Source organism: Bacteroides fluxus YIT 12057 (assembly GCF_000195635.1).
GTDB classification, from domain to species: domain Bacteria; phylum Bacteroidota; class Bacteroidia; order Bacteroidales; family Bacteroidaceae; genus Bacteroides; species Bacteroides fluxus.
This window is the reverse complement of the sequence record NZ_GL882666.1, coordinates 1-45,900: the sequence shown is the minus strand read 5'-3', so window position 1 is coordinate 45,900 and position 45,900 is coordinate 1. Positions and strand designations below refer to the sequence as shown.

39 protein-coding genes are annotated in these 45,900 nt (G+C 47.2%); 19 read left to right on the top strand and 20 right to left on the bottom strand.

Features of this window, described 5'->3' with window-relative positions; translation table 11 throughout:
- Positions 1 to 455, top strand: a 455-nt coding sequence (locus tag HMPREF9446_RS12365; RefSeq protein WP_009126014.1) for a helix-turn-helix transcriptional regulator, incomplete at its 5' end; no start/stop codon positions are given.
- Between the two features lie 71 nt (positions 456 to 526).
- On the opposite strand, the gene HMPREF9446_RS12360 is transcribed toward HMPREF9446_RS12365, so the two are convergent.
- Positions 527 to 1,567 carry an IS4 family transposase gene (locus HMPREF9446_RS12360; protein WP_009126013.1) on the bottom strand — a complete coding sequence of 347 codons (1,041 nt, stop codon included), beginning with the start codon at positions 1,565 to 1,567 and terminating at the stop codon, positions 527 to 529.
- A 250-nt stretch (positions 1,568 to 1,817) separates the two neighbouring features.
- Between HMPREF9446_RS12360 and HMPREF9446_RS12355 the strand changes: the two genes are divergently transcribed.
- Positions 1,818 to 2,264 (top strand): hypothetical protein, encoded by a 447-nt coding sequence (locus tag HMPREF9446_RS12355; RefSeq protein ID WP_009126012.1) that lies wholly within the window; start codon positions 1,818 to 1,820, stop codon positions 2,262 to 2,264.
- A 41-nt stretch (positions 2,265 to 2,305) separates the two neighbouring features.
- On the top strand, positions 2,306 to 2,893 hold the full coding sequence (locus HMPREF9446_RS12350) for a hypothetical protein (protein WP_009126011.1): 588 nt from the start codon (positions 2,306 to 2,308) through the stop codon (positions 2,891 to 2,893).
- An 84-nt stretch (positions 2,894 to 2,977) separates the two neighbouring features.
- On the opposite strand, the gene miaB is transcribed toward HMPREF9446_RS12350, so the two are convergent.
- Entirely contained in the window at positions 2,978 to 4,354 is a 1,377-nt protein-coding gene (miaB, locus tag HMPREF9446_RS12345; RefSeq protein WP_009126010.1) for a tRNA (N6-isopentenyl adenosine(37)-C2)-methylthiotransferase MiaB, read from the bottom strand.
- Between the two features lie 408 nt (positions 4,355 to 4,762).
- Here miaB and HMPREF9446_RS12340 point away from each other — a divergent pair, with 408 nt between their 5' ends.
- Positions 4,763 to 5,176 carry a hypothetical protein gene (locus HMPREF9446_RS12340; RefSeq protein ID WP_009126008.1) on the top strand — a complete coding sequence of 138 codons (414 nt, stop codon included), beginning with the start codon at positions 4,763 to 4,765 and terminating at the stop codon, positions 5,174 to 5,176.
- A gap of 36 nt (positions 5,177 to 5,212) precedes the next feature.
- Complete coding sequence (locus HMPREF9446_RS12335; RefSeq protein WP_009126007.1) at positions 5,213 to 6,709, top strand: acetyl-CoA hydrolase/transferase family protein; 1,497 nt, start codon at positions 5,213 to 5,215, stop codon at positions 6,707 to 6,709.
- A 146-nt stretch (positions 6,710 to 6,855) separates the two neighbouring features.
- Here HMPREF9446_RS12335 and HMPREF9446_RS12330 read toward each other — a convergent pair whose 3' ends face one another.
- The 3 genes from HMPREF9446_RS12330 to HMPREF9446_RS12320 all read right to left on the bottom strand — a co-directional run bounded on the left by HMPREF9446_RS12330 (position 6,856) and on the right by HMPREF9446_RS12320 (position 12,692).
- A complete protein-coding gene (locus tag HMPREF9446_RS12330; RefSeq protein WP_009126006.1) occupies positions 6,856 to 8,262 on the bottom strand; it encodes a TolC family protein in 1,407 nt (468 codons plus the stop codon).
- A gap of 106 nt (positions 8,263 to 8,368) precedes the next feature.
- Positions 8,369 to 11,548 (bottom strand): efflux RND transporter permease subunit, encoded by a 3,180-nt coding sequence (locus HMPREF9446_RS12325; protein WP_009126005.1) that lies wholly within the window; start codon positions 11,546 to 11,548, stop codon positions 8,369 to 8,371.
- A 37-nt stretch (positions 11,549 to 11,585) separates the two neighbouring features.
- Positions 11,586 to 12,692 carry an efflux RND transporter periplasmic adaptor subunit gene (locus tag HMPREF9446_RS12320; RefSeq protein ID WP_039969419.1) on the bottom strand — a complete coding sequence of 369 codons (1,107 nt, stop codon included), beginning with the start codon at positions 12,690 to 12,692 and terminating at the stop codon, positions 11,586 to 11,588.
- Between the two features lie 222 nt (positions 12,693 to 12,914).
- On the opposite strand from HMPREF9446_RS12320, the gene HMPREF9446_RS12315 reads away from it, so the two are divergent.
- Positions 12,915 to 13,826, top strand: coding sequence for a helix-turn-helix domain-containing protein (locus tag HMPREF9446_RS12315; protein WP_009126003.1), 912 nt, complete (start codon positions 12,915 to 12,917; stop codon positions 13,824 to 13,826).
- Positions 13,827 to 13,923: 97 nt separating this feature from the next.
- Here the strand turns inward: HMPREF9446_RS12315 and dacB are convergent, their stop codons facing one another.
- The 3 genes from dacB to lpdA are packed head-to-tail and all read right to left on the bottom strand — an operon-like array spanning position 13,924 to position 17,204.
- On the bottom strand, positions 13,924 to 15,372 hold the full coding sequence (gene dacB, locus HMPREF9446_RS12310) for a D-alanyl-D-alanine carboxypeptidase/D-alanyl-D-alanine endopeptidase (RefSeq protein ID WP_009126002.1): 1,449 nt from the start codon (positions 15,370 to 15,372) through the stop codon (positions 13,924 to 13,926).
- 38 nt (positions 15,373 to 15,410) lie between these two features.
- The gene (locus HMPREF9446_RS12305; RefSeq protein ID WP_009126001.1) at positions 15,411 to 15,827 is read right to left on the bottom strand and encodes a putative signal transducing protein; all 417 of its coding nucleotides are present in this window, start codon (positions 15,825 to 15,827) and stop codon (positions 15,411 to 15,413) included.
- An 18-nt stretch (positions 15,828 to 15,845) separates the two neighbouring features.
- Positions 15,846 to 17,204 (bottom strand): dihydrolipoyl dehydrogenase, encoded by a 1,359-nt coding sequence (gene lpdA, locus HMPREF9446_RS12300; protein ID WP_009126000.1) that lies wholly within the window; start codon positions 17,202 to 17,204, stop codon positions 15,846 to 15,848.
- A 173-nt stretch (positions 17,205 to 17,377) separates the two neighbouring features.
- Here lpdA and HMPREF9446_RS12295 point away from each other — a divergent pair, with 173 nt between their 5' ends.
- The gene (locus HMPREF9446_RS12295) at positions 17,378 to 18,316 is read left to right on the top strand and encodes a hypothetical protein (RefSeq protein WP_009125999.1); all 939 of its coding nucleotides are present in this window, start codon (positions 17,378 to 17,380) and stop codon (positions 18,314 to 18,316) included.
- 199 nt (positions 18,317 to 18,515) lie between these two features.
- The gene (locus HMPREF9446_RS12290; protein WP_009125997.1) at positions 18,516 to 18,941 is read left to right on the top strand and encodes a hypothetical protein; all 426 of its coding nucleotides are present in this window, start codon (positions 18,516 to 18,518) and stop codon (positions 18,939 to 18,941) included.
- Positions 18,942 to 18,977: 36 nt separating this feature from the next.
- On the opposite strand, the gene HMPREF9446_RS12285 is transcribed toward HMPREF9446_RS12290, so the two are convergent.
- Positions 18,978 to 19,370, bottom strand: a complete 393-nt coding sequence (locus HMPREF9446_RS12285; RefSeq protein ID WP_009125996.1) for a PH domain-containing protein — start codon at positions 19,368 to 19,370, stop codon at positions 18,978 to 18,980.
- 108 nt (positions 19,371 to 19,478) lie between these two features.
- On the opposite strand from HMPREF9446_RS12285, the gene nadB reads away from it, so the two are divergent.
- Positions 19,479 to 21,050 (top strand): L-aspartate oxidase, encoded by a 1,572-nt coding sequence (gene nadB / locus HMPREF9446_RS12280; RefSeq protein ID WP_009125995.1) that lies wholly within the window; start codon positions 19,479 to 19,481, stop codon positions 21,048 to 21,050.
- Between the two features lie 257 nt (positions 21,051 to 21,307).
- On the opposite strand, the gene rbr is transcribed toward nadB, so the two are convergent.
- Positions 21,308 to 21,886, bottom strand: a complete 579-nt coding sequence (gene rbr / locus HMPREF9446_RS12275) for a rubrerythrin (RefSeq protein ID WP_009125993.1) — start codon at positions 21,884 to 21,886, stop codon at positions 21,308 to 21,310.
- Positions 21,887 to 22,216: 330 nt separating this feature from the next.
- Between rbr and HMPREF9446_RS12270 the strand changes: the two genes are divergently transcribed.
- Together HMPREF9446_RS12270 and HMPREF9446_RS12265 are read left to right on the top strand one after the other, a co-directional pair.
- Complete coding sequence (locus tag HMPREF9446_RS12270) at positions 22,217 to 23,893, top strand: SulP family inorganic anion transporter (protein ID WP_039969414.1); 1,677 nt, start codon at positions 22,217 to 22,219, stop codon at positions 23,891 to 23,893.
- A 15-nt stretch (positions 23,894 to 23,908) separates the two neighbouring features.
- On the top strand, positions 23,909 to 24,778 hold the full coding sequence (locus HMPREF9446_RS12265; RefSeq protein ID WP_009125991.1) for a DNA/RNA non-specific endonuclease: 870 nt from the start codon (positions 23,909 to 23,911) through the stop codon (positions 24,776 to 24,778).
- Between the two features lie 68 nt (positions 24,779 to 24,846).
- On the opposite strand, the gene HMPREF9446_RS12260 is transcribed toward HMPREF9446_RS12265, so the two are convergent.
- The gene (locus HMPREF9446_RS12260; protein WP_009125990.1) at positions 24,847 to 25,620 is read right to left on the bottom strand and encodes a radical SAM protein; all 774 of its coding nucleotides are present in this window, start codon (positions 25,618 to 25,620) and stop codon (positions 24,847 to 24,849) included.
- A gap of 224 nt (positions 25,621 to 25,844) precedes the next feature.
- Between HMPREF9446_RS12260 and HMPREF9446_RS12255 the strand changes: the two genes are divergently transcribed.
- Together HMPREF9446_RS12255 and HMPREF9446_RS12250 are read left to right on the top strand one after the other, a co-directional pair.
- Positions 25,845 to 26,288, top strand: a complete 444-nt coding sequence (locus HMPREF9446_RS12255; RefSeq protein ID WP_009125989.1) for a hypothetical protein — start codon at positions 25,845 to 25,847, stop codon at positions 26,286 to 26,288.
- Positions 26,281 to 26,484, top strand: a complete 204-nt coding sequence (locus tag HMPREF9446_RS12250) for a helix-turn-helix transcriptional regulator (RefSeq protein WP_009125988.1) — start codon at positions 26,281 to 26,283, stop codon at positions 26,482 to 26,484. The genes HMPREF9446_RS12255 and HMPREF9446_RS12250 overlap by 8 nt, the downstream gene beginning before the upstream one ends.
- An 11-nt stretch (positions 26,485 to 26,495) precedes the next feature.
- Here the strand turns inward: HMPREF9446_RS12250 and HMPREF9446_RS12245 are convergent, their stop codons facing one another.
- Positions 26,496 to 28,541: a helix-hairpin-helix domain-containing protein gene (locus tag HMPREF9446_RS12245; protein ID WP_009125987.1), complete on the bottom strand. Its 2,046-nt coding sequence runs from the start codon at positions 28,539 to 28,541 to the stop codon at positions 26,496 to 26,498.
- Between the two features lie 118 nt (positions 28,542 to 28,659).
- On the opposite strand from HMPREF9446_RS12245, the gene HMPREF9446_RS12240 reads away from it, so the two are divergent.
- A complete protein-coding gene (locus tag HMPREF9446_RS12240; RefSeq protein WP_009125986.1) occupies positions 28,660 to 29,274 on the top strand; it encodes a DUF4294 domain-containing protein in 615 nt (204 codons plus the stop codon).
- A gap of 121 nt (positions 29,275 to 29,395) precedes the next feature.
- Here the strand turns inward: HMPREF9446_RS12240 and HMPREF9446_RS12235 are convergent, their stop codons facing one another.
- Together HMPREF9446_RS12235 and HMPREF9446_RS12230 are read right to left on the bottom strand one after the other, a co-directional pair.
- On the bottom strand, positions 29,396 to 30,358 hold the full coding sequence (locus HMPREF9446_RS12235) for a YitT family protein (RefSeq protein ID WP_009125985.1): 963 nt from the start codon (positions 30,356 to 30,358) through the stop codon (positions 29,396 to 29,398).
- Between the two features lie 276 nt (positions 30,359 to 30,634).
- Positions 30,635 to 31,165 carry an RNA methyltransferase gene (locus tag HMPREF9446_RS12230; protein ID WP_039969412.1) on the bottom strand — a complete coding sequence of 177 codons (531 nt, stop codon included), beginning with the start codon at positions 31,163 to 31,165 and terminating at the stop codon, positions 30,635 to 30,637.
- Between the two features lie 478 nt (positions 31,166 to 31,643).
- Between HMPREF9446_RS12230 and nadA the strand changes: the two genes are divergently transcribed.
- On the top strand, positions 31,644 to 32,582 hold the full coding sequence (gene nadA, locus HMPREF9446_RS12220; RefSeq protein ID WP_009125982.1) for a quinolinate synthase NadA: 939 nt from the start codon (positions 31,644 to 31,646) through the stop codon (positions 32,580 to 32,582).
- A gap of 205 nt (positions 32,583 to 32,787) precedes the next feature.
- On the opposite strand, the gene HMPREF9446_RS12215 is transcribed toward nadA, so the two are convergent.
- The 3 genes from HMPREF9446_RS12215 to leuS are packed head-to-tail and all read right to left on the bottom strand — an operon-like array spanning position 32,788 to position 37,111.
- The gene (locus HMPREF9446_RS12215) at positions 32,788 to 33,369 is read right to left on the bottom strand and encodes a non-canonical purine NTP diphosphatase (RefSeq protein ID WP_009125981.1); all 582 of its coding nucleotides are present in this window, start codon (positions 33,367 to 33,369) and stop codon (positions 32,788 to 32,790) included.
- Complete coding sequence (locus tag HMPREF9446_RS12210) at positions 33,366 to 34,268, bottom strand: YitT family protein (protein WP_009125980.1); 903 nt, start codon at positions 34,266 to 34,268, stop codon at positions 33,366 to 33,368. Before HMPREF9446_RS12210 ends, HMPREF9446_RS12215 begins: the two co-directional genes overlap by 4 nt.
- Positions 34,269 to 34,273: 5 nt before the next feature.
- A complete protein-coding gene (leuS, locus tag HMPREF9446_RS12205; RefSeq protein ID WP_009125979.1) occupies positions 34,274 to 37,111 on the bottom strand; it encodes a leucine--tRNA ligase in 2,838 nt (945 codons plus the stop codon).
- A gap of 608 nt (positions 37,112 to 37,719) precedes the next feature.
- On the opposite strand from leuS, the gene HMPREF9446_RS12200 reads away from it, so the two are divergent.
- The 3 genes from HMPREF9446_RS12200 to HMPREF9446_RS12190 all read left to right on the top strand — a co-directional run bounded on the left by HMPREF9446_RS12200 (position 37,720) and on the right by HMPREF9446_RS12190 (position 40,218).
- Entirely contained in the window at positions 37,720 to 38,508 is a 789-nt protein-coding gene (locus HMPREF9446_RS12200) for a hypothetical protein (RefSeq protein ID WP_009125978.1), read from the top strand.
- Positions 38,509 to 38,699: 191 nt separating this feature from the next.
- Entirely contained in the window at positions 38,700 to 39,056 is a 357-nt protein-coding gene (locus HMPREF9446_RS12195) for a cupin domain-containing protein (protein ID WP_009125977.1), read from the top strand.
- Between the two features lie 349 nt (positions 39,057 to 39,405).
- On the top strand, positions 39,406 to 40,218 hold the full coding sequence (locus HMPREF9446_RS12190; RefSeq protein ID WP_009125975.1) for an SPFH domain-containing protein: 813 nt from the start codon (positions 39,406 to 39,408) through the stop codon (positions 40,216 to 40,218).
- Positions 40,219 to 40,490: 272 nt separating this feature from the next.
- Here HMPREF9446_RS12190 and HMPREF9446_RS12185 read toward each other — a convergent pair whose 3' ends face one another.
- Positions 40,491 to 40,685 (bottom strand): DUF3836 domain-containing protein, encoded by a 195-nt coding sequence (locus HMPREF9446_RS12185; protein ID WP_039969411.1) that lies wholly within the window; start codon positions 40,683 to 40,685, stop codon positions 40,491 to 40,493.
- Positions 40,686 to 41,162: 477 nt separating this feature from the next.
- On the bottom strand, positions 41,163 to 41,702 hold the full coding sequence (locus tag HMPREF9446_RS12180; protein WP_009125972.1) for a S41 family peptidase: 540 nt from the start codon (positions 41,700 to 41,702) through the stop codon (positions 41,163 to 41,165).
- Positions 41,703 to 42,348: 646 nt separating this feature from the next.
- Here HMPREF9446_RS12180 and mutS point away from each other — a divergent pair.
- Positions 42,349 to 44,967 carry a DNA mismatch repair protein MutS gene (gene mutS / locus HMPREF9446_RS12175; RefSeq protein ID WP_039969417.1) on the top strand — a complete coding sequence of 873 codons (2,619 nt, stop codon included), beginning with the start codon at positions 42,349 to 42,351 and terminating at the stop codon, positions 44,965 to 44,967.
- A gap of 45 nt (positions 44,968 to 45,012) precedes the next feature.
- On the opposite strand, the gene lgt is transcribed toward mutS, so the two are convergent.
- Positions 45,013 to 45,849, bottom strand: coding sequence for a prolipoprotein diacylglyceryl transferase (lgt, locus tag HMPREF9446_RS12170; RefSeq protein ID WP_009125969.1), 837 nt, complete (start codon positions 45,847 to 45,849; stop codon positions 45,013 to 45,015).
- Positions 45,850 to 45,900: the final 51 nt, after the last annotated feature.

Genomic DNA, 45,900 nt, shown 5'->3' with positions numbered 1-45,900 from the left:
AAGTATGCACTAAATTAATTCCGCCAACAGGTTTGCTTAATGCACAGAAAAAGCTTATTGAAAAAAATAGTGAACAGATTGAAGCCAGACAAAAAGTACAAGACCAAGCAGAAGCTAAGCTAAAACAATCTGAGATTTATAAAAAATTTCATAGCGTGCTGAAAGGAGAAGAGGAAGAGAAAGAGGAAGAGAAAGAGGAAGAGGAAGTCAAAATAAACAATACCGATTGGCAGACACTGAATCAAGCAATAGACGAGACTTACAACCAGTTCAGCCAACGGCTACAAGAGCTTTATCCGATAACAGATATTGAGTTGAAAGTATGCCTTCTGCTCAAAATCAATCTATCTCCCCTGCAAATAGCTACTATAGCTACACGTAGCAAGCAAGCCATTAGCTCTATCCGCAAGCGCTTGTATAAAAAATTCTTCAATGAGGAAGGAAGTACAGAGTAATGGGATAACTTCATACAAGACTTTTAAAGTCAACTCCACCTTTCTGCATATTGCGTACCACTGCTGGGCACTTAGTCCCAGCTGATTTTCAATTGTTTATAATTTAGTTCTTTGACATTTTTGTAATCGCAATCAGTAAATATCTCTCTTACAGGTGTTTTATCCAGTAGAGAAAAGCTCAAAATTTGTAGAATTTCGTAGATTGGACGGTTGACTTTCAGTTCCACCTGCCAACGGTTCTTGTATAGCAAAGAAATTTCCTCTGCTGAGAGTTCCATGTTGTTGGTGATGAACACAAATTCTCTGTCCGGTTCTTCATCGTAGTATTTAACCCGCCGGAGTTTATCCGGATATGCTTTGAGCGATTTATACGTTTCAAGCATTCCAATCTGGTCACATTTTATTCCGGTTGTTTTATCGACTTCACGGGAATACATTCTACGGAATCTCATATTATCCTTTGCACGTGTAACGAAGTAAGCACCACAGGTGTGAAGCTTATGCAAACGGGGGAAGTCAACATATCCTTTATCCATGATATAGAAACTTCCCTTTTCATAACTCAACTCATCCAGCATGTTTACGTCATGTACTTTAGCATTGGTTACCAGTACGATTGTCGGTATGGAAGTCTTTACATCATACAAGGTATGAAGTTTAATGCCTCCTTTGTGTTTCCTAAATTCCGCCCACCAAAAAACATTCAGACAAAGGTCTATGGTGGAGGAATCAAAGGCATAAACATTACCGTCAACTTTCACCTCGAAGTCATTTTTGTTGCAGCTATTACGGGCTTCCGCAATCAGGGTATAAGCAAATTCTTCGTAGATACGATAATCTCTATTCCGGTTTGCTTTCCCCGGATTGGTACGGCTAACTGTTGCACCGAATCCCAAGTGATAGTACTTGTTCTTGTGTGCCTCAAGGCTGAGCATAAGGTCAAGCATGCTGTCTCGGGCGGTCAGTTGTCCGAAGATCATGCACAGCATCTGATTCCAACAGGTGAATGTTCTGATTTTCTTATTCCCGGAATACTTCTCTACCAAACGATCAAAGATACGACGGGGAAGAAAATCTGTAAGTTGAGCGAAGATATATTTGCCTTGATTCATTGTTTTGAGCTTTTGGGCAAAGCTAAAACAACTTTTCAATTCAAATCGTCACGCTTCAAAAAGATACATAACTATGCGATTATCAAAGATTTCAAAGAACGATATTTAATTTAAAGTGCCCACTAGTGATTGCGTACTATAAAGCGCATAGTACGCAATATGTAGTTGCGTACTATTTGCGTACCGTATTTTTAGGAAGTTTGTAATAAAGCACCATATCTTTGCCAAAAATTCTAAAATACAATACGTTATGAAAGGAACCTTATTCATTGCAGCAATTACTATTTTATGCTGCCTACCAGCCTCATCTTTACATGCAAAAAAGAAAATCATTACATTAACAGAACATTTCACAACAGACAACAAAATCAAATGGGATGAAGAAGAGCGCTCCCTAATAGGCAACATCCCCTTCATCCTGCACAATCAAAACATCTTCTATATATATTCAGGAGTTTTGTTGGAAGAAGCAAAGCTGACCATCAAAGACAAATACAATCATATTGTATATACTACTATCGAAACCATGCTTCCACATGAAGAAAATGTATTCATTTTGAATATAGAAAAAGGGAACTATACAAGAGTATTTCTGAATGGACAACCGGTTCCATTTCAAGGATTATGTTCTGTAAAGTTTCAAGGATTTGGAGCAGAGTGTGGCAGTACCAAATATTTCTTTAGAGTAAATCTATAAACCAGAAGACTTAATTTCCCAATACTAAAGCTACAATTATTATGAAACATGTAATGCTATTTATCACCCTTTGCCTGCTTTCGCTCAGCGCACAAGGCCAGACTGAATCGGGAATCATCGCCGAAGGCGGTATTGGAAACATCAAGACCAAACTGAACCCGTCCGCCGCAGGAGCAGGCGGTTCCTACGACGTAGGCTACAGATACAACCTCTCCTTAGGCTACAAGCTCAGACTTCATGCAGCCAAAGCATCGCCTTTCTTCTACGACCTGGAGGCAGGATTGGGAGTGAAATTCTACGACTACACGTTCGGGAAAGCGCCGGGCGAACCGGCCACAGTGGATGCAAGCGCCAAAAGGTTCTCCGCCTTTGCTACCGGCACGGCAAACTATACCCTCTGCAAAGGCTTGAGCATAGGCGCAGGAATACAGCCGACCTGGTATTTCAGTCAAAACGGTGGAAACAGCCGGAAGTTCGATGTCCCGGTAATAGGAAGAATAGCCTACCGTTTCAAAGCGTTCGAAGTGGGACTGAGCTACAAGCACGGACTGCTGAACAGCCTGAAGACAGACTGTCTGAAGTCCGGAAGGTTCAGAGAATACAACTTGTCTTTATGGATACCATTCTAAAGGCAACAAGGGCATAAAACAAATTAACCTATCATTCTGCCGGTCAGTGCACAATGATAGGTTAATTTATATAGTTTTTCTATATCAAGGCTTCAAGACCTCTTCCCCTTTCAGCGTTGCCGAACTGGACTCTGTGACCTTTACGGTAACAAAATCACCCACACGATGCGTACCACGGTCAAAGACCACCACGCGGTTCTGTTCCGTACGGCCAAACAACTGGTCACGGCTGCGCTTGCTGACTCCTTCTACCAGTACTTCATACGTCCGCCCCACACAACGGGCATTCGCCTCGGCAGAAAGACGGTTCTGGAGGGCAATGATTTCATTCAAACGGCGAATCTTCACCTCCTCCGGCACATCATCCGGCAGATGCTTGGAAGCATACGTACCCGGACGTTCTGAATATTTGAACATGAAAGCAGCATCATAACCGCATTCTTCCATCAAGGAAAGGGACAGTTGATGGTCTTCTTCCGTCTCCGAGTGGAAGCCGGAGAAGATATCGGTAGAAAGTCCGCAATCAGGAATGATACGGCGGATAGCCGCCACGCGCTCCAAGTACCACTCACGGGTATATCGGCGGTTCATAAGCTTGAGGATGCGGCTGCTCCCACTTTGTACAGGCAGGTGGATATGCTTGCACACATTGGGCATATCGGCAATTACCTGCAAAGTCTCATCGCTCATATCCTTGGGATGCGAAGTAGTGAAACGGACACGCATGCCCGGCGCAGCCTCGGCCACCGTACGAAGCAACATCGGGAAAGTCACCACCGCCCCGTCCGGCTTCTCAAAACGGTAGGAATTGACATTCTGTCCCAAGAGGGTGACCTCCTTGTAACCTTTCTGAGCCAAGTCGGCCACTTCGTTAAGGATACTCTCCACATCGCGGCTACGCTCCCGTCCACGGGTATAAGGCACAATGCAGTAAGTACAGAAATTATTGCACCCGCGCATAATGGAGACAAATCCGGAGATATGATTTCCGCAAATACGCGAAGGGATGACATCCCGATAGGTTTCTGTAGTGGAGAGTTCCACATTCATCGCTTTTTCACCGGCCTCAACGGCAGCGATCAACTCCGGTAAGGTCAGATAGGCATCCGGACCTACCACAAGATCAACGTGATGGTTCGTTATCAAATCATCTTTTACACGCTCGGCCATACACCCCAGCACACCGACAATGAGACGGCGTTTTTTCTTCTTAAGCGAGTGGAAGAATTCAAGACGATTCAGAATCTTCTGCTCGGCGTTGTCACGGATGGAACAGGTATTCATAAATACCGCATCCGCTTCTTCCAGTGTCCCGGCTACCGAATAACCCGCCATCTGCATGACAGAAGCAATTACTTCACTATCTGCCACGTTCATCTGGCAGCCATAAGTTTCGATGAACAACTTCTTGTTGTCATCCGCAGTTGCAGATTTAAAGTCTGCTCCCGTTACTTTTTCCATAATTATTTTTCTATATTAGGTTCTTTTCTCTTCTCAGAATAAAGAAAAAGGAACAATTATCCCTGCAAAGATACGGCTTCATCCGTAAAAACGGATGAAATAAAAGAAAAATACCATCTAAAACCGTTAGTCTGAGGAACCTATACTAATTAATGTTAACAAACTAAACATTTTCTGAGTGTTAATTTGGCATAGACGGAATAAATTCCCACATTTGTGAAATGAAAGAAACATTAGATTTTTTCATAGTTAAGGTTTAGGTTAAAAAAATTAAGGGGAGCTGTGAAGCTGCCCTTTTTTAGTACCCAAATTCTTGGTTGTAATCAGATTTATTAGTTACTTTGCCCGAAAGCAAAAACGGAACAGTCCGGGAAATCCGATTATAAAAGTTAAAAATATAAAGAAGATATGGAAGACGTCTTTAAATTTCTGTTAGTTGCAGCTGTAATGGTCATCGGACTTGTCAGACAGTTCAAAAAAGAAGCCAGAAAAGACACTGAAGGCAAACCTTTCATGCTGCCCAGTACAAACATGGACGATGACACCTGTCCCCCCTATCCCGAACAGGAAGACACTTATGGCGGATACATACCCGAAGGCCCCAGAACAACAGAACAGCCAGTTGAAGGAATCTTTGTCCGTCCTGCCAAGTCTAACCCTAAAAAATCTGCAACCTCTTCATATACTCCCGTGCAAACCAACCCCTCCCCTCCGATAGCTGAAACACCGGAATTCAACGGAACATCCGAATACAGCATTCATTCGGCAGAAGAGGCACGGCGGGCCATTATCTGGTCGGAAATACTCCAACGGAAATATTGAAATGAATCTTTACACGAAAAAATAACTATTTATATTATGGCACTCAATTACATTTCGGCAGCAGAAGCTGCGAGCCTCATCAAACATGGTTATAACATCGGCTTGAGCGGATTTACCCCCGCAGGAACAGCCAAGGCCGTTACGGCTGAATTAGCAAAAATCGCGGAAGCAGAGCATGCGAAAGGGAACCCGTTCCAGATAGGCATCTTCACCGGTGCTTCTACCGGAGATTCCTGCGACGGCATCCTTTCACGCGCCAAAGCCATCCGTTACCGTGCTCCTTATACTACCAACGCCGATTTCCGCAAAGCCGTGAACAACGGTGAAATAGCCTACAACGACATCCATCTTTCACAGATGGCACAAGAAGTACGTTACGGTTTCATGGGAAAAGTGAATGTTGCCATCATCGAAGCCTGCGAAGTGACCCCCGACGGTAAAATCTACCTGACGGCAGCCGGCGGTATCGCCCCGACTGTCTGCCGCCTGGCCGACCGGATTATCGTGGAACTGAACGCCGCACACAGCAAGAGCGCCATGGGCCTGCATGACGTTTACGAGCCCCTCGACCCTCCTTACCGCCGCGAAATTCCCATCTACAAGCCGAGTGACCGCATCGGACTGCCCTATATCCAGGTAGATCCGAAAAAGATTGTAGGTGTGGTAGAGACCAACTGGCCCGACGAAGCACGCTCGTTTGCCGACGCTGACCCGCTGACCGACAAAATCGGACAGAACGTGGCCGACTTCCTTGCTGCCGACATGAAGCGCGGAATCATCCCTCCCACCTTCCTGCCGCTGCAATCCGGTGTGGGTAACATCGCCAATGCCGTGCTGGGCGCCCTGGGACGTGACAAGACCATCCCCGCTTTCGAAATGTACACAGAAGTTATCCAGAATTCCGTTATCGGACTGATTCGTGAAGGTCGCGTGAAATTCGGCAGTGCCTGTTCACTGACCGTAACAAACGACTGCCTGGAAGGTATCTACAATGATATGGACTTCTTCCGCGACAAGCTGGTGCTCCGCCCGTCAGAAATCTCCAACAGTCCGGAAATTGTACGTCGTCTGGGAGTTATCTCCATCAATACCGCCATCGAAGCCGACATCTACGGCAACGTGAATTCCACGCACATCGGCGGCACCAAGATGATGAACGGCATCGGTGGAAGCGGTGACTTCACCCGCAATGCCTATATCTCCATCTTCACTTGCCCGTCCGTTGCCAAGGAAGGTAAAATCTCGGCTATCGTACCGATGGTTTCGCACATGGACCACACAGAACACGACGTCAATATCATCATCACCGAACAAGGTGTGGCCGACCTCCGCGGCAAGAGTCCGAAAGAACGTGCCCAAGCCATCATCGAAAATTGCGTCCATCCGGACTACAAAAACATTCTGTGGGATTACCTGAAACTGACCGACGGCAAGTCACAGACTCCCCACGCCCTGCGTGCCTCACTGGCCATGCATGCCGAACTCGCCAAGAGCGGAGACATGAAGAATGTGGACTGGGCACAGTATAAATAAAAGAATAGAAAAAACTTTGCAATCTGTGGTGAACTGAATCTCTATTCACCATACAAAACCAAAAACGGGCTGCCCTGGAATCACTTCCCGGGCAGCCCTTCCTTCACATGTAAAGTGAAGATGCAGAGAGAGAGTATGATGACACTCTATTCCTGACCTCCCCCTAACGCCTTGTAGAGGTTAATCAAGCTTTGTATTTCAGAAAATCGGTTGGCTGTCTGCGACAGTTGCGCACTGAGCAAGGTCTGCCGGGCGGTAAGCACCTCCAGATAGGTGGTGTTGCCATGCTCCATCAGCAGGGAAGTGCTGCGGGCGGCCGTCTGCAAGGAAGCCACTTGCTTGTCCAGCAGCTCACTTTTGGAACGGCTTGTCTGCCAAGCAGTCAAGGCATCATTCACTTCGCTGCCTGCATTCAGCAATGTCTGCTGGAAGGCAAGGGAGGCCTCTTCCTGCTGGGCACGGGCTATGCGGTACTGTGCAATGAGCTGCCCGCGGGCAAAAAGCGGCTGCGTCAGCGAGCCTATTGCCGAAGCCACGAACTTACCGGGATTCACAATCATCGAACCGGCGGAATTGGTCCAACCCGCACTCCCGCTCAGCGTGATGGAGGGATAAAAGGCGGAACGCGCCGCATTGGTGCCGTAGAACGCCGCTTCCAGCGTCCGTTCGGCCGAACGGACATCAGGACGACAGGAAAGCATCTGAACAGGAATCCCTATGGAAAAGTCCGCGGGGAACTGTTGCTCTGCCAGCACACCGCGCTCGTAATGGCGGGGTGTCTCTGCCAACAGCAGAGCAAGGCTGTTCTCCACTTGATTTATCTGTTCCTCCAAATCGAGTACAGAAGCCTGCACCTGGTAGTAGGCAGCTTCCATCTGCGAAACTGCCGACTCATTCGCCAGGCCCGCATTCATCAGCGCACGGGTAGAAGCAACGGTTTCCTTCCAAGTCTCTTCCGTCTGCTTGGAGATGGCAAGTTGTTCGTCCAGCATCAGCAAGGTATAATAGGTATTGGCTATTCCGGTTATGAGCTGGGTACGCACCGCCTGGTGATAGTCCCGGCTCTGTGCATAAAGCGCCTTCGACTGCTTCTTGGCGTTGCGCATACGACCGAAAATATCCAACTCCCAACTGGCTGTGACGGGCAGCGAATAGGTCTGCGTAGCCTTGTGGCTGTCAAAGCTGCTCACCGTGCCCTGCGGCGCGAGGGCAAAAGAGGGCAGGAAAGCAAGCTTTGCGGACAGCAATGCAGCTTCAGCTTCTTCCACACGGAGCTGTGCCGACTGGTAGTCGGTATTGTTCTGCAACCCCTGCTCAATAAGTGCCTGCAAGTGAGGGTCGGTAAAAAGTTCGTGCCAGTCCATGCCGCCCAAACCAAGGTTCAAGCTGTCTCCGGAGGCAGCCGGAGAACCGTCGGGACTCTCCGTAAAAGCTGCCGTTTCTTCCCCGTAGAGGCCATCGGGGACCTCGGTAGCGGGTTTATATTGGGTGTACACGCCGCAGCTGCTGAGCAGCAAACCGGCGGCGGACAATAGGATGATATGTTTCTTCATTGTTCCAATCTGTTTTTATTCCGTTTCCTCTGCACGAAACCGTCCGTTCATGCAGGGAAAACCATTTGTTTCGTTTTTAGAAACGAATCGTTTCACTATTTGAGACTCAATCTTTCGCCCGTTCTGCCTCACTCTTCTGCTTTTCAAGCAATACCTGCACATCGGCTTCTTCCTCCATTGGCGGACGGATCTTCTCCTGCAAGTACTCGAAGATGATGTAGAACACCGGAACGACGAAAAGCAGCGCCAGCGTTCCGATAAGCATACCGCCTACTACACCCGTACCCAGCGAGGAGTTACCGTTGGCGCCCGCACCGCTCGAGAACATCAGCGGAAGCATACCGAATATCATCGTCAGCACCGTCATCAGGATAGGACGCAGGCGGACCTGGGCAGCCGAGTAGGCCGATTCCACAATGCCCATTCCCTTGCGGCGCCGCTCGATGGCATACTCCGTAATCAAGATGGCCGTCTTGGCAAGCAGGCCAATCAGCATAATCACACCCGTCTGCAAGTAAATGTTGTTCTCCAATCCCAGAACCTTGGCAAAAAGGAACGAACCCATCAGCCCGAACGGTACGGAGAAGATGACCGCAAACGGTATCAAGAAGCTCTCGTAGAGACATGCCAGGATGAGATAGATAAGGAAGATACAGATGGCATAAATAAAGACCGTCTGCGCACCGCCCGTGCTGGCTTCCTCACGTGCCATGCCTCCGTACTCGTAACCGTACCCCAGCGGCAACGTCTGTTCCGCCACTTCCGCAATCACTTTCTGTACTTCGCCGGACGAATATCCTTCGGCGGGGTTCACATTGGCGGTAATGGCACTGTACAGATTGAAACGGTTCGCCGTCTCCGGGCCAAGCACCTTGTTCAACGTCACGAACTGGCTTACCGGAGCCATCTCCGTACCGTTGCGCACAAACATGTTGCCCAGTGCCTGCTCGTCCAGACGATATTCGGGCGATGCCTGCATCATGACGCGGTACACCTTGCCAAACTGGTTGTAGTTGGAGATATAGGCACCGCCGCAATAGCTGCCCAACGCATCGAGCACCGCATTCGGCGAGATGCCCGCACGCTTGCACTTGGCTGCATCCACATCGACCGATACCTGCGGGAAGTTCATGGCATAAGAGGTATACGCCATAGCCACTTCGGGACGCTGGTTCAACGCACCCAGAAACTGCATCACCGCCCCGTAGAACGTTGCCATATCACCGCCCGTCCTGTCCTGGAGGTTCAGCTCAAGGGAGTTACCCATACCGTAGCCCGGAATCATACCCGGCTGGAAGCTGAATATCTGTGCCTCCTTCACACCGTAGAACTGGGCATTGAGGCGGGCCACCACAGCGTCGGACGTGTGTTCGCTCCCCTTCCGCTCGCCCCAGTCCTTCAGACGGATGATGATGGTACCATAGGAAGTGCCCTGTCCGGACATCAGTCCGTATCCCGCCACCTTGGAATAGTGTTCTATCTCGGGAGTGTTTTTCAGGATGTCCTCCAACTTGTTCATCACCTTCGTGGTTTCTTCCAGCGTGCTTCCCGGAGACGTGCTGACGTTCACCATGATGACACCCTGGTCCTCCTGCGGCACAAGTCCCGTCTTGGTGGTGCTCATCAGGTAAACCAGCAATACGACGGTAGCCGCCAATGAAGTCCACACCATCCAGCGGTGGTGGATGAAGAACATCACACCTTTCTTATATTTGCCCAGCACGGCGTTGAACGAAGCATTGTATGCCGCACGCACCCGTCCGTTGATGCTCTTCGCACTCTTCGTGCCGTCCGACGGGCGCATCATGATGGCACACAAGGCAGGGCAAAGCGTCAATGCCGAAATCATGGAGATGCCCACCGCCGTTGCCATCGTGACACCGAACTGCGTATAGAACACGCCCGAAGTACCGCCCATAAACGTCACGGGGATAAACACCGCCATGAACACGCAGGTACAAGAGATGATGGCCATCGTCACATCGCCCATCGCATCCTTCGTGGCAAGGTAGGGGGACTTGTATCCGGCATCGAACTTGGACTGCACCGCCTCCACCACCACGATGGCATCGTCCACCACCGTACCGATGGCAAGCACCAGCGCAAACAGCGTCAGGATATTGAGGCTGAACCCCGCAGCCACCAGGCAGGCAAACGTGCCGACCAGCGACACGATAATGGAAATGGAGGGTATGAGCGTACTCTTGAAGTCCTGCAGGAAGAAATACACCACCAGGATTACCAGGATAATGGCAATGACCAGTGTCTCCACCACATTGTGTATGGAAGCGAAGAGGAAGTCGTTGGAACTCATCATCGTCACAAATTCCGTCCCTTCGGGCAGGCTTTTCTCCATCTCCTTTATCTGTGCCGTAATCTCCTTGTTGACGGCGGTTGCGTTGGAGCCCGCCGTCTGGAACATCATGAAAAGCACCGCCGGCTTGCTGTCCATCTCACTGCGGAAACTATAGGTCAGCGTACCCAGCTCCACATCCGCCACGTCCTTCAGACGGAGCACGGAACCGTCGCTCTGCGACCGTACCACCGTGTTCTGGAATTCCTCCACACTCTTCAGACGTCCGCGATACTTCATCGTAAACTGGAACACGTTCTTTGAATTCTCGCCCAGCGAACCGGTAGGCGCTTCGATGTTCTGCTCGCCCAATACGGCAGTCACATCCGAAGGGACCAGTCCATACTGCGCCATCCGTTCCGGTTTCAGCCAGATACGCATACTGTAGGTATCACCCAATTCCATTACGTCACCCACACCTTCGATACGCTTGATTTGCGGAATCACGTTGATGTCGAGGTAATTGGCAAGGAACGTCTGGTCGTAGCGCCCGTCGGTGCTCACCAAAGCGCCGATTTGCAGGAAGCTGGTCTGCCGCTTCTGGGTAGTCACACCGATTTTCGTCACTTCGGCAGGCAGCAATCCCTGCGCCTTGGATACGCGGTTCTGTACATTCACCGCAGCCATGTCGGGGTCCGTGCCCTGCTTGAAATAAACTTGTATGGTCGCGGAACCGGCATTGGTGGCGGTAGAGCTGATGTACATCATGTTCTCCACACCGTTGATGCTCTCCTCCAACGGCATGATGACACTGTTCAGTACGGCTTCGGCATCGGCGCCGGTGTAGTTGGCACTGACATATACCGTAGGAGGCGCAATGTCAGGATATTGTTCCACCGGCAGCGTAAAGAGCGAAATGAGCCCTATCACCAGAATCAGTACGGAGATGGAGATAGCCATCACCGGCCGTTTTATAAATATGTTTCCTTTCATCTTAATGGGTCATTGATAGTTGATAAAATAGCGATCATCATTTCACTTGCGTCCCTTCGCGCAGCAGTCCGGCACCTGTGGAAACAATCTCGTCACCCACTTTCAGTCCGTCCAGCACCACGTATTCGCGTCCGTCATTTATTCCTGCCACGGTAATCAAGGTAGAGACGGCCTTGCCATCCACTACCTTATATACCAACGTCTTGTCCTGCAACTGTACGGTGGCTTCTTGCGGAATCACAATGCAGTTCTTATACGTGGCAGGCACCACCACCGTGCCCGATGCCCCGCTGTGGAGCAGGCGCGATTCGTTGGGGAAGACCACGCGTGCCACTACCGTACCCGTCTGGCGGTCGATGACACCACTGATGGACTCGATGGTACCTTTCTTGTCGTAGACGGAATTGTCGTTCAGACGCAGCTCTGCCGCCGGCATGTTCTTCAGCGCCTCGTCCATGCTGCCGTACTGGCGTGTCAGGGCGAGCAACTGGTTCTCGGTCATGGAAAAGTAAACGTACATGTCGCTGTTGTCACTGACCGTTGTCAGCGGTTGCGGCAAGCTGGGGCTGACCAATGCCCCTGCACGGTAGGGCAACGCTCCCACCACACCGTCGCTGGGACTTTTCACTTCCGTATAGGAGAGGTTGTTGCGTGCGTTTACCTCCTGGGCTTCGGCCTGCGAGAGTTGTGCCTTGGCGGTAAGGTAGCTGTTTTCGGCAGTCTTCAGGCTGAATTCCGAAACCACTTTCTGCGCATACAGTTCCTTGTTGCTGTTATAAGTCAGTTCGGCAGTAGCCAGTGCGGCACGTGCCGCTTCCACATTGGCAACGGCCGTTTTGAGTGCAGCCTTGTAGGGAACCTGGTCGATGATGAAAAGCAGTTGTCCCCGGCGCACCTTCTGCCCCTCGGTCACACACAGTTTCTCGATGGTACCCGACACTTGCGGATAAATATCTATGTCCTGCCGTCCGCGTATCGTCGCCGAGTACGAAGTGGAAAGCTCCTTATCCGTCGCCTCCACCTTCATAGTAGCATAAGAAGGTTTCATTCCAGAAGCATCCGATGCCTGCTTGCAAGATGCCAAACACATTGTACAACCGACAATCCCTATCAGCCGTATCCATTTCTTGTTCAATGTAATCATACTTTTTCTCATTGTCTTTTTGTTAAAACCGATGGCAAAAGTAGAAGAAAGGAACAACGTCATAATGACCAATTATACTCCAAGGATGTTCTTTTTTCGCCATTTATCTTTTTTAAGGCTAACCTATTGTTTTAAAAAGACATAGAGAACAAGAAAGAAGTATAATAGAACATTCCATATTTCCCATTATTCCTCAACTTTGCAAAACAAAAAAAGAGGAATATGGAAAAAAGGAACATAAAAACCGTAGAAATCGCAGACTTCAAGAGCAGCGAACACGTCCTTGACTATGTAGATGATGACTTTGTCATAATCAACAGTCTGGAGGGAAGCCCCTACAATGAAGATACAATAAGACTGGGATGCTTCCTCATCGCTATCTGTCTGGAAGGCTGCATCCAGTTGGACGTCAACTACAAAACCTACCAACTGGAAGCAGGCGACTTGCTACTCGGCCTTCCCAATACCATTATCAGCCACGCAATGGTAAGCCCGAAGCACAAGATAAGGCTTGCCGCATTCTCCACGCAGTTCCTGCAACGCGTGGTCAGGATGGAGAAGGACACATGGAATACCGTCATACATATCCACAACAATCCCATAAAATCTGTCGGGGAGGATGGGGACAAGGAAATCTTCAAATTCTACCGGGAACTGCTTATGGCAAAGATGAACGACGAGCCTCACCACTACCACAAAGAAGTGATGCAATACTTGTTTTCTGCCATCTTCTGTGAAATGCTGGGGCACCTCAACAAAGAAATGCCCCCTTCCGAAATGGCAACCGATGCCAAAGAAGGCATCAAACAGTCCGACTATATCCTGCGCAAGTTCATAGAGATGCTATCCAAGGACAACGGCATGCACCGCTCCGTGGGATATTACGCCGACGCACTCTGCTATAGCCCCAAACACTTTTCGAAGGTCATCAAGCAGGCGTGCGGGCGCACACCGCTGGACCTAATCAACGAAAGTGCCATCGAACATATCAAGTACCGGCTGAAGCACTCGGACAAGTCCATCAAGGAGATTGCAGAGGAGTTCGATTTCCCCAACCAGTCTTTCTTCGGAAAATACGTGAAGTCCTATCTGGGCATGTCTCCGGCACGCTACCGCAATACGAAAGAGGAGTGATTGCCCCCACGCTTGGGGCTCACTCCGTAAAGGTCTGCATTAGGAAGCCAAACCTTAACTTTACGACGCTCAAGGTCAACTTTACGACGACTAAACCTCAACGTATCACCTCATCACACACCGCATCCTGGAAAGCACGCGCTTCCCTGCCCGACAGTACATTCTGGTTCATGATGGCAAAGGCTATTTCGTGCCCGTTACGGGCTTTGAGGTAGCCGGCCAGGCAGTTGATGGCAGTGAAGGAACCCGTCTTGGCATGTACGTTCTTGTGCGAGAGGGTACCCTTCTTCATGCGGAACTCCAACGTGCCGTCCACACCGCCAATGGGCAAAGCCTTATACAGTTTCTGGAACACATCCGTACGCGAGTAGGCGTATCTGAGGAAGGAAACCAAAAGTTCCGGAGAGATGTAGTTGTAATTGGAAAGGCCGCAACCGTCCGCCAGGTTATATCGGTCGGGGTCATGCCCCAGCTTCTTTATCAGCATGCGGATGGCGGAAAGCCCGTCCTCGGCAGAGACACGCTTCTTTCCGCTGCTCTGCACACCCAACCGGCACAGCATGGCTTCGGCATTGAGGTTATCGCTCTCCTTCATCAGCTGTTTCACCACATCCTGCACGGAAGTTTCATAGGAAGCCATCCGCACGGAAAGGCTGTCTTGCCGGAACTCGCCGAAGAGGTAAGAGACTTCCGCTTCTGCCGCCGGAATGCACCGGATGCCTCGTGCCTGCAACCGTTCCATAAAGGTATGCATGAAGAAGTCTTGCGAAGAAAAGATATTGACCGTACCTGTACGGCGGGCATCGACGTTGCCCGTCACGGTGATATTGTTCCCGTTCACCAGCCAGTCGCGCGACACACGGAAGCGTCCGGCAGAAGGGGTACGGCTACGGGTCTTGTTCGTCAGTGTATAATAGGAAGAGGCGGGAGTGCATTCAAGGCGTGCACTGTCGCCCCGCTCGCCGGGTGTAGCGGTAACCTTCACCACTCCTTTGTTCAGCATCAGCGGCGAGAGGTAGGGCTGGAAGGAATAGGGCGTATCGTCCCACAACCAGCCGCTGCCCCAGTACAAGGAGTCTTTCATGGAGACATCTCCATACACCTTGCCTTTGATGACGGAGAAGGGGAAACGGGCCACGGCAGCCACCAGGGAATCCAATGCCTCTTCATCAAACTCCGGGTCGTAACCGCCTATCACATACATATTCCCCTGCAAGGTATCGCGCTCAATGGTTCCCTGATACCACACTTCCGTACGGAACGGCTCGTCGGCTTCGGGACGGGAAAGGGCCGTGATGGTCGTCAGCAGCTTCATGGTGGAAGCGGGACGGGAAAGCTTGTCCGCCTGATAGCTGTACAAGGGCTTTCCGGCGGTCAGGTCATAAACCGAAATAGCTACGTTGGAACCTGAAGGAAGCTGATACTTTATCAATGTATCGAGCCGCGAAGAAAGTGTACCCGTCCGGTTGTCCGCATTGTCTGCATTCCGGGCGGACAACGACAGCAAACAGACTGACAGAAACAATTGCAGCAATATCCTTTTCATAAGTAAATTTGTCTTTATGAGTCACTTTTAGACAGATCTCATTCAGTTACTTTGGGCACCGGCTTCTCAAAATGAGTGCCGCACTTGCTGCATACATACTCCCAATACTCAGTGCCCGGAGGTGCGGCCGACAATGCCGAAATGGCAGCAGCTACCACAGCACGTACCCGATGGCTCTTCTTCAGCACAAACTTAATCTCGTCCGAACCGCAATGCGGGCAGTATCTCGACTGTTCCGGAATCATCCGGTTTTGTTCCAACAAGAGAAGCGCCTTGTCATAGTCCTCTTCATATACCAACACATCCACTCCTGCAATCTCACTGCCATACCCCCTCATTACATTGGACATGTTTTCATTATGCAGGACAGAAACAATTCCTTCATTCTCCAAAGCACCCTGAATGACATGTGCCTGGAAAGCATCATCGCATGTAAACAGTTTTATGGTTTTCATACGCCATTATTTTATTTCCTACAATGCCTCCTTGAATATCTCCCCCACCGTGGGATGCGGAAAGACAATCTTCTTCCATTCTCCGGCAGTGAGTTTCAGCTCGATGGCCATGCCTGCCAGCGTGATGATTTCCGAAGCGGGATTACCCAAAACATGCGCTCCCAAGACAGTATCATCTTCCGCAAGCAACAACTTGCAAACCCCATTTACACCTTCATTCTCGGCAACAAAACGCCCGGAATAAGCCATCGGTAGTTTTACGGCACGATAGGCAATGCCCTTCTTCTGTAAGGATTCTTCCGTCTCCCCCACCCCGGCTATCTCGGGATTGGTATATACCACACCGGGAATGGCACGGTAGCTCATGGCATCCTTCTTACCGATGATGGAATGTATGGCTACTTCCGCCTCGCGGACAGCTGTATGTGCCAGCAGGGAATACCCCGTCAAGTCACCGCAGGCATATACTCCGGGAACGGAGGTCTGCATCTGTGCGTTGACAAAGACATTTCCGCGTTCCGTCCTTTCCAAGCCCAGATTCTCCAGACCGAAGCCTTTCATTACCGGACGGCGGCCCACGCTCATCAAAAGCTTTTCGGCAACGACGGAACCGGGACCGTCGGAATTTTCATAATTCACCTGCACTTGCGGGCTACCGTCTTCCGAAGAAGCCCCGGCAAGCGAAACGACTTTCGTACCCAACATGAACTTGATTCCCCGTTTGGCATATTCGGCACGAAGCAAGGCGGACAATTCTTTATCCATACCACCCAATATTTCATCCAGCATCTCGATGACCGTGACCTGTACTCCCAGACTGTTGAAGAAAGAGGCGAACTCCATACCGATGACACCGCCGCCGATAATGGCAAGCGAAGCGGGAAGCTCCTTATTATCCAAAGCATCCCGATGAGTCCAATAAGGCACGGCATCCACACCCGGTATAGGCGGGATAAAGGTTTCGGAACCGGTACAAAGCAGCAAGTTGTCGCATTCATAGACTTCTTCACCACACTGTACATGGTTCTTGTCTATAATCGTTGCCTCGCCACTTACAATCGCTACATTATGGGCAGTCAGCTTTCCTTTGACTCCCAACACAAGCTTGCGCACCACCTTCTGCTTACGGGCAATAATCTTGGGCAAATCGAAGGTTACCTCCGGCACATTGACCGCATATTTGGCAGCATGACGCGCCCCGTCGTATGTCTTGGCAGAATACAATAAAGTCTTGGTGGGAATACACCCTTCATTCAGGCATACTCCGCCAAGATTCTGTTTCTCAAAAAGTACAACGCTCAGACCGGCTTTTCCGGCAGCTTCGGCAGCAGTATATCCCGCAGGACCTCCGCCGATAATGGCAACTTGGTATTTCATAGCTTCTGGGTAATTATTAATTTGTGCGCAAGTTAATAAAACCCGTATTATCCGGCAAAAAAGAAGAGTTCTTTCTTTCGGAGAATGTATTGTAAAGAGGAAATAATTATCTTTGCCGTGCAGTATTGGCCGAAAATTCGCATTCAATAGACATAAATCAAACAATAATCAACATGAAAACCACTAAACTATTCCAATCCATCTTTCTGTTCTCTCTCTTCCTTTGCGGCTTGGCAGCCTGCAGCGAAGACGATGCCCCCCGCCTCTCACCCATACAGGAAACTACCATGGAAGGTGACGCCTCCACACTACAGATAGACCTGACACGCAGTGACTGGCGTATCGCTTCCGTCACCGACCTCAACGGCTACCCTCCCATCGGCAGTAATACCCAATTAGAAGGACCGGGAACCGTTGACTACGGCTGGGCAACCATCAAACGCGAGAAAGAAAACACACTCATCATTGAAACGGAAGACAACTTTGACGGAACAGAACGCAGCTTCATCATAAATCTTGAGATGAAGGCAGGTTTTTACAAGGAACAGATTGTCATACATCAGAAAATATGCGAGAACCTCTACCGGATAGAGTCCATTGAATACAGCGTGGAAGAAGGCGACGGAGTGGAAGAAGCCGGAACGAAACCCGACAAGAGTACCTATAAAGATGAAAATCTGGGAAACACGACCGGCAAGCACGACTACTATCCGTTCATCAATGAATGGACAGAATATGCATTCATACCCGATGACCACTCCGACGAAATCTTCAAAGGGATAGACCCGGAGAAACGCAGCATCTATCTGCCCGAACGCATAGAAGACGGAAAGGTAATCGTGGGGCAACAACAGTTATTCTTCATCAACCAAGGCAAGTACTACAAAGAAGACGAACTGAGATATAAACATTTCGAAGTGGACATAGTGGGCATGAAATGGAACATATACACTTCAACCATCTATTACAAACAGCTTCAAGTGACATTCACCGCCACTCTTTCGCGACCCGGCAGTGATACAAAGAAGATATCCAAAGGCAAATTCACACAAAGATATCCTTATGGCTGCTCGGAAATACATCACGAAGTGAAAGATTCTCTGGAAGATTAGGATCCGGCACCATCATTAAAATGACGCAGCTTTACTTATTTATCTTTGTATATACATCCCCACAAAAAATAAAGGCTATGAAACAACAGAAACTATTCCACCTCGCATTGTACGCCATACTGATTGTCTGCACAACCGGCTGTTACGATAAAGACGAAATTAGAGATGGGGAAATGATGTAGAACTCCCGCCCTTCATCATGGAAAACAATTCGAGCGGCAGTATTACCACCACACACTCCCCCTTCGAAGACGCATGGCAAGAAAGTACCTTCCAGAGCAACGATCCCGAAGCATTTGCATGGATGGGAGAAGAAGACGTATTCGTCAATGCCCCTTACGTGTTTGGAAATAAACCATCGTCAAGTGGAACAACCATAAAATATGGCAGCGAAACGACAAAAGCCAAAGGACCGAACAGCAGTGCTTCCACCATCAGTATAGCACCTTACCACCGGCTCATCATAAAAGGAACACTGCATTACAGCAAGCTTGTAGCTACCTATACGCTGACATTCGCAGGCGAATATACAAAGACAGAAAAACAGATAAAGGGAAAGTTCATACAAACGACTCCGGAAAGCCACACCGGATCCATGACCATGAAACCGATAACGGCAGATTAAAACAGAAACGGCATACGCAGGCACACGCCCTATTGCTCACCCTCTCCGTTCCTCCAGCAGCCGGATAAACTCTTCCTCCTTGACGGGAAGAAGCACCGCACACTTGCCCCCGCCATATTTCACGAGCACATAACGCATCAACGCAAACCGCCCTACCTGCATGGAAGAAGCACGCTCCACGGAAGTGATGTCTTTCAGCAGAATTTCCTTACCCCGCGAGAAACGGCCGAAAAACAGCACCAGCTTCCCGTCGGGCGTTACGGTATAGGTGGTATGAATCAGCTTCTCGATAATGACCACCAGCCAAAGCATGAAAAGAGCAGCCGGAAGCGGAAGCTTGTTCCAAAGCATATAAACGGTGAGACTACCTATCAAGATGAGGAACAGATATTGCCCCATAGCAATGCGCGCATGAAAGATTCTATTCATTTTATCTGATTTTTGCCGCTAAGGTAGATATTTTTAAGAATTAATGCCCGCAGAAAGTACAAGGAATGCAGTTATTTTGTAGTTTTGCAGCCATAAACACTCATTCTTATGATAAGAAAGTTCGATTTTCTCGTTATCGGCTCCGGACTTGCCGGTATGAGTTTTGCGCTGAAAGTGGCGCACAAAGGAACAGTAGCACTCATCTGCAAGGCTGGTTTAGAAGAAGCAAACACCTATTTCGCTCAAGGAGGCATTGCCTCTGTCACCAATCTGACAGTAGATAATTTTGAAAAACATATTGAGGACACTATGGTTGCGGGCGACTGGATAAGCGACCGCGAAGCCGTAGAGAAAGTGGTGCGCAACGCACCCGGACAAATCAATGAGCTCATCAAATGGGGAGTGTCTTTTGACAAAAAAGACAATGGAGAATTTGACCTGCATAAAGAAGGCGGGCATTCCGAATTCCGGATTCTGCACCATAAAGACAATACAGGAGCAGAAATACAGACCAGCTTGATAGAAGCCGTCAAACAGCATCCCAACATCACGGTACTGACCGACCACTATGCGGTGGAAATCATTACCCAACACCATCTGGGCATCATCGTGACCCGCTACACACCGGGCATCAAATGCTACGGTGCCTACGTGCTGAATGAAAATACCGGTGAGGTAGATACCTTCCTTTCCAAAGTAACCATCATGGCTACAGGCGGTTGTGAAGCCGTTTACCGTAACACTACCAATCCGCTCGTCGCCACCGGAGACGGAATCGCCATGGTCTACCGTGCCAAAGGCGCCGTAAAGGATATGGAATTCATACAGTTCCACCCTACCGCGCTATATCATCCCGGAGACAGGCCTGCTTTCCTCATCACCGAAGCCATGCGCGGATACGGCGGCGTACTGCGCACCATGGACGGAAAAGAGTTCATGCAGAAATATGACTCACGCCTGTCACTCGCCCCGCGTGATATCGTGGCACGTGCCATCGACAATGAAATGAAGCAGCGCGGTGACGAACACGTGTTTCTGGACGTAACCCACAAAGACCCTGAAGAGACCAAGAAACATTTCCCGAATATCTACAAGAAATGCCTCAGTATCGGTATCGACATCACAAAAGACTACATTCCGGTAGCTCCTGCCGCCCACTATCTATGCGGCGGCATTAAGGTTGACCTGGACGGACAATCCAGCATCCGGCGCCTGTATGCCATCGGCGAATGTTCCTGCACCGGGCTGCATGGCGGCAACCGACTGGCCTCCAATTCGCTGATTGAGGCCGTTGTTTATGCCGATGCAGCTGCCAAACATGCCTTGAGTGTACTGGAACGTTACGATTTCAACGAGGATATCCCCGAATGGAACGATGAAGGCACGATTTCCAACGAAGAACGTGTGCTGATTACACAAAGCATGAAAGAAGTTAACCAAATCATGGAAGCATACGTGGGCATTGTACGCAGCAACACCCGCCTGACACGTGCCTGGAACAGACTGGATATCCTTTACGAGGAGACGGAAAAGTTATTCAAAAGCAGCAAGGCCACACGCGAACTCTGCGAACTGCGCAACATGATCAATGTGGGTTATCTGATTACCCGCCAAGCCATGGAACGCAAGGAAAGCCGCGGGCTGCACTATACAATAGACTATCCGCACGCCGGGAAATAAAGCCAATCTTATTTTGCCAACCTATTGCCATCACTTTGGCAAACTTTTGCCATCGCTTTGGCAAAGAATTGCCACCGCTTTGGCAAAGAATTGCCACCGCTTTGGCAAAGCTTTGCCAACGAACAGGCAAAACCTTGCCGATAGGATGGCAAAATACAGGCAACCCTATCTGACCATTCAAACAAAACGCCCGGATACTTTCTTCAGAGTATCCGGGCGTTTCGCGTTATCCGTACCTGCACAAGCAGGGGGCGTTATCAATAATTCGACTTCTTCACTTCAAAGTAAGCCTGCGGATGCAAACAAGCCGGGCAGATCTCCGGAGCTTCCTTGCCTGTATAGATGAAACCGCAGTTACGGCATTGCCATACCACTTCGCCTTCCTTGGCAAATACACTGGCTGTCTCTATGTTCTGGATAAAAGCACGGTAACGTTCTTCATGTCCCTTCTCGGCAACCGCAATATTGCGGTACATGAGAGCAATTTCCGGGAAACCTTCTTCATCGGCAATGTCAGCAAATTTAGGATAGTCCAGCGACCACTCTTCATGTTCACCGGCAGCAGCTTCCTGAAGATTCTCCAGTGTGGTACCGATAACACCGGCAGGATAAGAAGCGGTGATTTCTACCATACCGCCTTCCAGCCACTTGAACATACGCTTGGCGTGTTCCTTTTCCTGGTCGGCTGTTTCTGTGAAAATAGCGGAGATTTGTTCGTAACCTTCTTTCTTGGCTACACTTGCAAAATAAGTGTAACGCATTCTTGCTTGTGATTCACCCGCGAATGAAGTCAACAGATTCTTCTCGGTCTGAGTTCCTTTAACACTTTTAGCCATAGTTTCTTTTTTTATTAGTTAATGTAATTACGTATAAATGTCGTTTATTTTGTCCTATCAACTTTACAAAGTTAGGAATTTAGTGCGAAACAGCCGCAATTTACCTCATAGGATTTATCTATCGCCCCATAATAAAAATCTATCTTATGTCACTGAAACAAAAAACAATCCGTTTATGTTCAGCTATTCGGTTTATTTTATCTACTTTTGCAGTCAATTTGCAACATACACATTACAATTCTTACAGAAAGAGAGGAGAAATCGTTCAAAAAGCCCGGCATAACAGACAAAACCAATTATGTTCATTTATTCAATAAAACAGATAGTTCAATGAAAGCATTCGAATTCAAGCCAAAGCTATACACAGCTTTAAAAAATTACTCGAAAGAAACATTCATGGCAGACCTCATGGCAGGTATCATTGTAGGTATCGTAGCCCTTCCACTTGCCATCGCATTTGGTATAGCCTCCGGAGTATCACCGGAAAAAGGTATCATTACAGCCATCATTGCAGGTTTCATCGTTTCCCTGTTGGGAGGAAGTAAAGTACAAATCGGCGGACCTACCGGCGCATTTATCGTCATCATTTACGGTATCATACAGCAATACGGGGAATCCGGGCTGATTGTAGCCACACTGATGGCAGGTGTCATCCTTATCCTTCTGGGAGTATTCAAGTTAGGGGCTGTCATCAAGTTCATCCCCTATCCTATCATCATAGGATTCACAAGTGGTATTGCCGTCACCATCTTCACGACACAGATTGCCGATGTTTTCGGACTGACCTTCGGAGAAGATAAGGTTCCGGGAGATTTCGTGGGAAAATGGATTGTCTATTTCCGCCACTTCGACACTGTCAACTGGTGGAACACGGCGGTAAGTATCTTCAGTATCATCATCATAGCCATTACCCCCCGGTTTTCAAAAAAGATACCCGGTTCGCTGATTGCCATTGTGGTAGTGACCGCAGCTGTCTATCTGATGAAAGTTTATGGCGGAATTGATTGCATCGACACTATCGGTGACCGTTTCAGTATCCGTGCCGAGCTTCCCGATGCCGTGATGCCCGCCCTGGACTGGGAAGCCGTCAAAGACCTGTTCCCCGTTGCCATCACCATTGCCGTGCTGGGAGCCATCGAATCGTTACTGTCCGCTACGGTAGCCGACGGTGTAATCGGTGACAAACATGACTCGAACACGGAATTGATAGCACAAGGTGCCGCCAACCTCGTGACACCCCTGTTCGGCGGTATTCCTGCAACAGGTGCCATTGCCCGCACCATGGCGAACATCAACAATGGAGGTAAGACGCCGGTTGCCGGTATAGTCCATGCGGTAGTATTGCTGTTGATTCTCCTGCTGCTGATGCCGTTGGCGCAATATATCCCGATGGGTTGCCTGGCAGGTGTACTGGTAATCGTTTCTTATAACATGAGTGGGTGGCGTACTTTCAAGGGACTGTTGAGAAATCCCAAGTCGGACGTTACCGTATTGCTGATCACCTTCTTCCTCACGGTCATCTTCGATCTGACGATTGCCATCGAAGTGGGTCTGGTCATTGCTTGCGTACTCTTCATGCGCCGCGTAATGGAAACCACCGAAATCTCCGTCATCAAAGATGAGATAGACCCGAATGCGGAACTTGACATCGCCACCAATGAAGAACACCTGGTGATTCCGGAAGGCGTGGAAGTATATGAAATCAACGGCCCCTACTTCTTCGGTATTGCCACCAAGTTTGAAGAAACCATGGCACAGCTCGGTGACCGTCCCAAAGTGCGCATCATCCGCATGCGTAAAGTGCCTTTCATCGATTCTACAGGTATTCATAACCTTGAAACCCTTTGCCACATGTCACAGAAGGAAAAAATCACCATTGTACTTTCAGGAGTAAATGAAAAGGTGCATAACGTACTGGAAAAATCCGGGTTCTACGGACTCCTGGGTAAGGAAAACATCTGTTCCAACATCAATATCGCATTGGACAGGGCAAAAGAACTGCTGTAACCTTTCATCATCAGTATGGCAAAAAGAAGGAAAAAGAAACAATCCTCCAAAGGAGTCATTTACCTGATAGCGCTGATATGCATCATCTGCCTTTGTTATGAACCCATAGCAAAGGTGCTGCATATCAGTCCTCCTGTTTTTGGGACGGAGAGGACGGAGAGAGCTTCTGCAAGGCAATCTCCGGTCAAAAGTACGTCTGCAGACGAAAATGTCCTGTTCCCTGCCCCTCTGAAGAATGTTTCCGAGCAGATATTGCATAGAAAGGGGTATACCGTATCCTACAACCGGGATCTGAAACTGCCCAACTGGGTGGCCTGGGAACTGACTCCGGAAAAGTTAACAGAACGTGAAAGCCGGACGGATAAGTTCCTGCCCGACCCCGATTTGCCGGAAGACGAGGCGGTAACCACCGATGACTATAAGGGAAGCGGTATGGACCGCGGACACATGTGCCCTGCCGGTGACAACCGCTGGCACTGGAAAGCCATGCAGGAAAGCTTCTACATGACAAACATTTGCCCGCAGAACCACAACCTGAACCGCGGCGACTGGAAGGAACTGGAAGAGGCATGCCGCCGTTGGGCACAAAAGGAAGGCAGGATATACATTGTATGTGGTCCGGTTCTTTACGACCGGCGTCATCGCACCATTGGCAAGAAACACAAGATTACGGTACCCGAAGCGTTCTTCAAGGTAATTCTGTGTACAGACAGCAATCCCCCCAAAGCCATCGGCTTCATTTATAAGAATGCACCGGGCAATCATCCGTTGGACAGCTACGTCAACACCGTGGACGAAGTGGAACGGATTACGGGCATCGACTTCTTCCCCGCCCTGCCGGATGAAATAGAAGAAAAGGTGGAAGCCGGTCTTGCACAGTTTTGAGCTAAAGAGAATATTCTCTTTAGCCCATGTCTATACCGTTACAAGCCTAATTCAACTCCTGATTCGCATTAATAAGAAACACTTACCGGTATATCCGTTTCCCGTACCCGTGCTGCAATGCGGTCCAACTCCTCATGGGTAGCTTTCTGCAAATCATGGTCGGGTGTCTCGCGGTCGATGGTATAAATCATTACCTGGCGGGGAGCAATCTCCTTGACTGCCTTCAGCCAGGGAAGAACGAACTTATCGGATGTATTATCCATATCCTGCCCTTTATAACCTCCTTTGAGAAACATGGTCTGGACAATGCAGTTCCCCTTGAACGCTTTCATTCCTTCGATAATCTCGCGGATGGAGTAACGTCCTGTCGGACGGTCGAGCACGCGGACGTACTCTTCATCCACCGTATCCAGTTTAAGGATGTTATTATCAACCCTGTTCAAGGCTTCGAACACGGCAGGACGATGGATAAAGGTGGAATTGCTCAATACGCTCACCTTCGCGTTCGGGAAATACTTGTCGCGCAGGGCAAGCGTATCCTCTATGATTTCGGGGAAATGGGGATGTGCTGTCGGCTCTCCATTACCGGCAAAAGTCAGCACGTCCGGTGTAGACCCGTTTTGCCGCATGTCTTGCAGGCGGGCTTCAAGCGCCGAACGGACTTCCTCACGTGTAGGCAACGACTGTTTGGGGCGATGGTCCGCATTGAAACCACACTCACAATAAATGCAATCGAAGGTACACACTTTACCGTCTGCCGGCAACAGGTTTATTCCCAAAGATACTCCCAAACGGCGGGAATGGACGGGACCGAAGATGGGAGATGGATAAATGACAGTCATACTATTTACTATTTCAGTTGAAACTAATGACAAAGTTAAGCGAAAACTGTGGTATTCAAACAATGTTCAGCCTGCAAAGTTTACCTGCAAAAGAAGATACTCCCTTCATAAAACATAGATTATATGTTATTTAATGTAAAGCATACATTACTTTTCATCTAATATACTTGTTTATATGTAAAGTATACATTACATTTGCAGACAACTTATAAATACATAGTATTATGAAAAAGAACTATTTGTTTCCAACCACTTTCAGAAAGATAGGTTGGTGTTTATTTGTTCCGTTCGTTGTCATGTCCTTCATTTGCCTTTTCAACGGCGCCAATGAAGATTGGTTGGAAGTAAGCGTACTTTCAGTGGTTCCCTGGGGTGTCAGCAAGAATTCTTTGTTCGATGAGTTAAGTATGATAGGACTAACGGTTTCACTCCTATTCATAGCTTTTTCAAAGGAAAAAGACGAGGATGAATGCATTGCCAATATCCGTTCAAACTCTCTTATATGGGCTACTATAACAGGATATTCCTTACTGATAGTATGCACTATGCTAATTTATGACATGCAATATCTTAATTTTGTATTCATAGATTTATTTATGATACTGTTCCTGTTTATCATAAAATACAAGATCGAACTTTATAAATTCAGGAGGAACAACAATGACTAATACATTAAGAGTAGAAAGAGCTATTAAGCATATAACCCAACAACAATTAGCCGAAGCTATAGGAGTGAGCCGGCAAACCATCAATGCCATAGAATCGGGAAAATATGTCCCCTCCACACTGCTGGCCTTAAAAATATCGGAGGTATTCGGAAAGACAGTGAACGAGATTTTCATACTGGAAGAAAATGACAAGTAAACGAGAAAACCCTAAAACTTGATACGCAGCTGCAGCTGCAAGTCCGCTTTCCGGTTTCCCGGTATCTCATCGTTGCCCGAACCAATCGCCTCCCTGTCCCGGTAAACCGTCTGCCCGAACTTGGCGAGGAACATGAAAGTCTTGTTCAAATCATACCTCAGACGGGCAGAGCAACGGAAACCACGGCCATAGAAGGAAGGGGTATGAAAAGTGTATAGAAGTCCCCGTTCGGAAGCATAAACGCGCGAATCGTAGTCGTCTGTATGAAACCAGGTTCCCTGCAAAGAAACCGATAAGGGGAAAGGGAAAGCATACGAACACAACTGCGTACACTGGTACCCCTGACTTCTGCCAAACTTATATCCTGCCCCATCCTGCTGGCGGAAATGATGATAATCCACCGTAGTGCGGAGAGTAAAGCGCCCCGGCATATAGGTCAGCCGATAGCGAAGTTTATGATGATAAACGGGCTGTATAACCGTACCGCCCGTTCCCGTCACATCCCTGTCCTTCCGCTTGTACCGGTAATTGAGATACATCGAAAGATTTCTCCGGAGAGTATAAGTGGACTGGAACATGACATCCGCTCCCTTTGAAGGCTTGCTGATGCGGTATTTCCACCAAGGAAAAGAAAACAGATCCAGCGAAGCGAAAAACTTCCAACGGGCGAAAGGGGTTGCTTCTGCTGCCAGATACCATCCGTTCTCATTCTGCGGTGTACTGCTCTCGCCAAAGGAACGTCCGAATAAAGCCCAATAGTCATACGAATAGTACCGGTGTACAAGTAGCAGATGACAATCGGAAGAAAGATGATACTTCAACCGGTTCAGCAACGCATAGCCTTTACCGCCGGTCGCCGCTTCCCCCACCCATACCAAACGGCCCAGACGATACCTGTAATCCATACCCACATTATAGAAATCACTTCCATGAAGATTGTACTTTGCATACTTGTTCAACCGGGGCTCGTAAGGACGATTGAAAAAATAGTAAATCCCCGTCACTCCCACCTTCAGAGAGTTCTTTTCATAGGTCATGTTTCCACCTATTACCTGTAAGGCAAAGGCATTCATTTTATCTGCCTCTTTCTGCGTGCGATGCAATCCCGTCTTGTAAATGGAAGTTATCCCACCATCCTCTACTATCCCGTCCATGGAACGATGCGAATAGAAAGCTGAAATATCCAAGTAAGGCAATACTCCCACCGTCGCCGCCGCTCCCCGGAAATAATTGTATTCATCGGTAGAACTGTGCTTGCGGATGCCTCCGGCACGATATTCAGCCGTAGTCATGGAAAAAGTCTTTCCTAAACGAAAATCCGTACTGAGCACCAACCCTTGCCCGAAACTGAGACGATAATTGCCTAATGCCAAAGTTTTCAGCCGCCCCCTGTTCTTTACCAGAAAATAAAAAGAATAATAATCATAGCCTTTTCCGTTGTGCAGGGCAAGGAAAGGTTCTCCGGCATCCTTCTCTCCCGTCACGCCTGCCTGGACATAATCTCCGTAATGAAAACTATAACGTAAAGAATGGTAAAGGGAAGGTCCCAGATAATTCTTTTCATATCCTTTGCGGGTATAGAACGGTACATCCAGACGTGCCAATGCTTCGTGTTTCCCGTATTTCAGTATGGACTTTAAAGCAGGATACCCCCTACCCTCTTTCACTGCCTGTACACAAACAAAAGGAAGCAGCAAGTCGATGGTACGTTTGTCCATTTCCTCCACCAGTTGCAGTTCATAGATGGTCTGCATCTGCCCATGTATATAGACGTAAGCCAGCAAGTTTTCTATCTGTATATCCGTGAGGAAAGGAAACCGTTCCAATTGCTGTTTAGTGGCGGTATTGATATTGACGGGCTCCCGCAGGTGTCGGGATAATTCTTCCAGTTCATCTTCCCAACTGCATTCTTCTTCGTTCTCCATCGAGAGTTGTTCCAGATTGTCTTTCCAAAGGAGCAAGGATTGTTCTTCCTTAAAATCAGGTGAATTTTGAGCTTCAAGCATAGGAGTTGTCAGCAGCATACTTACAAAGACTCCTATCTTGATATATTTCATCGATAACAGGCTGTTTTTTTAAGTTTACGGACAGCGAAGTTACCTTAAATAAGTTAATCGGACAAGGAAAAACCGCCGGAATACAACAACATTCCGCAGAATCGTGTACTTTTGTGACATGAACATACGACTTAACATAGTAATATTCATCATGTTTCTGCTCTTCGGAAACACAGTGTGCCGTGCCCAGCAACAATCCGCCCCCGGCACTCGGAAAAATATTTATTTAACCCCTATGTGCGTCTATGAAGGGGATACCATCCCTTACATCAAGCTTCCTACCGTCTATATCTTCAAACCGCTCAAGTTTAAAAACAAGCGGGAAATGGCGAAATACTACAAACTGATTCGTGACGTGAAGAAAGTGCTTCCCATATCCAAGGAAATAAACCGTGCCATCATCGAGACCTATGAGTACATGATGACTCTTCCCAATGAAAAAGCCCGTCAGAAACACATGAAAGCCGTGGAAAAAAGTCTGAAAGAACAATACACCCCGCGTATGAAGAAACTTTCCTTTGCCCAAGGAAAACTATTAATCAAACTCGTTGACCGGCAAACCCACTCCACCGGATACGAACTGGTAAAGGCGTTCATGGGACCTTTCAAGGCAGGTTTCTACCAGACATTTGCCGCCTTGTTCGGTGCCAGCCTGAAGAAGCAATACGATCCTATGGGAGACGATGCACTCACGGAACGGGTAATATTGATGGTAGAAAACGGACAACTCTGACAAAGGATATTCCGAACGGGAAACAGACATTCTCCGCTTCGCGTGCCCGCGAAGGCTGAAACTGCCGCCTGGCATGGTTAATATTGTGTTGATTACAATATAACCAATTGTTGATTACTGCTTATTCGGGTTGTACTTCTCCCACCATCGGAAGCTCTTTCCATCCCTCACCAAAAGCATCATATGCATCGGTAACCACCACAAAAGCCTTTGGATCTACTTCCCTTATCTTCTGCTTGATGCCTACCACTTCCTTATAACTTACCACAAGAAACAGCATCTCCTTGTCCGCATTGGTATAAAGGCCGCTGCTCTTGATGCAAGTGGCGGTGCGGTCCAGATCCTTAAGAATATAGTCGTGCAAGGCGGTAAGGCGCATATCGCTGATGACAAACAGTATCTTGTCATTCTTCTCCCCGTTTATCACGTATGCCAATACTCTCGAGGTAACAAAAATGGCTATAAGCGAATAGAAAGACAAATGCCACGAAGGTTGTGTGGCGTCATCCGGATTACCGATGCCAAAACCGATAACCAGCAGTCCGAAACCTACTACAATACCATCTACCAGCAATATTGCCTTCGAAAAACGTATATGACAGTATTTCTGCAATATCATCGCCACGATGTCCGTACCTCCCGTGGTTGCCCGGCTACGCACTACAATACCACAGCCCACACCGATGACCACCGCACCAATCACGGAAGTCAGCATCAAATGGTCCGACATGTTCAAGCTGCCACCCAACAGTTGTGCAGGGTCCAACTGATGGAGCGCTTCTTCGGAAGGATAGGAGAGGAGAGACAGTACATTCATGGCAAGCGGAGTAAAAAGCGCCGCCACAATAGTACGCGCCCCAAGCCTTGCCCCCAACACAAATACGGAAATAACAAGCAAAGGAATATCAAACATATAACCGAACGTACCTACCTGAATGGAAGGAAACAGATTATGAAGCACAATGCTGGCTCCATACACTCCACCGGGAACAAGATTATAAGGATTGATGAAATAAACGAAGCCTGCCGCCAGAATAGTACAACCTACAAAAATGCCTATCCATGAAGAGATTATCTTTTTCATACTGATATGATTTATATATATTCAGCAAATATACAAAAAATAAGAAAAGAAACGAATCGCACAGCAAGTTTTCCACATATAAACAACAGGTGTTGAATACATGGTTAATAAGAAAGTTAGAATAGGAGATAAAGCATTAGTTTACAACGAGTAAAACGGTTGATTATGAAAATGAATCTCTGTTCATAAAACCCTTCATCATACCTATATAAAACAAGTTTACTGCGTCTATAGACGCAGTAAACCCTATATATTGACAGTTTATCAACAGCCTTGTCAATATCTCAGTTTCTTGAATAAATCCCAGATAACAATACCTGCTGTAACAGATACATTCAGAGAGTGTTTCGTACCGTATTGAGGTATTTCAATACAACCGTGTGAATGGTCAATAACTTCTTGCTGGACACCTTTTACTTCATTTCCCATCACTATGGCATATTTTTTAGTTTTGTCCAGAGTCAATTCATCCAGCATGATACTACCCTCCGCCTGCTCTACGGAATAAACCACATAACCCTCTTTTTTGAGGTTATCAACCGCTTCAACAGAGTTATTAACATACTTCCAATCTACGGTGAATTCAGCTCCTAATGCCGTTTTATGCATCTCAGGATGCGGTGGAGTGGCGGTAATGCCACATAAATAAATACATTCTATGCGAAAAGCATCCGAAGTACGGAATACAGAACCAATATTATGAAGGCTGCGTATATTATCCAAAACAATCACTAAAGGCAGCTTCCGGGCTTCCTTAAACTCTTCCACACTAATACGGTTCAGTTCGGTAATCTTCAGTTTGCGCATAACACTACTTAATCTATGGTTCAGGTTGCAAAGATACTTCTTTCCGTTTATATCCCGGTTAATAACCGTTGAAAACGTGTCAATACCTACGGGAAAGATTTTTAGAAATAATCCTTGCATTATTCAAATGATTGCCTATTGCAGCACCGGAATCAACAAACCAAAAAAGTTAGGAGAAATCTTCAAAGGCTGTTTGAACACATTTTTCAGCATCATTTCACCAATAAATATCTTTAAAGTTATTAACTTTGCAGTTTATCAACAAGGTGTTGATGAGGAATGGCCTTGGACCGATAGAATGCTTATTATCAAAAGATACACTCAAATTTCCTGCGTTAATAAACAATGGATAAAGTTTTATCTTATACTAATAACTTCAGGAGCAAGAAAAATCATATTTACTTCTCCACACTATTAACAGGCTATCATTACTATCAAAGGATTTTTAAAGAAAGAAGAGAAATTAAAAAATATAATTATGGATAATCTTATAGAAGCTATCAAGCAACTGAAGAAGGAAAAGAACGCAGTCATTCTGGGCCACTATTACCAGAAGGGTGAGATACAGGATATAGCCGACTACGTTGGCGACAGTCTGGCGTTGGCACAATGGGCGGCACGGACGGAAGCTGATATCATTGTGATGTGTGGCGTTCACTTTATGGGGGAAACGGCCAAGGTGCTTTGCCCGGACAAGAAGGTACTGGTGCCCGACATGGCGGCAGGCTGTTCGTTGGCAGACAGCTGTCCGGCTGATAAATTCAGTCAGTTTGTCAAAGAGCACCCCGGATATACAGTGATATCCTATGTGAATACAACCGCTGCCGTAAAAGCCGTAACCGATGTGGTAGTGACTTCCACCAATGCCAGACAAATTGTAGAAAGCTTCCCCGAAGATGAGAAAATAATCTTTGGGCCGGATCGGAATCTGGGTAATTATATCAACTCCGTGACCGGAAGAAATATGTTACTATGGGACGGTGCGTGCCATGTACACGAGCAATTCTCGGTTGAAAAGATTGTTGAATTGAAGCAGCAGCACCCCGATGCCATCGTGCTGGCCCATCCCGAATGTAAAAGTACTGTGCTGAAGCTGGCGGATGTGGTAGGTTCTACGGCTGCCTTATTGAAATATGCAGTTGCTCATCCAGAGAAGAGCTATATAGTAGCCACCGAGTCGGGCATCTTGCATGAGATGCAGAAGCAGTGCCCGCAGACAACGTTCATTCCGGCTCCTCCCAACGACAGCACGTGTGCTTGCAATGAATGTAGCTTCATGAGGCTGAATACGCTTGAGAAACTTTATGATTGTCTGAAAAACGAGTCTCCTGAAATTACGGTAGATGCAGGAATAGCCGAGAAGGCAGTGAAACCGATTAAGAGGATGTTGGAGATATCGGCGAAGTTGGGACTTTGATTTTGTTTTGCTAAGGCGGTATGTCAAAACTCTGATTTTGAAACGATGAATTTATCATTTGAAATCCGAGCCTATTAAAAGACTAAAGAAAGGGTCGTATCATTACTCAATACAGAGCTTGATACGACCCTTTTAAGTGTTATAGTTATGATCTGTAACTTTTGGGAGGGGTCATTTTAGTTTTCACACACCCTCTTGATGTTTTCTATTTCAACAAGAATTTGCACAGTTTGTTGGTTGCCAGTGCACGGTGACTGATCTTGTTCTTCAATTCATTACCCATTTCGGCAAAGGTCTGGGTATAGCCTTCGGGAACGAATATAGGATCGTATCCGAATCCTGAATTTCCTCTCCTGTGTCTTATGATTTCGCCTTTTACAATTCCCTCGAACAGGTGTTCTTTTCCGTCTATGATCAAAGCAAAGACGGTACGGAACTGTGCTTTGCGGTTTTCCGCTCCTTCCAGGTCGTGCAACAGCTTCTTCATATTCGCTTCCGAATTGTGCGCATCGCCCGCATAACGTGCCGAATACACTCCGGGAGCACCGTCCAATGCTTCTACTTCCAGGCCGGTATCATCGGCAAAGCAGTTCGAATGGTAATTCTCGAAGATGAACCGTGCTTTGATCAAGGCATTCCCCTCAAGAGTATCTGCCGTTTCAGGAATATCAACCGTACAGTTGATATCTTTCATACTGAGAAGCTCCACTTTATCCTTTAAAATAGCAGAAACTTCTTCTAACTTGTGGGCGTTGTTAGTAGCAAATACAAATTTCTTCATTCTCATTTACCTTTTAATTTGTCAAATCCTTCTCCATATACACCGATAACGGAACTTTGGGAGATGAAAGCATTCGGATCTATGTCTTTCACCATCCGGAATATTTCAACAGACTGGCGTTTGTAGGCAAGTACAACCAATACTTTCACGTTGCGTTTACTGTACCAGCCTATACCGTCGAGTACCGTTACACCACGGTGAGTCTCCTTGGTTATGCGGTCGGCAATCTTTTCATATTCTTTGGAGAAGATGAAAAATTGTACGGATTGGCGTGCGCTGTTTACAATATAGTCTAAGACAAAACCAATGACAAAGAGGGTTACGAAGCCGAATATGACTCGCCGCCAGTCCTGGAAGATGAAGTAGCAGGAACTGATAATGACCACGTCACAAGCCATGATCATGCGTCCCAGCGTAACGTCCTTGTATTTGTGGATAATGGCAGCGATGATATCCGTACCTCCCGTGCTTCCGTTGCAGTTGAATACGACTCCCAACCCTGCGCCACACATTACCGCACCTATCAGACAGGCCATGAAGTCTTGTCCTTCTCCTAAAAGTTGGGGAGGAACACCGTCCGGACCGTTCACCATCAACTGGAAAAACCATAAGAAGAAAGTCAGTCCGAAGATGGCGAACGTCGTCTTTATACTGAATTTAGGTCCCAGTATTTTGATGGCGAATGTCATCAGTACTGCATTGATGATGAAGTACGACCATTGGATGGGGAATCCAGTGGCATAGTAAATGATTGCACCGATACCGGTAGTACCACCGGTTGTGATCTGATAGGGGATGAGGAAAGCTGCCCATCCCAATGCATAGCTGATGAGTCCGAGGGTGATGAAGATATAGTCTTTCAACTCTCTCATCACTTCCGCTTTGGTTGGTTTTGTTATTTGCATATCTATTATTTAACGACGATGTTTACAATCTTCTTCGGTACTACGATCACTTTCACGATGGTTTTGCCATCCATCCATTTCACGGAACGTTCGTCGGCCAGTACGGTAGCTTGAATAGCGTCGGATGCGGCATCTGCAGGGAATTCCATGTTGAAACGCGCCTTTCCATTGAAGGAAATGGTATAGTTGACCGTATTTTCTATCAGATATTCTTCGTTGTATATCGGCCACCGGGCATCGCATACAGAGCCTGTATTGCCCAAGGTTTCCCACAACTCTTCACATACGTGGGGGGCGAAAGGAGCAAGGGTGACGACAAGCTGGTTCAGAATTTCCTTCTTGTAACATTTCAGTCCGGACAATTCGTTGACACAGATCATAAAGGCACTGATAGAGGTGTTGTAGGAGAACTGTTCGATGTCTCCTGTCACCTTCTTGATAAGCTTGTGCAGGGATTTCAACTCTTCCTTGGTGGCAGGTTCATCCGTTACCAGATACCGTCCGTTGCGGTCGTAGAACAGGGACCAGAATTTCTTGATGAAGCGGTGTACGCCGTCAATGCCGTTTGTATCCCAAGGTTTGGATTGTTCTACAGGACCGAGGAACATTTCGTACATACGCAGGGTGTCTGCACCGTACTTTTCGACAATCATGTCGGGATTGACCACATTGAACATGGATTTACTCATCTTTTCCACGGCCCATCCGCAGATGTACTTGCCGTCTTCGAGAATAAACTCTGCCGTTGCGTACTCGGGACGCCATGCCTTGAAAGCTTCGATATCCAGAATATCGTTTGATACGATGTTTACGTCCACGTGGAGTGGGGTAGTGTCGTATTGCTCTTTCAGATTCAGGGATACGAATGTGTTGGTATCCTTGATGCGGTAAACAAAGTTGCTTCGTCCTTGAATCATACCTTGGTTCACCAACTTCTGGAAAGGTTCTTCTACTGCCGAAACACCCAGGTCGTGCAGGAATTTGTTCCAGAAACGGGAGTAGATCAAGTGACCGGTAGCATGTTCGGTACCTCCCACATAAAGATCTACATTTCTCCAGTATTCATCCACTTTCTTGTCAACCAATGCTTTGTGGTTGCGTGGATCCATATACCGCAGATAATAGGCACTTGAACCTGCAAAACCCGGCATTGTGTTGAGTTCCAACGGGAAGACGGTGATATGGTCTATCTTTTGGTTATCGGCTACACATTTGTTTACTGTATCCCAAGCCCATTTGGCAGCATGTCCCAACGGAGGTTCACCGGTTTCGGTAGGCAGGAATTTAGCCACTTCGGGAAGTTCCAGGGGAAGGCTCTCCTCATCTATCATATAAGGCATTCCTTCTTTGTAATAGACAGGGAATGGTTCTCCCCAGTAACGCTGGCGTGAGAAGATGGCGTCACGCAGGCGGAAGTTTACTTTTACACGTCCCAAATTATGTTCTTTCACGTATTTCTTGGTGGCCGCAATGGCTTCCTTGATGGTCAATCCATTCAGGGAAAGGTCACAGTAGGGAGCGACGCCTTCACGCGGGGAGTTGCATACGATACCCTCTTTGGCGTCAAAGCTTTCTTCGCTTACATCACATCCTTCTACCAACGGACGGATTTCCAGACCGAAATGTTTGGCAAAGGCATAGTCGCGGCTGTCGTGTGCAGGTACGGCCATGATGGCACCTGTTCCATATCCGGCCAGCACATAGTCGCTGATCCATACAGGTACTGCTTCACCGGTAAAAGGATTGACGGCATAACTTCCGGAGAATACGCCTGTAACGCTGCGGTCGGCTATACGTTCGCGTTCCGTACGTTTCTTGGTGCGTTCCAGATAAGCATCTACATCGGCTTTTTGGGCTTCGGTAGTCAGTTGGGGAACCAATTCACTTTCAGGAGCCAGTACCATGAAGGTGACGCCAAACATCGTATCTGCACGGGTAGTGAAAATGGTAAACTCCAATTCACTGTCCTTTACTTTGAATTGTATTTCGGCACCTTCGCTGCGTCCGATCCAGTTTTTCTGGGTTTCTTTCAGAGACTCGGTCCAGTCGATGGTATCAAGTCCGTCCAACAGACGCTGTGCGTATGCAGATACACGGAGGCACCACTGGCGCATCTTTTTCTGGACGACAGGGAAACCGCCACGTTCACTGACACCATCTACCACTTCATCGTTGGCAAGTACGGTTCCCAATTGCGGACACCAGTTTACCATCGTCTCACCCAGATAGGCGATGCGGTAGTTCATCAGGATTTCCTGCTGTTCCTTTTCGTTTTTGGCATTCCATTCTTCGGCCGTAAAATGCAACTCTTCGCTGCATGCCGCATTCAAGCCTTCGTTTCCGTATTTCGGGAATGACTCTACCAGTTCCTGGATGGGGCGGGCTTGTTGGGTATCGTTGCAATAATAGCTGTTGAACATTTTTTGGAAAGCCCATTGTGTCCAATGGTAATATTCCGGGTCACAAGTACGGATCTCCCGGTTCCAGTCAAAGGAGAAACCTATCTTGTCCAGCTGTTCGCGATAGCGGTTGATATTGTTGACGGTAGTAATTGCAGGGTGCTGTCCCGTCTGGATGGCATATTGCTCGGCGGGAAGTCCGTAGGCATCATATCCCATGGGGTTCAGTACATTGAAACCTTGCAGTCGTTTGTAACGGGCATAAATGTCAGAAGCGATGTATCCCAGTGGATGACCTACATGTAAACCTGCGCCTGAAGGGTAGGGGAACATGTTCAGCACATAGTATTTCTGCTTCGTCTCGTCTTCCGTCACTTGGTAGGTTTTATTTTCTACCCACCGTTTCTGCCATTTCTTTTCAATCTCCCTGAAATTGTATTCCATAATGGTATTTGTTAGTATATTGTTGAAAACTTTGTTGATTACTTAGTTAAAACCGGTTAGTATCCGGTTAATATCGGTGCAAAGTTACGGGTTTATTTTCAGATTTGTAACGAAGTAGCGTAAAAAACAATGCTTAATGTTTGACAATTCATTTTTTATTACCTATATTTGTGATGTGCTTTTAAAAACTAATTTTTTGTTTGTAATACAAGTAATAGCTTAATTAATTCAATAGGGTTTATAAAGAAGGTTTTTTAGGATATTTCAAGAGATGAAGTCTGGGAAGATTTCATCTCTTTCTTATTTAAAGAGTAGTAACCCAGGTTCATAAAAGTATCGCTGAATTACTAAAGATTATGTTTTTGCTTACTAAGAATTAATCGTCCGACGGTTGTTTCATTATCGTCCAACAGTTGTCGGACGATAATTAGACAATTGTCGGACGATAATGAAACAGCCGTCGGACGATTAGCTCTTAGTAAATAGAGATATAGTTTGTTCAGACCCGGAAATAATTCCTTGAAGTGTGGCCTATAAAATTGGTTATTTCGTTTATTTTCACTACTTTTGCAAGTACAGTAAACAAAAAGACAGGAGGGTAAAGGCCTATGAAACAAGTGTTCTTTTTACTATTCCTTATTCCGCAATTCCTTTTTGCGCAAGAAGACAGCATGCGTCTTGTCCGTGATAGCGTGCGGATGAAGCTGGAAGGGCAGCCGGAGTTTTCTTCTCATGGCTTGCTGCCGGAAAGGATGAAAGAGTTGCCTTTACTATCTTCGGAAAATCCCAACCGTCTGCCTGAATTTTCATTAAAGGAAGTACTCCGCCTGCCTTATCAGACCAATCCTTCTTTACTCTTTCGTGGTGATTATAGTACAAGTGGCATATTGAAGCAGTTTACGAACGCTACGCTGTTTGGTTCCGGAGGACAAACCAGTTTGCCCGGCATGGGACGTATTAACGAGGCTTCATTGGGATATCAACAGGAACTCAATCAGAAATTGGCATTGCAACTTAGCATGAATGCCATGAAGATGAATATGACCCATTTTGCCGGACAATCATTCAGTGCTTCGGGAGCTTTGATATACCAGGCTTCCGAACGCGTTGCTTTCAAAGTTTTCGGCTCTTATGATATCGGGAATTCTTATGGAATGAGTACGCATAGCTATGGTGCTACCATGTCGCTGGATATGTCCCGCCGTTTTGGTATGGAAATGGGTGTGCAACGTTACTATGATGCCATGAGAGGACGTTGGGAAACAGTTCCTGTCGTAATTCCTTATTATAACTTTGACAAGTTTAAATTAGGATTTGATGTAGGCGGGCTGCTGTATGAAATTCTTCGTGAGGTAATCTTTGAAAAGAAGGATAGGGGAGGTGGCCCATGCAATTAGGATGTCGGCAAGTATCCAATGAGGTACGGATTGCCTATATTGTTAAGTTCAGTTAATCTTTAATTTTCAACTCTCTGTTTACCAACAATGGTAACATACAGGTAACTAACTGATTTATAAGTGCCTTCTTGTGTGATATTTAGTAGTTTACTAATTTTGCGACTGTAAATCAAAACATAGGAGGATAAATTATGAAGAACTATCAAAAAGTAAGTGTGCCCTCTGCTGAGGCACGTGTTGAACTGCACGATTCATTGAACTTGACCGGTGCGGAGATATCCATCAATAATCTGCCTGCAGGTACGGGAGTGCCTTTTGTACATTCGCACAAGCAGAATGAAGAAATCTATGCTGTCCTGTCAGGGCGTGGCACAATGGTGATTGACGGTGAGGCTGTTGAATTAAAAGCAGGTGACTGGCTTCGTGTGGCTCCGGCAGGAGAACGGCAATTGTCTGCTGCTGCCGATAGCGCCATCCATGTTATTTGTATCCAGGTAAAGGCAGGTTCGTTGGAAGGTTTCACAATGACAGATGGTGTGGTTAAATAAATAAGTTATTTCGCCCATATCGTATGGAAGATTAAAGGGAGACGGATATGTACAGGAGAGGTACGGGCATAAAAAAAGGAGTACCGCTGTACTCCAACCTTTGTTAACCTTAAATCTAATACTATGAAAAACACACTGCAAAGATACGGACTTTCTGCTTATCTCCAAATAAAGCAAATAAAAAAGCCTGTTTTATAACATGTTTTAGTAAATAATGTAACTTTGTTAAGGATAAATCTGCACAGCTTGCTGTTTGGGTATAAAAAATATTTGTATGACCTTTTATGTATAGAAAATAATGGATATCTTTGAAAAAACATTTATTCATTAATTTCATCAGAATATCATTATGGGAGTTACCAACAAATCGACAGTGAAGATAGGAGCGGCGGGTGTAGCCGTCATCGGAGTGATTGTATTGTTTCTGGCCATGTTTGCCGTGGAGCGCATTGACTCGGGACAGACGGGTATCATCGTCAACCTGGCAGGCAGCGAGCGCGGTGTGGACGATGCCAAGGTGGAGACCGGATGGGTGGTCTATAACCGCTTTGCCAAGCAGCTTTTTGAATACCCCGCTTTTGCGCAGATTGTAGATTATGAGCCTTTCGACATTCAGGACAAGAAGGGAACCATTTTCAAGACCGACCCTACGATAGAATACTTCATTGAGCGGCAAGATGCCAAGGTAGTCTTTCTGCGCTACCGCAAGACCCCCGAGGAACTGGAACAGAGCGTCATCCTGACGGAAGTGAAGAATGCCTATAAGGACGTGGCAGGCCTTTACGAGACGGATTCGCTTATCAACAACCGCCCTGCCTTCGAGAAGGAAGTGGAGGAACTGCTGAAAGAGCGTCTGAGCAAGCGTGGCTTTACGTTCACTAACATCCAGTCGTCCGTGAAGCCTAACGAGACTTTGCAGGCTGCCATCGATGCCAAGAACACCGCCGTGCAGAATGCCTTGAAGGTGGAGAACGAGAAGAAAGCCGCCATAGCCGAAGCCGAGAAGGTGGTAGCGGCAGCCAAAGGTAAGGCGGATGCCAACCGGATACTGCAACAGAGCATCACCCCGGAACTGATTCAGCTGAAAGCCGTAGAAAAGTGGGACGGAAAGTTGCCGCTTTCCACAAGTGGAAACACGTTGCCCTTCTTGAAGTTGCAATAAGGAGAGGCTGTTTTTCTTACATTCCTCTTTCTTAGGAGCATTTGTTTCTATTTTTTATTCCGCTTCTGCTTGTTTCATCCATTCATTCTATACCCCCCCTCAGAATAGCTTCTGAAGGGGGAGGACAATGAGTCAGGGACTGAACCGCATTCAGTCCCTGACTCATTGCCTTTCAGTCCCTGACTGAATGGGGTTCACTTAATGAGTGAATGTATTATGTGTGCAACACAAAGGGAATCGGGCAATTATCTGTAAATAAAAGTGATGTGCCGTTACTTCTCTGCCAATAGTTCCGCCTTGAATACTTCCTGCGTTTCCACCCGGTTGCCGATGGTTTCGGTGTTGTAGGCGAACTTGTTTGTACGGTTGCCGGCCATTGCGCTTGCTGCGTTTACCAAAGATGTCACTGCGATGATTGCTGAGATTGCTAAAGTCTTCATACTTGTTCTATTTTTTAAGTTATGCATTTATTGTTTTCCTGTCTTGCGGGTGTTACTTGTTCCCTTTCGACATGGCAAAGATAGGGCGACCCCAAACCCTTTTAGGTTATCGCTACGTTAATGTTAGGTTAACGGTGAGGAGTGATGGATAAAGTGAGTTTAATTGGATAAACTTCAATCGTATTTAGAATAATGTCGTCATGAAGATACCTGAATTAATCAAGCAAAGGAATACTTATGTGGAGCGTGTCAGTTCCTTTATCCGAAAATCTCTGGTTAAAGTACTGGTGGGACATAGGCGTGTAGGGAAAAACTATATCCTTTATTAGTTGATGGCAAGGATAAGACAGGAAGAGCCGGGTGCTAATATCATTTATTCCTCTATGGTGATACAAGCAAGGATAAACAATACTCAAGTGTTTTTAGGAAAAAAATCAAGTTTCGCAAGTTCGGGAGTTAGCAGGAGTTAAAGGGAACTTGCGAAACTTGAGTAAAAAGCAGCCGTTACTTCTCTGTGATAAGCCTGATGGCATAGTTTAATGCAGTATCTTCGTCCTTCATGAAGTCGGCCACTGTCTGAGACACCCGGTGATGAGGCGGTATGCCTACCCCTTCCATCGGAAATCCTTTGGGAGACAGGGCCGGTTCGCGTGTCGGTATGCGGAGATAGGTGAGATGCTTGGTGGCGAAATTTCGGGGACCGTTGCCGGTATCTCCTCCGGTGGGTTCGCCGATGAGCGTGGCATTGTCGCTTTCTTTCATATCCATGACGAAGCTTTCGGCGGCGGAAAAGGTCTTGGTGCCGGTCAGCAGATAGATTCTGCCTTTATAGGCATCTGCTTCGGGCTGCATGATTTGGCTTTTGCCGAGGCAATGAGGCTGTTCTTTCCGGATGAAGTATTTGCAGATGTCCCGTCCGTTACCGCTGCTGCCTCCTCCGTTCTGGCGGACATCTATGATGAGGTAGGGCAAATCCTTCACTTGGGGATAGGTAGCTAGCCTGATACAATGAATAGTTTTCCATGACTGTCCGGTGGATTTCATTGAAATCGTCTTCGAATTGCGAAGCGTTGAGAGGTAATTCCGAAAGGTAGAAGTATTCCGCTTGGAGTTCCTGGCTGTAGAAATGTTTGGCGTAGATTCGTAATCCGTAGTAGGCGACAGCCAATATTGCTATTACGATGGCTGTGACTTTGAGGACTTTTTCCAGTCGTTTCATTATCGTGGTATTGGTTGGTGTATATGCCACAAATTTATGGTATTTTCTTTATTGTACCAAGCAGGCGGGGGCTTTTCTGAGCTGTAGTTGTTTCCTTTGGTGAGGTATATTTGGCGTACGGGCATAAAAAAAGGAGTACCGCTGTACTCCAACCTTTGTTAACCTTAAATCTAATACTATGAAAAACACATTGCAAAGGTACGCACTTTTTGCTCATCTCCAAATAAAACAAATAAAAAAGGCTGTTTTATAACATGTTTTAGGGAAATGTGCAGCCTTGTTAAGGCTTACTAAGTATTTGAAGCCTTTTTACGGCTGTTTTCTAAAAAAGAATTATCTTTGCATGAAGGCGAAGATAAGTTGTTTAGTGAGAGAAAAACTCGTTTTCTCTTGATTTACTAAATCGGAATTTTGCACTATCTTTGTCCTCCCGATCAATTTAATGTATTAAATCCCAAAATAGATACCGCAGTGAACGAAGATATTGTCCTTACCCCGATGATGAAACAGTTTCTTGATTTGAAGGCAAAGCACCCGGATGCCGTTATGCTGTTTCGTTGTGGCGACTTCTATGAAACCTATTCCACCGACGCTATTGTTGCGGCCGAAATCCTCGGTATTACCTTGACCAAGCGTGCCAACGGCAAAGGAAAGACCATCGAGATGGCGGGTTTTCCGCATCATGCGCTCGATACTTATCTGCCTAAACTGATACGTGCCGGCAAGCGTGTAGCCATCTGTGACCAGCTGGAAGACCCGAAACTGACGAAGAAACTCGTGAAGCGCGGTATCACGGAACTGGTGACGCCGGGTGTATCTATCAATGATAATATATTGAACTACCGGGAAAACAACTTCCTGGCGGCCGTTCATTTCGGTAAGGGAGCCTGCGGTGTGGCATTCCTGGATATATCTACGGGCGAATTCCTTACGGCAGAAGGCCCGTTCGATTACGTGGATAAGCTGTTGAATAACTTTGCTCCCAAAGAAGTGCTTTTTGAGCGTGGCAAGCGTCTGATGTTTGAAGGGAATTTTGGAAACAAGTTCTTCACGTTTGAGTTGGACGACTGGGTATTTACGGAAACAACCGCTCGTGAGAAGCTGTTGAAACATTTTGAAGTGAAGAACTTGAAGGGCTTCGGTGTGGAACATTTGAAGAACGGTATCATTGCTTCGGGAGCCGTTCTGCAATATCTCATCATGACGCAGCATACCCAGATAGGGCATATCACTTCCTTGGCGCGTATAGAGGAAGATAAATACGTGCGTCTGGATAAGTTTACAGTGCGCAGCCTGGAATTGATGGGCAGCATGAATGATGGCGGAAGCAGCCTGCTCAATGTTATTGACAAGACCATCAGTCCGATGGGTGCCCGTTTGCTGAAGCGTTGGCTGGTATTTCCGCTGAAAGACGTACAGCCCATCAATGAACGTCTGAATGTGGTGGAGTACTTCTTCCGGCAACCCGGTTTCAAGGAACTGATTGAAGAGCAGCTCCATCTGATAGGCGATTTGGAACGTATCATCTCCAAAGTGGCGGTAGGCCGTGTTTCTCCGCGTGAGGTAGTGGCACTGAAAGTGGCTTTACAAGCCATCGGACCGATAAAGGAGGCTTGTATGGGGGCTGATAATGCCAGTTTGAACCATATCGGCGAACAGCTGAATATTTGCCAATCTATTCGTGACCGTATTGACAGGGAAATTAATAACGACCCGCCGTTGCTGGTCAATAAAGGAGGGGTTATCAAGCCAGGTGTGAATGCCGAATTGGATGAACTGCGACAGATAGCCTATTCCGGCAAGGATTATCTGTTGAAAGTGCAGCAGCGTGAAAGTGAACTGACAGGTATTCCCAGTCTGAAGATCGGTTATAACAATGTCTTCGGCTATTACATCGAAGTACGCAATGTACATAAGGAAAAAGTACCCCAGGAATGGATTCGTAAACAGACACTGGTCAATGCTGAACGTTATATTACACAGGAGTTGAAGGAGTACGAAGAGAAAATTCTCGGTGCCGAAGATAAGATACTGATACTGGAGACACAGTTATACACGGAATTGGTGCAGGCATTGAATGAGTTTATTCCTGCCATCCAGATGAATGCCAACCAGATAGCGCGTCTGGACTGTCTGCTGTCGTTTGCCACGGCGGCACGCGAGAATAATTATATCCGCCCTGTCATTGCCGATGACGATGTATTGGATATCCGTCAGGGACGCCACCCGGTTATCGAGAAGCAGCTTCCTATCGGAGAGAAATATGTAGCCAATGATGTCATGCTCGATAGTGGTAGCCAACAGGTCATTATCATCACGGGTCCCAACATGGCAGGTAAATCGGCTTTGCTGAGACAGACGGCGCTGATTACCTTGCTTGCCCAAATCGGCAGCTTTGTGCCTGCCGAGAGTGCGCATATCGGATTGGTGGATAAGATATTTACCCGTGTAGGCGCCAGCGACAATATTTCGGTAGGCGAGTCAACCTTCATGGTAGAGATGAACGAGGCAGCGGACATTCTGAACAACCTTTCTCCACGCAGTCTTGTGCTGTTTGACGAGTTGGGGCGCGGAACTTCCACTTACGACGGCATTTCCATTGCCTGGGCTATTGTGGAGCATATTCACGAACATCCCAAAGCCAAAGCGCGTACGTTGTTTGCCACGCACTACCATGAACTGAACGAAATGGAGAAGAGCTTCAAGCGTATCAAGAACTATAATGTGTCGGTAAAAGAGGTTGATAATAAGGTCATCTTTCTGCGTAAACTCGAGCGTGGAGGCAGTGAGCACTCCTTCGGTATCCATGTGGCAAAGTTAGCGGGTATGCCGAAAAGTATTGTGAAACGTGCCGACGAAATACTGCATCAATTGGAGGCGGAGAATCGTCAGACCGGAATGGTGAGCGGCAAGACAATTACCGAAGGTGCTTCGTCAGCCGGTGGCATGCAACTGAGTTTCTTCCAACTCGATGATCCGGTATTATGCCAGATACGTGACGAAATACTGAACCTTGATGTGAATAATCTTACTCCGCTGGAGGCACTGAACAAGTTGAGTGACATAAAGAGGATAGTAAGGGGGAAGTGATTCTTCACCGCATGCTGATTATATCTTTGTAACAGTGCCTCGTCTTTATTTCTTCTTGCCGTAGAAGCACATGAAGTAGATTCCGATGAGAATAAATGGAATGCTGAGCCATTGTCCCATATTCAACGACATGCTGTCTTCAAAGTTCACCTGGTTTTCTTTGAGGAATTCCACGAAAAAGCGGAAGGTGAATATCTCCGTCAAGCAAAGTCCGAAGAAGAAACCGCGGTGATAGGGTAGGGGTTCCTGTTTCTTTTGCCCACGTTTATAGAGGTAAACCATTCCCAGGAAAAAGATGAAGTAGGCTATTGCTTCGTAAAGCTGTGCCGGATGACGCGGCAGCATATCTACCCGTTCAAATACAAATGCCCAGGGCACATCAGCCGGTTTGCCGATAATCTCGGAATTCATCAGGTTGGCGAGGCGGATGCAGCAGGCTGTAATGGGGGTGGCTACGGCTATCATGTCGAGCACGTCTATGTAGTGCATCTTCGTTTTGCGGCAATACATCCAGAGGGCGATAATCAGTCCCAGTGTGCCGCCATGACTGGCAAGTCCGGTGTAGCCTGTCATTTTCCAACTGCCGTCCGGCAGGATTTTTACGGGAAGAACCATCTCAAGGAAATGATCTTGATAGTAAGCCCAGTCATAGAATAGGCAGTGTCCCAGTCGTGCACCTATCAGTATGCCGAAGAAGCAATAGAAGAAGAGGGGCTCGAATTTCTTTTCGTCTATTCTGCGGTCGCGATACTGGCGTTGCACGATAAGGTAGGCAAAGGCAAGTCCGACAATCCATAACAGGCCATAGTAACGGATGGATATGCCGAAGAAATTGAACAGTTCGGGATCGGGGTTCCAGTTGATGGTGAGTAATGATAGCATATTTATGAAGAATTAAATTTCTGATTATCCGTTTATGCACCTGTTATATTC

Excerpts from the sequence above, each read along its gene's own strand:
- nadA (WP_009125982.1), top strand. The coding sequence starts at position 31,644 with ATGGATAATCTTATAGAAGCTATCAAGCAACTGAAGAAGGAAAAGAAC.
- HMPREF9446_RS12200 (WP_009125978.1), top strand. The coding sequence starts at position 37,720 with ATGAAACAAGTGTTCTTTTTACTATTCCTTATTCCGCAATTCCTTTTT.
- HMPREF9446_RS12290 (WP_009125997.1), top strand. The coding sequence starts at position 18,516 with ATGGAAAACAATTCGAGCGGCAGTATTACCACCACACACTCCCCCTTC.
- HMPREF9446_RS12350 (WP_009126011.1), top strand. The coding sequence starts at position 2,306 with ATGAAACATGTAATGCTATTTATCACCCTTTGCCTGCTTTCGCTCAGC.
- HMPREF9446_RS12315 (WP_009126003.1), top strand. The coding sequence starts at position 12,915 with ATGGAAAAAAGGAACATAAAAACCGTAGAAATCGCAGACTTCAAGAGC.
- HMPREF9446_RS12240 (WP_009125986.1), top strand. The coding sequence starts at position 28,660 with ATGAACATACGACTTAACATAGTAATATTCATCATGTTTCTGCTCTTC.
- HMPREF9446_RS12245 (WP_009125987.1), bottom strand. The coding sequence starts at position 28,541 with ATGAAATATATCAAGATAGGAGTCTTTGTAAGTATGCTGCTGACAACT.
- HMPREF9446_RS12255 (WP_009125989.1), top strand. The coding sequence starts at position 25,845 with ATGAAAAAGAACTATTTGTTTCCAACCACTTTCAGAAAGATAGGTTGG.
- HMPREF9446_RS12190 (WP_009125975.1), top strand. The coding sequence starts at position 39,406 with ATGGGAGTTACCAACAAATCGACAGTGAAGATAGGAGCGGCGGGTGTA.
- HMPREF9446_RS12340 (WP_009126008.1), top strand. The coding sequence starts at position 4,763 with ATGGAAGACGTCTTTAAATTTCTGTTAGTTGCAGCTGTAATGGTCATC.
- HMPREF9446_RS12335 (WP_009126007.1), top strand. The coding sequence starts at position 5,213 with ATGGCACTCAATTACATTTCGGCAGCAGAAGCTGCGAGCCTCATCAAA.
- nadB (WP_009125995.1), top strand. The coding sequence starts at position 19,479 with ATGATAAGAAAGTTCGATTTTCTCGTTATCGGCTCCGGACTTGCCGGT.
- lpdA (WP_009126000.1), bottom strand. The coding sequence starts at position 17,204 with ATGAAATACCAAGTTGCCATTATCGGCGGAGGTCCTGCGGGATATACT.
- HMPREF9446_RS12330 (WP_009126006.1), bottom strand. The coding sequence starts at position 8,262 with ATGAAGAAACATATCATCCTATTGTCCGCCGCCGGTTTGCTGCTCAGC.
- HMPREF9446_RS12320 (WP_039969419.1), bottom strand. The coding sequence starts at position 12,692 with ATGATTACATTGAACAAGAAATGGATACGGCTGATAGGGATTGTCGGT.
- rbr (WP_009125993.1), bottom strand. The coding sequence starts at position 21,886 with ATGGCTAAAAGTGTTAAAGGAACTCAGACCGAGAAGAATCTGTTGACT.
- HMPREF9446_RS12265 (WP_009125991.1), top strand. The coding sequence starts at position 23,909 with ATGGCAAAAAGAAGGAAAAAGAAACAATCCTCCAAAGGAGTCATTTAC.
- leuS (WP_009125979.1), bottom strand. The coding sequence starts at position 37,111 with ATGGAATACAATTTCAGGGAGATTGAAAAGAAATGGCAGAAACGGTGG.
- HMPREF9446_RS12195 (WP_009125977.1), top strand. The coding sequence starts at position 38,700 with ATGAAGAACTATCAAAAAGTAAGTGTGCCCTCTGCTGAGGCACGTGTT.
- HMPREF9446_RS12270 (WP_039969414.1), top strand. The coding sequence starts at position 22,217 with ATGAAAGCATTCGAATTCAAGCCAAAGCTATACACAGCTTTAAAAAAT.
- HMPREF9446_RS12285 (WP_009125996.1), bottom strand. The coding sequence starts at position 19,370 with ATGAATAGAATCTTTCATGCGCGCATTGCTATGGGGCAATATCTGTTC.
- HMPREF9446_RS12325 (WP_009126005.1), bottom strand. The coding sequence starts at position 11,548 with ATGAAAGGAAACATATTTATAAAACGGCCGGTGATGGCTATCTCCATC.
- HMPREF9446_RS12185 (WP_039969411.1), bottom strand. The coding sequence starts at position 40,685 with ATGCATAACTTAAAAAATAGAACAAGTATGAAGACTTTAGCAATCTCA.
- HMPREF9446_RS12260 (WP_009125990.1), bottom strand. The coding sequence starts at position 25,620 with ATGACTGTCATTTATCCATCTCCCATCTTCGGTCCCGTCCATTCCCGC.
- dacB (WP_009126002.1), bottom strand. The coding sequence starts at position 15,372 with ATGAAAAGGATATTGCTGCAATTGTTTCTGTCAGTCTGTTTGCTGTCG.
- miaB (WP_009126010.1), bottom strand. The coding sequence starts at position 4,354 with ATGGAAAAAGTAACGGGAGCAGACTTTAAATCTGCAACTGCGGATGAC.
- lgt (WP_009125969.1), bottom strand. The coding sequence starts at position 45,849 with ATGCTATCATTACTCACCATCAACTGGAACCCCGATCCCGAACTGTTC.
- HMPREF9446_RS12235 (WP_009125985.1), bottom strand. The coding sequence starts at position 30,358 with ATGAAAAAGATAATCTCTTCATGGATAGGCATTTTTGTAGGTTGTACT.
- HMPREF9446_RS12295 (WP_009125999.1), top strand. The coding sequence starts at position 17,378 with ATGAAAACCACTAAACTATTCCAATCCATCTTTCTGTTCTCTCTCTTC.
- HMPREF9446_RS12210 (WP_009125980.1), bottom strand. The coding sequence starts at position 34,268 with ATGCAAATAACAAAACCAACCAAAGCGGAAGTGATGAGAGAGTTGAAA.
- HMPREF9446_RS12180 (WP_009125972.1), bottom strand. The coding sequence starts at position 41,702 with ATGAAATCCACCGGACAGTCATGGAAAACTATTCATTGTATCAGGCTA.
- HMPREF9446_RS12230 (WP_039969412.1), bottom strand. The coding sequence starts at position 31,165 with ATGCGCAAACTGAAGATTACCGAACTGAACCGTATTAGTGTGGAAGAG.
- HMPREF9446_RS12305 (WP_009126001.1), bottom strand. The coding sequence starts at position 15,827 with ATGAAAACCATAAAACTGTTTACATGCGATGATGCTTTCCAGGCACAT.
- HMPREF9446_RS12355 (WP_009126012.1), top strand. The coding sequence starts at position 1,818 with ATGAAAGGAACCTTATTCATTGCAGCAATTACTATTTTATGCTGCCTA.
- HMPREF9446_RS12360 (WP_009126013.1), bottom strand. The coding sequence starts at position 1,567 with ATGAATCAAGGCAAATATATCTTCGCTCAACTTACAGATTTTCTTCCC.
- HMPREF9446_RS12215 (WP_009125981.1), bottom strand. The coding sequence starts at position 33,369 with ATGAGAATGAAGAAATTTGTATTTGCTACTAACAACGCCCACAAGTTA.
- HMPREF9446_RS12250 (WP_009125988.1), top strand. The coding sequence starts at position 26,281 with ATGACTAATACATTAAGAGTAGAAAGAGCTATTAAGCATATAACCCAA.